Below are 57,671 nucleotides of genomic sequence, written 5' to 3'. Positions count from 1 at the left end.
CTGCACTGGGACATCGACACCACGCTCGGCGTCCCGCCGCAGCGCGTGCAGGGCATCATCGCGCTCAACGACACCCGGCCGGAGACGGGCGGCTTCCAGTGCTGCCCGGACCTCTTCCGGCGGTTCGAGGAGTGGAAGGTGGGCCAGCCCGCCGACCGCGATCCGCTGCGGCCCGCCGTGGACCGGGAGGAGTTCCCGGTCTTCCGGCCCGAGCTGCACCCCGGCGACCTGCTGATCTGGAACGGCCTGCTGGCCCACGGCGTGGCCCGCAACGCCTCGCGGGACGGGGTGCGCGCCGTCCAGTACCTCGCGATGATGCCCGCGCTGGAGGAGCACCGGACGCTGCGCACGTCCCGCGTCGAGTCCTGGCGGCACCTGCGGACGCCCCGCTGGAACCGGACGCTGGTCGGTGACCCGGTCCGGCCCGAGGCGCAGCGGTACGAGACCGCGACGCTCGACGCGCTCGGCTCGAAGCTGCTGGGCCTGACCTCCTGGCACGACGCGGACGGCGACGCAGCGACGGCTCCGCGGCCCACCGGCGTCCCGGCGACGAGCGGAGACGCCGCGTGCGCCGGATCTGCCTGACCCTCCCCACCAACCGCCCCTGCGCCGACGCCCTGACGGCGGTGGGCGCCGAAGCGGCCTACGCGGCCCGGCACTTCGGCGTCGAGGTGTGCCTGCTCGTCCTGGACTCCGCCGACGCCCCGGCCCGCGCCGAGCACCGCGCGGCCGTCTCGGCCCTGCCTCCGGCGCCCGGCGTCACCGTGCACCACCTCGACGAGTCCGGGCAGCGCGCCTTCCTGCGCGCGGTGATCGCCCGCTCCGGGGTCGCCGAACCGGAGCGGGTGCTCGCCCTGATGCTGCCGTCGGAGCTGTCCTACGGCGCCTGCACCAACCGCGCGTTCCTCTTCGCGGCGGCGCTCGGCTGCACGTCGGTGCACCGCCGCGACTCCGACAGCGGCTACCAGACGCGGGACGGCGAGCCGGTCTTCCCCGTCCACGCGGAGCTGGAGTTCCTCGGCCGGCGCGCCGCCGACGTCGCGGGGCGGGCGTCCCGCACCCGGCTGGACCCCGCGTGCGCGGACCGGCGGGTGGCGATGGTCGGCGGCTCCTTCGTGGGCGAGATGTCGGTGGACCTCGCGGAGATGCACCGGCTCGACCCGGCGGTGTACGAGGAGGTCGTCGGGCTGTCGATCCCCGCCGACTGCCCGCCGCCGTGGCGGGCGAACGCGATCAAGGAGGCCTTCCGCAGCTCCGGGGACGGTCCGTTCACCGGCGACCGTACGACGCTCACCCGGGTGAGCCCGACGCGGGTGGACATGTGCAACATCGCGTTCGACCACGCGGTGTACGGACGCGTCCCGCTGCCGCCCGCCACCGACACCATCGGCAGCGACTACTTCCTGATCCAGCTCGTCCACGACGCACGGCTGCCCGGTGTGCTGCACAACCGCCACATCGTCAACCACATCACCGGCGAGCGCCGTACCGACGCCGGGTTCCTGGCCTACCAGCGGCGGTTCGTGAAGTTCCTGCTGTCCAAGGGCGGTCACCACGCCGTCCAGGCCGCGACGGCGAAGGCCGGTGACGCGCTGCTCGACGACGCGGGGCTGCTGCGCCCGTCGGCCGTGGCCGCGCTCGTCCGGGACGGTGCCGGGGCGGGCCGGACGGAGAACGCCGAGCGGCTGGCGGTCGTGGACCGCGCCTACCGCAGACTCGGGGGCCGCTACGCGACGGTCGCGGACGTGCTGGCCGCGCAGGGCGAGCGGCTGCTGGCCGAGGCCGAACGGGACCTGGCGGACTTCGCCGCGCTGATCGACGTCTGGGGGCCCCTCGTGCGGGCCGCCGAGGACGCCCCGGCGGACGCCATCGGCACCCCGGCGCGCAGCACCCGCGCCGTCACCGTCGCCTACGCGGGCGGTGCGGAGCGGCGCGGCCCGCTCACCCTGGGGCAGGCCAACATGATCCGCTGCATGCTGCGGGACGACCCCGCGTACATCAACATCCACGCCGTGTGGCCCGTGCCGGAGGGCGTGGGGACGCAGGCGGTGATCGACGCCTTCCGGGCGCTGGTCGAGCGGCACGAGGCGCTGCGCACCACCTTCCCGCACGGGCCGGACGCCGCACCGCGCGAGCAGGTCGTCGCAGCGGCGGGGCGGTTCACCGTCACCGTCGTCGACCAGGCGGAGCCACCACCCGACGCCGAGCGGTACTCCGAGGCCGAGCGGTACGCCGAGGCGGTGGCCGACCGCGACCGCGTCCGACGCTTCGGTCTGGCCGAGGAGTTCCCCCTCCGCATCTCCGTGCTCACCCGGCGCGGGACGCCCGCCTTCGTCGCGCTCGCGGCCAGCCACGCCGCCACCGACGCGGGGGCCCTCGCCGTCCTGCACGACGAGTGGCGCACCCTGCTCGCCGGGACGGAGCTCCCGCCGCTGACGGCCGTCACCCCGTTGGAGCTCGCCGCCGAGGAGGCGAGCCCGGCCGGGGTGCGGAAGTCCGAGGCGTCGCTGCGGTACTGGGAGCGCATCCTGCGCACGGGACCGCAGGCGATGTTCGCGGAGCCGCACGCCGTCCCACCGGAGGGACGGCAGCCGCAGCTCACGCTCCGCTCCCGGCGGGGCGCGCGGGCGCTCGCGCGCGCAGCGACGCGCACCGGCAACGCGCCGTCCACCGTGCTGCTGACGGCCTGGTGCGCGCTGCTCGCCCACCGCGCCGGGCAGCCGGCCTGCGTCATCGCCCTCCCGACGTCGAACCGGTTCACGCGCCGGCTCACCCGGGCCGTCACCACCGTGTCGCAGGACGCGCTGCTCCACCTCGACGTCCGGGTGCCGTCCTTCGACGCCCTGCTGCGCACCGCGTTCGGCGGTGTGCTCGACGCCTACCGGCACAGCCGGTTCGACGCGCTGCGCCTGTGGGAGATGGTCGAGAGGGTCACCGACGAGCGCGGCAGCCACTTCGCGCGGGACGTCGTGTTCAACGACGTGAGCGCGCTGGCCCCGGCCGCGCAGGACGCCGACCCGCCGGAACCGGGACCGGGACCGGAACTCGAGCTGTGCCGGGGCCCCGGCCAGGCGCTGCCCACCCGTGCCCTGGCCTTCGCCCACGCGACGACGCCCCTGCTCCACCTGAGCCTGTGGGCGGACCCCGCGCTGTTCCCGCGCGCGGAGGCGGAGGGCTTCCTCACCGGACTGGTCCGGCTGCTGGAGGCGGTCGCCGAGGAGGACGTGCCACTGAGCGCGCTCGGCGCGGTGACGGGCGTCCGCCCGGCCGAACGCGGCCCTGAGTGGCGACGCGTGGACGGGTGCTGGGTCTCGCCGCCCGCCGTGGCGGACGCCCTGGGCCGGGCGCTGGACGGCCGCCCCGTCCACGTCACCGTCGACGAGGCCCCGGACGGGGGCGCGGGGCCGCGTCTGACGGCGTACGTCGCCGCCGGTGGCGACCCGCTCACGCCCGAGCGGGCGCACGCCGCACTGCGGGACGTCCTCCCCGGGCGGCCGGGGCTGCTGGCCCCGCACCGGTACGTGATCGTTCAGGACCCCCCGCCGGACGGCGGACCGGGGAGCACGTGGACCGCGCAGCGCGTCCTCGCGGAAGGCGACGGCAGGAAGCGGCAGGTTCGGCAGGTAGGGCAGGCACGGCAGGAAACGGCAGGTGCGGCATGACGGTCGATGAGGTGCTCGTGCCCGAGCAGCCGGAGGAGAAGCCGGCGGCGCTGCCGAGCCCGTGGCGGTCCGGCCGCTTCCGGCTGTTCTTCACCGCCCGCAGCGCCTCGCTGCTGGCGGACGGCATGCTGATGGTCTCGCTCACGACCGCCGTGCTCGGGGCGGGCTACGGGGCCGGTGGCGTGGGCTACGCGCTGGCCGCGTGGATGGCGCCGATCGCGCTGCTCGTCCTGTTCGGGGGCGTGCTGGCCGACCGGTTCACGCCGCAGGTGATGATGGTCGGCGCCGACGTGGCGCGGATGGTGGCCATGCTCGTCCTCGCGGCACTGCTGCTCGGCGGGGACGTGCCGCTGTGGCAGATCATGGCCCTGATGGCGCTCAGCGGCGCCGCGACCGCCATGTTCCAGCCGGGCCTGGCGAGCATGGTGCCCCGCGTGGCCGAGGACATCCAGCGGGCGAACGCGCTGCTGCGGGTCTCCGAGGCGATGAGCGCCCTGATCGGGCCGGGGCTCGCCGGGCTCCTGGTGGCCTACTGGAACGTCGCGGGGTCCTTCGCGGTGATCGCGGGGGCGTACGCGCTCAGCGGGCTGGTCCTGGCGCCGCTGCGCAGGCTCAGCGTCGCCCGGGACGAGAGCGACGACCCGATGTGGCGCCGGCTGGTCACCGGATGGCACGAGTTCCGTTCGCGCTCCTGGCTGTGGGGGGTCATCGTCATCTGGGCCGTCTACGGCCTGTTCGTGTTCGGTCCGGCGATCCCGCTGGGCGCGGCGCTGATCTCCGAACAGCACGGGGCGAGCGGGTACGGCTGGATCGCCTCGGCCGACGGTGCGGGCACGATCATCGGTGGTCTGATCGGCATGCGGGTGCGGCCCCGGCGGCCGCTGGTCGCGGGGGCCTGCGCCATGCTCTTCTTCGCCCTGAACCCGCTGGCGCCCGCGCTCGGTTGGTCGTTCACCGCCACGGCGCTCACCAGCGTGGCGGCCGGGTGCGGCTTCGCCTTCTGGGGCGTGATGTGGGCCACGAGCGTCCAGTCCCACATCCCGCTGGCCGTCCTCAGCCGGGTCTACGCCTACGACGTGGCCGGGTCGATCATGGTGATCCCGCTGGGCCGGGCGCTGTCCGGCCCGGGCGCCGAGATCTTCGACGCCGACCGGGTGCTGCTCTTCTCCTCCGTCATGGCCGTCGTCTGCATCCCCGTCATGCTCTGCGTGCCCGCCATCCGCCGACTCGGCCGCACGCCCAAGCCCCTCGACGGGACGGCCGGGACGGCGGGGACGGCGTCCGCCGGCTGACGCGGGCGGGGCGACGGCCGACGGCCGACGGGTGCGGCGCGGGCCGGGCAGCGGCTCACGCGTCCGTGCCCGGCGTCAGGCGGGCGGTGAGCACCAGGTTGGCACGGTAGGCACGCTGTTCGACGTCCCAGCCCGCACAGGTGATGAGGGTCAGGCGCGGCTCCGTGCTCGGCCCGTAGACCTCGTCGGAGGGGAAGGCTTCGCGGTCGTACACGGTGGCCGAGGTGACGGTGAACTCCGCTCCGGGGCCGTGCGCGCGGTCCACGACGACGCGGTCCCCGGGGCGGGCGGCGCTCAGGCCGTGGAAGGCGGCCGGTCCGGACGCGGAGTCGACGTGGCCGACGAGGACCGCGTTGCCCCGCTGCCCCGGCGTGGGGCCGTGGGTGAACCAGCCCGCGTGGTCGGGGTCGTCCGGCAGGGCGACGGAGCCGTCGTCGTCCAGGCCGACCGGCGTGGTGACGACGTCCAGGCCGAGGGCGGGCACGCGGAGGCGACGCGGCCGGGCCGGGGGCAGGGGGTGCGCGGTGCCCTCCGAGGACGCCGCCCGGGGTGCGGTCGGTGGCCGTTCCGGTGGGGGCACCGCTCCGGTGGTGGGCAGACCGAGGGCGATGAGGACGCCGCCCGCCGCGGCGCAGGCGGTGGCCGCCGCGGTGCGGACACCGCGGCGGCCACCGGTCCTGGGCATGGCCCGGTTCCGGTTCAGGCCGCGCGACCGGGACGGCGGCGCAGGAAGAACACGCCTCCCGCCGCCGCCAGCAACCCGGCGCCCCCGGCCACGGCGAGGGTGTTGCCGTCGGTGCCCTGGCTGCCGCCCAGGCCGCCCTTGACCGGGCCCTTGGCGGCCTTCGTCAGGGGCCCGCACAGCGCGGGGTTGGTCGCCTCGGCGGGGAGCTTCGGGTCGAGGTCGGAGGGCCCGAGGACGTCGTCGTACTTCCCGTTGCCGTTGACGTCCGTGCCGTGGACGACGACGACGGCCGTGCCCTCCCGCAGGCTCTTGGCGGCCTCCGCGCTGACGGTGACGGTGCGGTGGTAGGCGACGTCGGGGCCGACGGGGAAGCGGTCCACCGCCAGGCCGGAGGCGGGGCTCGTGTCGCCCTTCGTGGTCAGTGAGGTGCCGATGCCGCCGTAGAAGGGGGCGCCGTCGGTGGTGAAGACGGACTTCATGCCGTTCACCGTCCGGGCGGCGGAGGCCGGCGGGCACTGGCCCTTGGCCGCGATGTGGATGTGCTGGGCGTGCGGGGCTCCGGCCAGCAGGCCGTGTGCGGTCACGCTGACGGTCGCCCGGTGGCCCTTGAGGGTGACCGTGGCGGTGCCCGAGCCCTTGACCTTGCTGAAGGGCACCGGGTCCAGGTGGGCCTGGAGGCGCAGGGTGTCCCGGCTTCCGGAGTCCGCCGAGGCGGCCGGGGCCAGGGCACCACCGGACGCCACGAGGGCGAGGGTGGCCAGGGCGACGGCAGGGGTGCGGTTCATCATGTCTCTTTCCGCCGTGGGAGGTTCGGCGCGCGACGGCGAGGGGCCGTGGGGGCGCGTCGCGTCGGGGTCTGCACGCCGTGAGGTCTGCTCGCTTCAGCGTGTGTGCGCCGGCCGGACGCCGCCACCGCGCCGTGCCGCTCCGGCCGACCGTCCGGCGCCTGCCCGCACCGGGTGGGACGGGTCCAACGCCTTTGCTGTGGAGCCTGGTTGGGTGTCCCCTGACCGGTGGGCGTGCCTCCCGGAGCCCGGCGTCGGCGTCTCGTCCGAGCGGGTGAGACGGCCGGTCGCGGCGGCCGGTTCCGTCAGCGTCCGGGTGGGCGACGGAACGCGGGCGTCAGGACGCGGTCCAGGGGAGGGGCGGGCGGCGTTTGTCGGAGCCGGGGCCCGGGCCCGGGCGGCTGTTCCACATCAGGAGCAGGTCGCGCACGTGGAAGCGGGCCCTCGGGTACCACCGCAGGCCGTCGACGGTGTGCGGCAGGGTGTCGGGGCGGTGGTCCTTGATCTGCGTGACGCTGCGGCCGTCCACGCCGATGAGCTTCGCGAACCCGCCGAGCGTCACCTCACGGTCGAGCAACTCCTCGGGCAGTTCGACGGGTCGGGGGCGGCGCGGGCGGAACGGTTCCAGCTCGGCCGGGTCGTACAGCGCGCTGCCACCGCCCCCGCCCTTGTCGGTCACCCCGCGACGCCGCCGCTTCGGGGCCGGGAAGCCTGGGTAGGAGCGCGGCATCACGTGGACGGCGTAGCCGTGGCTGTACCCCACCTCCGCGGCCCATTCCTTCAACGTCACCCAGTTATCCTCGGGTTCGACCACGACGCTTCCCCCCCCCCCTCACTCCGGCTCGGCGACACTCTAAGGCGCCCGCCGGAAGGCTGTCCGGGTCGGCGGAACCGGTGGGGCGTCTCGCTAGGGTTCGCCCCGCCCGGTCGTCGGTCTCGTCGCGGCGGGCGGCGAGGGCTCGCGGGTCGTCAGGACGAGGAGGGCGGCGAGGGCGGGCAGGGCCGCGAAGGCGAGCATCGCGGGGGCGTAGCTGCCGGTGAGATCGCGGCCGAGGGAGACGGCGAGGGGTCCGAAGGCGCTCCCGCCCACCGAGATGGTGTGCGCGCTGCCGCGGATCGCGCCGAGGTGCGCGGTGCCGAAGTACCGGGGGTAGGCGGCGGCTTCGACGGAGCGCAGGATGCCGCCGGAGCCGCCGAGCAGGAAGCCGAAGGCCAGCGCCGACCAGCCGGGGCCGACCAGGCCGACGGAGAGCACGGCGGCGGCGAGCACGCCCATCGCCGCGACGAGGACGGCCTTGGGCGCGACGCGGTCGATGAGCACGCCGGCGGTGAAGCTGGCCAGAAGTGCGGCGAGTGTCTGGGGGAGGAAGTTCGCGGCGGCCGCGGTCGGGGAGAGGCCCTGCTCGCCGAGGAGGCCGATCTGGTGGAAGTTGAGCCCGGTCACGAGCATGCTGCTCGCCGCCAGGCAGGCCGCGACGGCCCAGAACATCCCCGACCGCAGCGCCTGGCGCAGGGTCATGCCCGCCTCCGGGCCGTCGGCCTCCTCGCCGGTGGGCGCTATCCCGTCGACGTGCTGGCCGAGGTCCGCCGGGCGGTTGCGGATGCCGAGCAGCGCGATGGGGACGACGAGGGCCCAGATGACGAGGCCCTCGATCGCCCAGGCGCGACGCCAGCCGACGTCCGCGATCAGCGCTTCGATCAGCACGGGGGCCAGGGAGATCCCGGCGGCTCCGACGGCGCTGGTGATGCCGAGGGCGAGGCCCCGGCGGCGGTCGAACCAGTAGGCCACGGTGGTGGTGGCGACGAGGGTGAGCGCGCCCTGCCCGGCCATGCGGACGCCGACGAAGCCGGCGGTGAGGCCGACGATGCCGGAGACGAGGGAGAGGGCGAGCAGGACGGCGCCGAACACGGCCCCGATGACGGCCATCACCGCGCGGGGGCCGTAGCGGTCCACGGCCCGGCCGACGAGCGGCATCGCGCAGGCGCCGACCAGGGTGCCGGTGAGGTAGGCCGTGGAGATGGCGGTGCGGCCGATGCCGAGGTCCGCGATGAGGGGGTCGATGAAGACGGAGATCCCGGCCGTCTGGCCGGGTGCGGTGAGGGCGAGGGCCGCCGCGCTGAGGGCGACGATGCGCCACCCGGAGAACCGGGCGGCGCCGCCGGGGCCGCGTCCGGTGCGAGCGCCGTCGTCCGTGGTGCGGAGCGGGTCTGCGGATGCGGTCAGCGTGTCCTCCAAGCGCGGTACGGCCGGGCCGGTCCGTCAGGGCAGCGTGACCGGTCCGGCCGTGGCTGGGAAGACCGCCCCGCCCGCGATCCGTGGTCCGGCGGGCGGGGCGGTCCGGCTCAGTGGCTGGCGAGTTCGCCGGCGAGCTTGTCGTGCATCTCGGCGCTGGGCTGGTTGAGGCCGATGATGGTGACCTTCTTGCCGCGTGCCGCGTACTTCGTCTCGATGGCGTCGAGGGCGGCGACGGAGGACGCGTCCCAGATGTGGGCGTCGGAGAGGTCGATGACGACGTCGTCCGGGTCGCCGGCGTAGTCGAACTGGTAGACGAGGTCGTTGGAGCTGGCGAAGAACAGCTCGCCGGTGACGGCGTAGACGGCCTGCTTGCCGTCCGGGTCGACGACGCCGGAGACCTCGGCCAGGTGGGCGACGCGGCGGGCGAAGGCGATCATCGCGGTGAGGACGCCGACGATCACACCGATCGCCAGGTTGTGCGTGGCCACGACGACGGCGACGGTGACGGCCATCACGACGGTCTCGCTGACGGGCAGCTTCCTCAACGTCTTGGGCTGCACGGAGTGCCAGTCGAAGGTGGCCACGGAGACCAGGATCATCACGGCGACCAGAGCGGCCATGGGGATGTCGGAGACGATCGGGCCGGTCACCACGACGAGGACGAGCAGGAAACTGCCGGCGAGGAAGGTGGACAGACGCGTGCGGGCGCCGGAGGCCTTCACGTTGATCATCGTCTGGCCGATCATGGCGCAGCCGCCCATGCCGCCGAAGAAGCCGGTGACGATGTTGGCGACGCCCTGGCCGATCGACTCGCGGGTCTTGTTGGAGTGCGTGTCGGTGATGTCGTCCACCAGCTTGGCGGTCATCAGCGACTCCATGAGCCCGACGAGCGCGAAGGCGAAGGCGTAGGGGGCGATGATGCCGAGGGCCTCCAGCGTGAGCGGCATGTCCGGCAGGCCGGGCACCGGCAGGGAGGACGGCAGCTCGCCCTTGTCGCCCACGGTCGGGACGGCGATCCCGGCGCCGATGGTGATGAGCGTGAGGATGACGATGGAGACCAACGGCGCGGGCACGGCCTTGGTGAGCCTGGGGAAGAACACCATGAGCGCCAGCCCGCCGATGACGAGCGGGTAGACGGCGAACGGCACGTTCTCCAGCTCGGGCACCTGGGCGAGGAAGATCAGGATGGCCAGGGCGTTGACGAAGCCGACCATCACCGAGCGCGGCACGAACCGCATGAGCTTGGCGACACCGACCGCGCCGAGCACGACCTGGAAGACGCCGCCCAGGATGACGGCGCCGACCAGGTATCCGAGCCCGTACTCGTGGTTCAGCGGCGCGATGACGAGGGCGATCGCGCCCGTCGCCGCCGAGATCATGGCCTTGCGTCCGCCGACGATCGAGATGACGACGGCCATCGTGAAGGAGGCGAAGAGGCCCACCGCGGGGTCGACGCCCGCGATGATGGAGAAGGAGATCGCCTCGGGGATGAGCGCGAGAGCGACGACGAGTCCGGCCAGCACCTCGGTGCGGAACACCTTCGGGGAGGCCAGGAAGTCCGGGCGGGACAGGCGCGGCTTCGGGGCCACGGGCAGCGTCGAGGTCATGCAACCGTTTCTGTTTCGGGCGCGCGGATACGGCTGCGCGCGCTTCGTGCGTCGACGGCCGGCCCCTCGGTACGGGGCGTGCCGGTCGGCCTCGGGGGCCGGTCGGGCATCATGGCCCGGAAGTCCGTGGGCGCCGCGGGGTCCCGGGCGGGGCCGCTGCACGGCGGTGGCGGCCTGACCGCTGCCGGTGTACAGCGGTGCGGGCCACGTCAAAACTCTACCCTGACGTAAGGGCAGAGAGCACCTCGGGAGCTGTGAATCCCAGGTGAACAGGCATCCACGCCTTGTGATTCATGTCACGTAAAGTGGTTCGTTCGCCCGGTGCTCAGCGCCGGCAGGGAAGTCGAGGGAGAGCGGCAGGCGATGGCGGAGCGGCAGATGCAGATCGGTGAGGTGGCCGAACGGACCGGCCTGTCACTGCGCACGATCCGCCACTACGAGGAGGTGGGACTTGTCACACCCTCCGCCCGCAGCAAGGGCGGCTTCCGCCTGTACAACGGGGCCGACGTCGAGCGGCTGATGGTGGTGCGGCGGATGAAGCCGCTGGACTTCTCCCTGGAGGAGATGCGGGAACTGCTCGCCGCCACCGACGCCCTGCACGCCGACGACGCGCCGCGCGGCGAGGAGCTGGCGCGCCTGCGGGAGCGGGTGGAGGCGTACCGCAAGGTGGCCGAGGCCCGGTGTGAGGCGCTGCGTGCGCAACTGCTCGCGGCGGAGGACTTCGCGCGGACCCTGCGCCGTCAGCTGGACGAGGCCGACCGCCACACGGCGTGAACGGCGGCCGCGCGGTCAGCCGTGCGCGGCGACCAGGGGGTCGAGGCGGGCGTCCGGGAACTCGCGGGCGAAGGAGTTCGCCTGCCACAGGTCGGGGAAGAGGGCCAGCACGTCCTTGTCCCGCAGCCGGGTCATGGCCTCGCCCCGCACCAGGCGCGAGCGGTTGAGCTGCTCGGCGCCGGCGGCGTCGGTGGCCCGGGCCAGCCGGTAGGGCAGCGGTTCCAGCCGCACCGGCGCGGAGAACTCCCCCGCCATCCGGTGGCTGACGACGTCGAACTGCATGGGGCCCACGGCCGCCAGCACGGGCGCCTGCTCGCCCCGCACGTCCGAGACGAGGACCTGGACGACGCCCTCCTCGTCCAACTGCGCGATGCCGCGCCGGAACTGCTTGGTGCGGCTGATGTCGGCGGGCCGGGCGACGGCGAAGTGCTCCGGGGCGAAGGTGGGCATACCGGGGAAGACGGCGGGCCGTTCGGCGTACAGCGTGTCGCCGACGCGCAGCGCCGAGGCGTTGACGAGGCCGACGACGTCGCCGGGGTAGGCGGTCTCGACGGCGGAGCGGTCCTGGCCGAAGACGCTGTGGGCGTACTTGGTGGCGAACGGCTTCCCGGACGCCGCCCGCGTCACCGTCATGCCGCGCTCGAAGACGCCGGAGCACACGCGCAGGAAGGCGATGCGGTCGCGGTGGGAGCGGTCCATGTTGGCCTGCACCTTGAAGACCAGGCCGGAGAACGACTCGGTGACCGCGCGGGTCCCGCCGCCCTCCAGGGGCCGGTCACCGGGCGGGGGCGCGAGGTCCACGACGGCGTCCAGCAGGAGGCGCACACCGATGTTGGACAGGGCGGCGCCGAAGAAGACGGGGGTGCTGCGCCCGGCCAGGAACGCCTCGTGGTCGTGCACGGCGTCGTCCGCCTGGAGGAGCTGCAGCTCCTCGACGGCCTGCTCCCAGTCGGCGCCCTCCTCCGACGACGCCCGCTGGGCCGGGACGCTCTCCTCGATCGCCTCCTTGGCGCCGCCGGGGGCGCGGGTGTAGCGCAGGAGGGTGCCGGGCGCGCGGACGTCGACCAGGCCGCGCATGTGTCCCGCGATGCCGACCGGCCACGTCACCGGGGTCGGCTTCAGCCGGAACTCCTGCTCGATCTCGTCCAGCAGCTCCAGGGCCTCGCGGCCGGGACGGTCCCACTTGTTGACGAAGGTGATGACCGGGATGCCCCGGTGGCGGCAGACGTCGAAGAGCTTGCGGGTCTGCTCCTCCAGGCCCTTGGCGGCGTCGATGAGCATGACCGCGCAGTCGACGGCGGCCAGCACGCGGTAGGTGTCCTCGGAGAAGTCGGCGTGGCCGGGGGTGTCCAGCAGGTTCAGCACCTGGCCCCGGTGGGCGAACTGGAGCACGGCGGAGGTCACCGAGATGCCGCGGGCCTGCTCCATCTCCATCCAGTCCGACGCGACGCCGCGCCGGTTGCCCTTGCCGTGCACGGCTCCGGCCGAGGTGATGGCCCGCGCGTGCAGGGCGAGCGCCTCGGTCAGCGTCGACTTGCCCGCGTCGGGGTGGCTGATGACGGCGAACGTCCGCCGCCGCGCGGCCTCGGCGCCCGCGGTGGTGGCGGCGCTCATCGCGCGCCCTCCGGCCCCGTGGCCATCACCCGGACCGGTGTCGTCCCGTTCGTGCGCAACCTCGCCACCCACTCGTCCCGCTCGTCGTGCGTCCGTCGTCTCCGTGGGGCCGGGGCGTCCACTCCTCCGTAGTGTCGCACCGCGTGAGGGGGTCGCGTCACGCGTCCCCGCGCGGCTCCCCGGCCGCACGGCAAACCTACCCTTTCGTGAGGGGAGGTTCGCACCGGTGGGGCCGCCGTCCCCGGGGGATCAGGCGGCGGGGGTGCGGGCGACGTAGACGGTGTTGGTGGCGGTGCCGCCCTGGAGCGGGTTGTCGAAGCTGACGACGTGGGCGGCCGACTGCGCGAACACCTCCGCGAGGACGCGGCCGAAGGGCTCGCTGGGCGGGTCGTTCGACCACAGCGCGAAGACGCCGCCCGGGTGCAGGCGGGCGGCGAGGGCGCGCAGCCCGGCGGGCTCGTAGAACGGCGCGTGGTCCGGGTGCAGGACGTGGTCCGGCGCGTGGTCGACGTCGAGGAGGACGGCGTCGAAGCGGCGGCCCGGCGCGTCGGGGTCGAAGCCGGCGTCCTCCACCATGGCGAAGAAGTCGCCGTGCACCAGACGGCAGCGGGCGTCGGCGGTCAGCTCGGCGCCCAGCGGCACGAGGCCGCGCTGGTGCCAGTCGATCACCTCGCCGAGGGCGTCGACGACCAGGAGCGACCGCACCCGGGCGTCCTCCAGCGCCGTCCGGGCGGTGTATCCGAGGCCCAGGCCGCCGACCACGACGTCCAGCTCCGTGCCTCGCGCGGCCTCCAGCCCGAGCCGGGCCAGCGCCTCCTCCCCGGCGGTGAACAGGCTGGACATGAGGAACTCGTCACCGAGCTTCACCTCGTACACGTCCGCGCCCGAGACCGGCTCGCGACGTCGGCGCAGGCTGATCTCGCCCTTGGGCGTGGGACGCCAGTCGATCTCCTGGAAACGCGCGCTCACGCCGCTCTCGCTCTCTGCCGGGTACCGCTGGGCCGGCGGCCGGGCCCGTCACCGCCGCGCCCGCACCGTACCGGTTCCGGCGCGGCGGCCGCTCAGCGCGGCGTCCTGCGGCGCCCCATGCGCAGGCCGAGGACGAGCACGGCGCCCAGGAAGACGACGACGCCGATGATCAACAGGAAGAAGAAGCCGTCGATGAGGACGCCGAGGAAGCCCAGCACGACGGCGATCAGGAGGAGGATCAGGAAGAGAGACATGAGACATCCCGTCCGTGTGAGGGGGCGTCGGCCGACCGACGTCCAGGCGTGCAGGTCAGCGCCGGGCGAGGCGGCGTTCGCCACCGCTGCCCGGCCGGTGTTCGAGTCCGTAGTGATGGAAGACGGCGGGTTCGTCCTCCGCGAGCAGCTCCCCGTCGGGGTCGATGCTGGGCGCGGTCTTCACCTGCTTCTTCTCCACGGCGACCTTCAGGTACTCCGGGCCGACCCGGGCCTGCGCCAGCGGGACGAAGACGAGGCGGTGGCGGGTGGGCAGGCCGGTCTTCACGGTGCAGAAGGCGGGCGCGTCGGAGGCCGTGTCGACGTAGACGGCCTCCAGCGTGCCGACCTTGTCGCCCTTCACGTCGACGACGTCCCGGCCGCGCCACTCCCGGATGTCGGTGCTGGGGATCACGGGCACTCCTCTCCCTGCGGGTCACCGCACGCGGTACCCGCGACGCCGCGCGTCATGCCGGGCCGGGCCGACGGATCGGCGACGGTCCGGGGGCGGCGTGGAGCGCCGTGTTCCGGTCGTCGGGCGAAGGGCGGTGGCCGATGATGGAAAAAGGAGCGAACGCGCGGAGCCGGTCATGACGAGTTGGCTGATCAGAGACTATGCGCGGGAGGACCTGGAGGGGGTCATCCGCGTCGACACCGAGAGCGGCACCACGGGCGAGCCTCCCCTCTTTCCGCTGGCCGACGTCGTGACGGCGCTGCTGGCGCCCCACCCGGCGGTCGTGGCCGTGGCGGACGGCGGTGTGGTGGGGGCCGCCGTGAGCCGGGTGGAGGGGGAGAGGGCGTGGATCCTGCGCCTGTGCATGGCGCCGGCCTGGCGGGGTCAGGGGCTGGGCAGCGCGCTGGTCACGGCCCTGGAACGGCGGCTCTTCGCCGACGGCGTCCACACGGTGCACGCGGCGCTGCCCGACGGGGAGACGGGCGTGGCCGCGCTGCGCAACTGCGCCTTCGCCGCCCGCCCCGGCCTGGTCTTCTTCGAGAAGCACGGTGCGGTGACCCCCCGCGCGGTGAGCATGCTGTCCGCGCTGGGAGCGGAGCTGCCCGCCGGCGGGCAGTGGAAGAAGGTCGCGGGCATGCGGCGGGAGAAGCGGCTCATCGAGCGCCGGCTCGTGCTCCCGCTCGCCGAGCCCGAGCTGGCGGGCCGGCACGGCGTGGAGCCGCCGCACGCGGTGATGCTCTTCGGCCCGCCCGGCACGGGCAAGAGCACGTTCGCCCGCGCCACCGCGAGCCGTCTGGGCTGGCCCTTCCTCGAACTGTTCCCCGCGCGCCTGGCCGCCGAGTACGGCTTGGCGGCCGGCCTGAGCCGGCGGTTCGAGGACATCGCGCAGCTGGAACACGTCCTGGTGTTCATCGACGAGGTCGAGGAGGTCGCCGGGACGCGCAGCGGGGCGGACGCGACGGCGGTCGGCGTGGTCAACGAACTGCTGAAGGCGATCGTCCGGTTCCGTGCGCAGGACGGCCGCCTCCTCGTGTGCGCGACGAACGACGTGACCGCTCTCGACCCGGCCTTCCTGCGGCACGGCCGGTTCGACTACGTGCTCCCCCTCGGCCCGCCGGACGAGGAGGCCAGGACGGCGCTCTGGGAGAGCTATCTGGCCCCGGCGGGCGCGGAGGCCGACAGCGCGGCCCTCGCGTCCGCCAGCGCCGGCTTCACCCCGGCGGACATCGCCCACGTGGCCCGCACGGTCTCCCAGGCCCGGTTCGAGCGCACGGTGGACACGGGCGTCCAGACCCCTCCCGGCACGGACGACTACCTCGCGACCATCCGCCGGACGCACCCCACGGTGGGCCCGGCCCTGGCCGAGGAGTTCGCCGACCAGTGCGAGCGGTTCGCCCGCGTCTGAACGACGCGGAGCCGACGCCGCGTGGGGCGTCCGCCGGTGCGGGACGCGTCAGCCCGGGCGCGACGGGTCGGAGCCGGTCTCGATGAGGCTGGTCTCCATGAGGATGTGCACGGCGTCCGTGACGTTGTCGGCGCCGACCGCCCGGGCCATCGCCGTGCGGGCCGCCTCGGGCGCGGCGTCGGGCGGGACGACGAGCAGGGAGAAGTGGTCGCGCTCGCCCCGGGTGACGAGGACCGTGGAGTCCCCGACCGGGGAGGAGTCGATGTGCACGGTCCGGTCGTCCACGATCACGCGGGTGGGCAGGTCGTCCCACGCGGCGGCGTCCAGCCCGACGCGTGTCACCGGCCCGATGTGCGCGGTCAACGCGCTGATTAGGTAGGGGAGCTCGGCATCGAGGTCCCGGCTGCGGGGCCACCACGCGCCGTCGAGGACGCCGTCGCGGACGTGGGTCGTGCGCAGCCGGATGAGCGCCGTTCCCGGCTTCGCGGACGTCCGGATCGTGTCGGGGAGCAGGCGGGGGCTGTCGGGCCCCGGGGGGTGGTTCATGGTGTCCGCCCATCCGCGGACGGGTGCGCGGGGCGGGTGCGCCAGGCGGGCCGTCCGGATGCTCCCAGCCTACTCCGGCGGCCCTCCGGAGTAGGCTGGGAACGTCCGGGAGCAGCGGCGAGTGAGGTGGCCCATGGCAGAGCCCGAACCGTTGCCCGAGGGGCGTGCGGAGGTGCGCGTCGTGGCGGCGTCACCGGAAGCGGCGCGGCGCGTGGCCGAGGCCATCCGCCGCTCCTTCGACGCCACCGAGCAGCGCAGTTTCCCCGCCGGAACGGACGGGGGCACGCGCCTCGACCTCACCGTGGACACCACGCGCGCGGCCGGGCGGACGCGTTCGTGGCTGCGGTCCAGCACCTCCTCCACCGACATCGATCCGCAGGCCGACGACGCGTGAGGCGTCCGCCGGTGCGTGCGGGGCGCCCCCGGCCGGGTGTGGGGCCGGGGGCGCCGGTTGCTCAGGCCTCGGCGGGTGGCTGCTGCCGGAGGGCGATCGCGTTGAGGCGGACGGTGAACCGCGCGGTGTCCTCGACGCTCAGGGCGCGGACCCGCTCCCCGTCCAGTGCGACGCTGACGTTGACGCACAGGGCGACGGCGTGGACGGCGTCACCGGTCTCCTCGTCCTGGAGTGCGAACAGCAGGTTGTAGTAGTAACTCGTGCGCTCCGGGGTGTCCTCGTAGAAGGAGAGATGGGTGCCCTCCTGCGTCCCCAGGCCGACGAAGGCGCCGGTGAGCGCCTCCTCGGCCCGCGCCCAGAAGCGGGCGTTGGTGAACGGCTCCGCGAGGGCCTGGCGCACGGCCTCCGCGAGCGAGAGGACCACGACGCTGACGGGGACCGTCTCCTGAAGGCCCCAGCCACGCACGTTCCGCACCGTCGTGCTGTGGGGGATGCGGCTCGCCGCCCGGCTGATCTCACCGAAGTCGTAGTCCACGGTGGCCGGGGCGATGGCGTGCTGGAAGGTGTCGGCGATGCCCTGCGCCCGGCCCAGGGCGGCCGGGGCCACCTCGAAGAGGGTGGTGAAGGTCGTCTTCTCGGCGGCGGGCTGGTCGATCATGGCGTCTCCTCGCTTCGGAAGTGATCGCGCCCAGTGGTGAGGAGTATGCCGCCGTACGCCGTGGCCCCCGCACCCGGCCGGTCGGTGCGGTGGCCGCCGCCGCGCACGCGGTCGTCGCGTCGTCGGCCCGCGCCTGCCGCCGGTGCGCCCGGCTGTCCGTGGACCCCGTTCGCACATGACAACCGTTTTCAGGTAACCTCGGCGACTCACCCGGCTCACCCAGCCGTCCCCGCCCTCCTGGAGGTTTCGTCATGGCCGTGCCCAAGCGGAAGACGTCCCGCAGCAACACCCGTCACCGCCGGGCGCAGTGGAAGGCGTCCACGCCCCGGCTCGTCCCCTTCACCGTGGACGGATCGACGTACCTCGTCCCGCAGCGACTGCTGAAGGCCTACGAACGCGGGCTCCTGCACCCCGAGGGCTGACGCGAAGGCAGGCCCGGGGCGCTACCGGCCCGGCCCGAGCGCGCGCCGCCAGGCGGACTCGCGCAGCAGCCGCAGGCCGTTGAGGCCGACGAGCACGGTGGAGCCCTCGTGACCGGCCACCCCCACGGGCAGCGGCAGGTGCCCGGCCAGGTCCCAGACCACCAGCACGGCGATCAGCGTTCCGGCGATGCACAGGTTCTGGACCACCAGGCGGCGGGCCCGGCGGGCGAGGGCGACGGCGGCCGGGACGGCGGCGAGTTCGTCGCGCACGACGATCGCGTCGGCCGTCTCCAGGGCCAGGTCGGACCCGGCCCGGCCCATGGCCACGCCGACGTGGGCGGCGGCCAGCGCGGGCGCGTCGTTGACGCCGTCCCCGACGACGAGCACCTTCCGCCCCTCGGCCTCCCGCTCCCGGACGGCCGCGACCTTGTCCTGCGGCAGCAGCCCGGCGCGGACGTCCGCGATCCCCGCCTCCGCGGCGATCCGGTGGGCGACGCGCGGGTTGTCCCCGGTGACCAGGGACGGCGGCCCGCCGGTGAGCGCCGCCAGCGCGGCCACCGTCCGCGCGGCGTCCGGCCGGAGCCGGTCGGTCACGCCGAGGACGCCGACGGGCCGGCCGTCCCGGGTGACGAGCACGGCCGTGCGGCCGTCGGCCTCCAGCGCCGCCACGGCGTCCGCCGCCACGGCGTCCGCCGCCACGGCCGCCGGGGAGCCCGGCCCGCGCGGCGTGGGGCCGAGGAGCCGGGCCGGGCTGCCGACGGCGACCTCGGCGCCCGCGACCCGGGCGACGACACCGGAGCCCGGCGTGGCGGCGAAGCCCGTGGCCGGCGGCAGCGGCAGGCCCCGCTCCCGGGCCGCCTCGACGACGGCCCGGCCGAGCGGGTGCTCGCTGGCCAGCTCGGCGGCGCCGGCCAGGGCCAGCAGACCGTCCCCGTCCAGGCCGGAGCCGGGCAGCGGGCGGACGTCGGCGACGAGGGGCGCGCCCTCGGTGAGGGTGCCGGTCTTGTCCAGCGCCACCGCGTCCACCTGGGCGAGACGCTCCATGGCCACCGCCGACTTGACCAGCACCCCGTGACGCCCGGCGTTGGCCATGGCGGAGAGCAGCGGCGGCATGGTGGCCAGCACGACCGCGCACGGGGAGGCGACGATCATGAACGTCATCGCGCGCAGCAGCGTCGGCTCCAGGGCCGCGCCGAGGGCCAGCGGCACGGCGAACAGGGCGAGCGTGGCGACGACCATGCCGACGCTGTAGCGCTGTTCCACCTTCTCGATGAACAGCTGGGTGGGCGCCTTGGTCTCCGCCGCCTCCTGCACCATGGCGACGATCCGGGCGATGACCGAGTCCGAGGGGTCGCGCCCGACCCGCACCCGCAGGGCCCCGGTGCCGTTCAGCGTCCCGGCGAAGACCTCGTCGCCCGGCTCCTTGGCGACGGGGAGCGGCTCCCCGGTGACGGACGCCTGGTCGACGTCGCTCGCCCCCTCCGCCACCCGGCCGTCCGCGCCGATCCGCTCACCGGGGCGGACGAGGAGCAGGTCGCCGACGGCCAGCCGTTCCACCGGCACGGCCTCCTCCGTGCCGTCCGGCAGCAGCCGGGTGGCGTGCGCGGGGGCGAGGTCGAGCAGGGCGCGGACCGAGTCGGCGGTGCGCGCGGTCGCGACGGCCTCCAGGGCCCCCGAGGTGGCGAAGATGACGATGAGCAGGGCGCCGTCGAGGAACTGGCCGATGGCGGCGGCCCCGAGGGCGGCGACGACCATGAGCAGGTCGACGTCCAGGGTCCGCTCGCGCAGGGCCCGCAGCCCCGCCAGACCCGGCTCCCAGCCGCCGGCGGCGTAGACCAGCGCGTACAGCGGCCCCCACGTCCACGCCGGGGCGCCGAGGAGGTCCAGCGGGAGCGCGGCGAGGAAGCCCAGCAGGGCGAGGGCCGCCCAGCGTGCCTCCGGCAGGGCCAGGAGGCGGGTGCGCCGCCGGGGGACGCCGGTGGGCGCCGTCGGCCGGGCGGACGCCGACGTCGTGTCGGGCGCGGAGGTCGCGTGGGGCGCGGAGGTCGTCGGCGGGGTCGACGGGGTCGACGGCATGGCGGTGCTCCTTCGAAGCCCGGTGGTCAGGTCGTCGGGGCGACCATACAGGAACGAATGAACAGTTATTCATGAAACCTACTCCGTAGGATGGCGGACATGGGCCATGGAGTCGCTGAATCCGCCGGGGACGCCGTCCCGCGCACCCGTCTGGACGCGGACAGCGCGGCGAAGGTCGCGGAGACGCTGCAGGCCCTCGCCACCCCGTCCAGACTGCTGATCCTGGCCCGACTGCGGGAAGGGCCGTGCGCCGCGACGGAGCTGGCCACCGCCGTCGGCATGGAGCAGTCCGCCTGCTCGCACCAGCTGCGCCTGCTGCGCAACCTCGGCCTGGTCACCGGCACCCGCCACGGCCGTTCGGTCGTCTACGCGCTGCACGACCACCACGTGGCCGCCCTCCTCGACCAGGCCGTCCACCACGTCGAGCACCTCCGCCTCGGCCTGCCGGACCCGCCCGCCCCGGGCTGAGGCGGCACCCACCCGGCCGACGCGGATCATGGGAAACTGACGGCATGACGAAGGCCGAGGCACGGACGCGGGCGCCTAAGCGGGCAGCGCAGGACGCCGTCCCGTGCTGCCCGCCGCTGAGCGAGCGCCCCCTCACGGCCGAGGAGGCCGAGACGACGGCGGCGATGTTCAAGGCGCTCGGCGATCCCGTCCGGCTGCGGCTCTTCTCCCTCGTCGCCTCGCACCCCGGCGGCGAGGCCTGCGTGTGCGACATCTCGGACGTCGGCGTCTCCCAGCCGACCGTGAGCCACCACCTGAAGAAGCTGCGCCAGGCCGGGCTGCTGACCGCCGAACGGCGCGGCACCTGGGTCTACTACCGGGTGGCCCCGGACGTCCTGGCCGCGCTGTCCGGCGCCCTCGCCCCCCGCCCCTGAACGGTCCCGCGCGGCCCGGCCCGCCCGTCGCCCGCGGAAACGCCGGGACGGCCGAAACGGGCCCCGGGCCAGCGATCGCGGCTACCATGAGCCGCTGGGAAGGTCGCCGCAACTCCCCCTGTGCGCAGTGGACTTGACAGCACGGCAGAGAGGTCGTCGCGTGTATCTGAGCGTCCCCTTCGAGGACGGCGAGGTCTTCGTCGTCGAGTTGCCCGACGAGCAGGGCTCCGGGGTGATCCGGGCCAGTCGCGGTGACGCGCTCCTCGAGACGTCCGCCGACACGTTCGAGTCCGGCATGGCCCGGGTGCAGCGGGTGGCCGCCACCATGCTGGAGCGGCTGGCGGACCTGCCGCGCCGCCCCGACCACATCCGCGCGGAGTTCGGCCTGCGGGTGACGGCGGAGGCCGGGCTGGTCGTGGCGAAGGGCAGCGGGGACGCGCACATCACGCTGGAACTGGAGTGGAGGCCCCCCGAGGGACGCGCGTGACGCCGCCCGGTGGGCGGGACGCCCGGTGGGAGCTCGGGACGGCCCGGGTGCTGCGCGACGGCCGCCCGGTCGGCGTGGCGTTCCTCATCCCCGACCGGCTCCTGCTGACCTGCGCCCACGTCGTCGCCTCCGCCGCCGGCCTGCGGGAGGACGAGCGGCTCCCGGACCGCCTCCCGGTCACGCTCGACTTCCCGCTGCTGCCCGGCCGTCCCGCCGCCACGGCCTCGGTGCGCTTCAGCGTGCCCGTCGCCGACGACGGCGGCGGCGACGTCGCCGTCCTCCAGCTGGGTGACGCACCGCCGCCCGGTGCCTCCCCGCTGCGGATCGTGGAGGCGCAGGACCTCGCCGGGCACCGCTGGCGGGCCTTCGGCTTCCCGAGCTACCCGGGACGGGGCGGCGGCAAGGAGGCCGGGGCCTGGACGCGCGGCACCGTCGAGGGCCGCGAGGCGACCGGCTGGTGGCAGCTGACCTGCGCCGAGGACGCGCCGTTCCCGTTGGCGGGCGGCTTCAGCGGGGCACCGGTGTGGGACGAGGAGTACGGCGGCGTCATCGGGGTCGTCGTCGCCGTCGAACGAGACCGGCGACGCCGGACCGGCTACGCGCTCAGCGTGGAGTCCCTCACCCGCGAGTGGCCGCAGCTGCGCAGGAGGCTGCTGGCGGACAGCCCGTACCGCGAGCTGCTGCCGTTCACCGAGCACGACCGCGCCGTCTTCCACGGCCGTGCGCAGGAGACGCGGCACCTGATCGACCTCTTCGAGCAGCAGCAGGTGCCCCTCCTGCCGGTGCTGGGGCCGTCGGGGGTCGGCAAGTCGTCGCTCGTCGGCGCGGGGCTGCTCGGGCACCTCGACCCGGACCGGTACCTGGTCGCCCGGCTCCCCCACGGGCTGCGCCTCACCGCCGAGGAGCTGCTCGCCTGGGCCCTGGCCTCGGCGGGCGACGCGGACCCGATGGCGGCGGGCTGGCACGAGCGCTGGCGGGCCCTGGCCGGACAGCTCACCGACGAGCGGGGTGCCCGCGCCGCCGTGGAACGGCTCCGGGCCGGGCACGGCGGACGGCCCCGACTGGTGCTGGTGGCCGACCAGTTCGAGACGCTGCTCGCGGACGCGCCCGACACCGCGCGCCGGCTGGACACCCTGCTCGGGGTGGTGACCGCACGCGGCCCGGACGGCGACCGTCCCGCCCAGGCGGTGGTCGTCGCCCGGGTCGACTTCCTCCGGCAGATCGAGCAGCTCCCCCACCTCCGCACGGCGTGGGACGCCACCTCCCTGGTGGTGCGGCCGATGACGCGGGCGCAGCTGCGCGAGGCGATCACCCGGCCGCTGGAGGGGCACGCGGGGGTCCGGTTCGCCGACGGGCTGGTCGAGCAGCTCCTGCGGGACACCCCGCACGGGCCGGGCGCGCTGCCGATGCTGGAGTACACGCTGAGCCGGCTGTGGGAGCGGCAGGAGCACGGCTGGCTGACGACCGGCGCGTACCAGGCGCTCGGCGGTCTGGAGGGGGCCCTGGCGGCCGGTGCGGAGCGGAGCCTGTGGGCGTGGGCGGACGCGGCGGAGCGTCGGGCGCTGGAGCGGATCTTCGTCCAGCTCGTGCGCCCCGGCGAGGAGCTGGACGCCGGGGGGCGCGGTCCGGACACCCGCCGGGTCGCCGCCCGTACCCAGTTCTCCGCGCGGGACTGGGCGTTGATCCACCGGCTGGCCGGCACGCGGCTGGTCGTGGTGACGCGCCGCCCGACGGGTCAGGACACCGCCGAGCTCGCGCACCAGGCGCTGGTGGAGACGTGGCCCCGGCTGCGCCACTGGGTCGAGGAGAACCGGGCGTTCCGCAGCTGGCAGGAGGAGCTGCGCCGTTCGCTGCGGGCCGGTCAGGAGCGGGCCGGTCAGGAGCGGGGCCGCACCCGTGCGCCCGCCCTCGACCGGGAGCAGCTCGCGGAGGCGCACCGGTGGATCGCCCTACGCGGCGCCGAGCTGCCCGCCGAGGAGGTGGCGTTCGTCGAGGCCGCCGCCCGGGCCCGGCGACGTCTCGCCCGCCGGCGCCGCCTGGTGGTGGCGGGTTTCGCCGCACTGACGGCCCTCGTGCTCGTCGCGGTCGGGCTGGCCGACAGGAGCGCTCGGGACAGCGAGGAGCAGCGGGCCCTCGCCGCCACGCGCGGCCTGACGGAGCAGAGCGAGCGGCAGGCGGGCGACGACCCCGCCCTGGCGGCGCGGCTCGCCCTCGCCGCCTGGCACGTCTCACCGACCCCGGAGGCCCGCGCCCGGCTGCTGTCCACGGTCGCGTCACCGCTGCGGGCCACGCTCACGGGACACGCCGGGGAGGTGCGGTCGGTGGCCTTCGGCCCGGACGGGCGGACGCTGGCGACCAGCGGGAACGACGGCACGGCACGGCTGTGGGACGTCGCCGAACGGCGCGAGGCGGGCTCCCTCGACGTCGGCGGCCAGGTGCACTCGGTCGCCTTCAGCCCGGACGGCGGGACCCTCGTCACCAGTCAGCAGGGCTGGCGGGTACGGCTGTGGGACGTCCGCACGCGCCGGGAGACCGCCGCCCTCGCCGACGCCGGGGTCCCGGCCGTCTTCAGCCCGGACGGCGGAACGCTCGCCGTCGGTGGTGAAGGGGGGACGGTCGTGCTCCGGGACGCCCGTACCCGCCGGGTCGTGGCCGAACTCCCGGCGCACCGCGGCGAGGACGGGGCGTGGATCTCGCGGCTGGCGTTCAGCCCGGACGGGAGGACGCTGGCCGTCACGGTCACCGGCCACGGCACCGGCGACGACGACAAGGCGGCGGTGCAGCTCTGGGACGTGGCGGAGGAGCGCCGCACCGACACGCTGGAGGGACACGCGGGCTGGGTCCAGGCGCTGGCGTTCAGCCCGGACGGCGACACGCTGGCCACCGGCGCGAACGACGCCACGATCCGCCTGTGGGACGTGCGCGGACGCCGCTCCCCGAGCGTGCTCACCGGACACAGCGGCACCGTGTTCGCCCTCGCGTTCAGCCCGGACGGTCGGACCCTGGCGAGCGCGGGCCAGGACCGAGCGGTGCGGCTGTGGGACGTCCCGGAGCGCACCGCCGTGACCCTGCTCAACGGCCACACCGGGAGCGTGAACGCGCTGGCCTTCAGCCCGGACGGCCGCATGCTGGCCAGCGGGTCCGAGGACACCACGCTGCGGCTGTGGGACCTGCGCGCCGGGCGGCCGCGCGCCACCTACGCCGGAGCGGGCGGTTCGGGGAGTCCGGCCGCCTACAGCCCGGACGGCCGCGTCCTCGCGACCGGTGACGGCGACGGGACGGTGCACCTGCACGACGCCCGGACCGGACGCACCCTGGGCCGCCTGACCGGGCACACCGGCGGCGTGAACACCGTGCGGTTCAGCCCGGACGGCCGGACCGTCGCCGCGAGCGGCGACGACGGGCCGGAGGTCCTGCTGTGGGACGCGCGGACCCACCGCCGTCTCGCCACCCTGGAGGGGCACGACCGGTCCGTGGGGGCGGTGCGGTTCAGCCCGGACGGCCGCACGCTCGCCACCAGCAGCTACATCGACGGGACCACCCGCCTGTGGAGTACCCGGACCCACCGGGAGCTGGCGTCCTTCCCCAGCACGTCGGGATGGACGGCCTTCAGCCCGGACGGCAGGACCCTGGTGACCGCCGACCTCGACGACGCGTCCGTGCGGCTGTGGGACGTCCGGACCCACCGGGGGCTCGGCACGCTCGACGGGCCCGGCGGGGCGGTGCGCGCCGCGGCCTTCAGCCCGGACGGCGAGACCCTGGCCACAGCGAGCAACGACGGCGCCCTGCGGCTGTGGGACGTCCGGAACCGTCGGCTGCGGGCGACGCTCACCGGCCACACCGCCTGGCCGCAGTCGGTCGCCTTCACCCCGGACGGAACCGTGCTCGTCAGCAGCGGCCGGGACGCCACGGCGCGGCTGTGGGACGTCCGGGGCCGGCGCCACCTGGCCACCCTCAGCGGCCACGTCGGCACCGTGTGGTCGGCCGTGGTCAGCCCGGACGGCCGGACCGTGGCCACGGCCGGCGACGACCGCACCGTGCGCCTGTGGGACCTGCGGACCCACCGGCAGTCGGCCCTGCTCCTGGGCCACACCGGCGTCCTGCGCTCGATCCGCTTCGCACCGGACGGGGACACCCTCGTGACGAGCGCCACCGACCGGACCGTACGGCTGTGGGACACCGGCGCCTTCAGCGACGACGCCGCCCTCACCGACCGGGCCTGCGCGATAGCGGGCCGCTCGCTGACCGAGCGGGAGTGGCATCGCCACGTGCCCGACGGGGTCGGCTACCGCCGCGTCTGCCCGTGACGGGCCGCGCGGCGGGGGCTCAGGGCCGGTGGCTCAGGGCCGGTGGCTCAGGGCCGGTGGCCGGAGGGGACGCGCTCCTCGGCGGGCGGGGGGCCCGGCGGCGTCCCGTCGCCGAAGGGGCGCCCGCCGAGCTGTTCGCGGTGGTGCGGGGTCAGCCAGCCGGAGAGGTCGGGCCCGGCCGGGAGGATGCCGGTCGGGTTGATGCCGGTGTGCACGAGGTAGTAGTGCCGCTTGATGTGGTCGAAGTCGACGGTGTCGCCGAAGCCGGGCGTCTGGTAGAGGTCCCGCACGTACGCCCACAGCACCGGGTCCTCGGCGAGCTTCGAGCGGTTGCACTTGAAGTGGTTGTGGTAGACGGCGTCGAAGCGCACCAGCGTGGTGAACAGCCGGATGTCGGCCTCGGTGAGGGTGTCGCCGACGAGGTAGCGGCGCTCGCGCAGCCGCTCGGAGAGCAGGTCCAGCCGCCGGAAGACGTCGGCGTACGCCGTCTCGTACTCGTCCTGCCGGGTGGCGAAGCCGGCGCGGTAGACGCCGTTGTTGACGTCCCGGTAGACGCCGTCCATGACCGCGTCGATCTCCTCGCGCAGCGGCTCCGGGTACAGGTCGGGGGCGCCGGGCCGGTGCAGGGCCGTCCATTCGGTGGCGAGGTCCAGGGTGATGCGCTGGTAGTCGTTGGTGACGAGCCGCCCGCTGGGGACGTCGACGACCGCCGGGACGCTCACGCCGCCCGTGTACTCCGGTTCACGGGCGTGGTAGGCCTCGCTCAGGAAGCGGATGCCGAGCACGGGGTCGCGGCCCTCGGGGTCGAGGGTGAAGCGCCAGCTCCGGTCGTCCTGGATCGGGTCGGCGACGGCGAGCGGAAGGGCTTCCTCCAGGCCGAGGAGCCGCCGGGACACCAGGGCGCGGCTCGCCCACGGGCAGGCGCGGCTGACGACGAGCCGGTAGCGGCCCGCCTCGACGGGCCAGCCGTCCTCACCGGCGGCCGTGATCCGGTCGGTGAAGTGGCTCGGCGCCCGCTTGAAGGCCTTCCGGCCGTACTCCGTGTTGCCGTCCGTCATCGGCCGCCCTCTCCACTGCGCTGCACGAGATGGTCCCGGTACGGGTTGCCCGGTCGCGTGACGTGACACGTGGAAGCGGAAACCGTCCTGCCGTACGATGCGGTCCGGTCCGTCCCGCCTCGCCCGTGCCGCGGGTACGCCCAGCTCAGGAGTCCAGGTGCCGATCTTCCTCGCCCGCTTCGTGTCCGCGCTGCGGGCCCGGCTGCGCGGCTGGCGCGCCGCGCTCACGGTCGCGCTCACGGTCTTCGGCACGAGCTGGATCGCGATGGCGCTCGTGGAGCCGGAGGCCAACGGGATCACCGCGCCGGGCACCTACTGGTGGTGGTTCCTCATCACCGCCTCGACCGTCGGGTACGGCGACTTCTTCCCGGAGTCGGTGCCCGGCCGGATCGTCGGCGCCTACGTCATCGTCGGCGGTATCGCCACCCTGACGATCCTGTTCACCGAACTGTCCACCCACATCCAGACGCTGCGGAGCAAGCGCTTGAAAGGCATGGTTGACGTGGACCTCAGCGGCCACATCGTCGTGCTCGGCTACCTGCCGGGCCGCACCGAGCGGATCGTGCACCAGCTGCGGGTGGAGGACGGGCACGCGGTGGTGCTGTGCGCGTGGGACGAGGTCGCCGAGCACCCCATGGCCGGGGAGGACGGGGTGGCGTTCGTCCGGGGCGACCTCGGGGACGCCGCGACGCTGCGGCGGTCGGGCGTCGAGCGCGCCCGGACCGTCGTCGTCGACGCGCGGGACGACAACGAGGCCCTCGCCCTCGCCGTCACCGTCGACCACCTGGCCCCGGACGTCCACCTGGTGGTCGCCCTGCGGGACATGAACCGCTGTGAGCGGCTGCGCTACGTCAGCCCGAAGGTCCAGTGCGTGCAGTGGCACATGCCGAACCTGGTGGCGGACGAGGCGCTCGACCCGGGCATCACCGAGGTCTACAGCGAGCTGATGGACAGCTCCGGGGGCGGCAACACGTACTCCGTGACGCTGCCCCCGGCGCTGGAGGGCAAGTCGTTCGGCGCGTGCCAGGCCCACTTCGGGGAGCGGTTCGACGCCACGGTGATCGCCGTCCGCCAGGACGGCCGCACGGCCGTCAGCCCGCCCTGGAACGCGCCGCTCCGGGCCGGGGCGCTGCTGTACTACCTGGCCGACCGGCGCATCGACGTCGGCGGCCTCACCGGCGACCTCGCCTCCGGCCGCCGCTGATCCCGCCGACGGGTCGGCAGTCGGCGGGATCACACGTCAGCGGGTCGGGCGTCAGCGACCGATGTCGCCGCCGTCCTTGCGCCAGACGGCGACGACGGAGGGACGGTTGCGGCGGCCCGGGCCGTCGGGCCACTGCGAGAGCGGGTTCTCCGCCGAGGCGCCGTCGATCTCACCGGGGTGCTGCACGGCGACGAGCACCCGGCGCTCCTGCACGATCGGGCCGCAGGTCTCGGCCCCGGCGGGGACGGTGAGGAACTGCTTCACCTCGCCCCGGCTGCGGCCGTGCGTGGCCACGCCGAAGAGGCCGTCGTGGTTGCCCAGCGCGTTGCCGTCGGTGGAGATCCACAGGTTGCCGTACGCGTCGAAGGTCAGGTTGTCCGGGCAGGAGATGGGGCTGACCTGGTCCTTCGGGAAACCGCCGTAGTACGTCGACTCGTCCGCCGGGTCGCCGCAGACCAGGAACAGCCGCCAGGAGAACCGTTCCGCCCCCGGGTGGTTCCAGTGCTCCGCCAGCTCCAGGACCTGGCCGTGCTTGTTGCGGTTGCGCGGGTTGGCCTCGTCGGGCCCGGGGCGACCGGGCGTGCCGCGCTGGGAGTTGTTGGTCAGCGCCACGTAGACGCGGCCGGTGCGCGGGCTGGGCTCGACGTCCTCGGGGCGGTCCATCTTGGTGGCGTTCACCTTGTCGGCCGCGAGGCGGGTGAAGACGTACACCTCCTCGGCCGTCATCCCCTCGACGTAGGAGCGGTCGCCGGAGGCCAGCTTGATCCACTCGCCGGAGCCGTCGAACGCGCCGTCCCGCGGCAGCCCGCCGTCGCCGTCGATCTCGCCGGGGCTGTCGCCGGTGAGCCGGGCGACGTAGAGGGTGCCCTCGTCGAGCAGCGTCATGTTGTGCTCGCGGGCCCAGCGGCTGTTGCCCCGGCGCATGCGCTTGCTGGAGACGAACTTGTACAGGTAGTCGAACCGCTCGTCGTCACCCATGTAGACGACCGGCCGGCCGTCGGCGGTGAGCTGCGGCTCCGCGCCCTCGTGCTTGAAACGGCCGAGCGCGGTGCGCTTGCGCGGCGTGGACTCGGGGTCGTACGGGTCGACCTCGACGACCCAGCCGAAACGATTGGCCTCGTTGGGCTCCTTGGCGAGGTCGAACCGGTCGTCGAACCGCTCCCACTTGCGTCCGGTGGTACCGCCGGTCATGCCGTAGCGGGCCAGCCGCTCCTTGGTGCGCGGGTCGGTGACGGAGGCCGCGTTGGCGAAGTACTGGTTGAAGTTCTCCTCGCCGCTGAGCACGGTCCCCCACGGCGTGGTGCCGCCCGCGCAGTTGTTGAGGGTGCCGAGGACGGTGCGGCCGCGTCGGTCGGCGGAGGTCTTCAGCAGGTCGCTGCCCGCCGCCGGGCCGGTCAGCTCGAACGGCGTGCCGTTGTGGAAGCGACGGTTCAGCCGGTGCCGCCGGACGGGCGTGAGGCGGCCGGAGCGGCGCTCCTCCTCCACCACGACGACCGACAGACCGTGGGCGGCCCAGGCGATCTCCACCTGCTCGCGGGTGGGGTTCTCCGGGTCGTACCCGGTGAACATGATCTCCTCGTTGGTGTACTCGTGGTTGGCGAAGAGCACCTGGCGGTGCGGCTCGCCGCGCAGCGGCAGCAGGGTGAGGAAGTCGTTGTTGTAGCCGAACTGGCCGGCCTGGGCGCGCGCCGTCTGGCGGTCGGGGTCGAAGGCCGGGGCCCCGCGCAGGATCGGATCGCCCCAGCCGATCACGATGCCCTGCTCGTATCCCTCGGGGACGGTGACGGCGTCGCGCGTGTTCGGGGCCACCGGCTCGAACCGCAGGCCCTTCGCCCCGTGGCCCCTCCCTCTCCCCGGCCATCCGCCGTCCCCGTGTTTCCCGTGCGCGACGGCCTCGGGCGCGCCGCCCAGGACCGCGCCCCCGGCGGCCGCGGCGACGGTCGCCACCGCGCCCGCACGCAGCATCGAGCGCCGGGACAGGCCGGCGACGATGTCGCCGAAGTACGCGTTCCCGCTCTGGTTCGGCACCTCCTGGAAGCAGGCGTCTCCGCAGCGGTAGTGGCACGTCATGGCGGACCGACCGCCGGGGTGAGTGGTGAGCAGCGGCAGTTGCTTGCGCATGGGCAGACCTCTCCGTCTTCAGCCGTACTCGGCGGAAACTAGGTCCTCACCCCTACCCCCGAGCGTTGTGTCGGTGAACCCGCCGTGAACCGGAACCGGCCAACATCGCCCCTCGGCCGCCGCCCGACCGCCGCCCGACCGCCCTCCGGAGCGCGCGGGCCCGTCCGTCGCGGACCGTTAGGATTTCGGCTATGGCGGCCACTGGAACAGAGCAGCGGGGCACGGCGTACTACGTCACGACCCCGATCTACTACGTGAACGACGCTCCCCACCTGGGCCACGCCTACACGACCGTCGCAGGCGACGTGCTCGCCCGCTGGCACCGCCAGCGGGGCGAGAAGGTGTGGTACCTCACCGGCACGGACGAGCACGGTCAGAAGATCATGCGCACCGCCGAGGCGAACGGCGTGTCGCCCCAGGAGTGGTGCGACAAGCTGGTGGAGGAGGCCTGGAAGCCCCTCTGGCAGCACCTGAACATCGCGAACGACGACTTCATCCGCACGACCGAGCCGCGCCACACCGCGCGCGTCCAGGAGTTCGTGCAGGACCTGTACGACAAGGGCGAGATCTACCGCGGCGGCTACGAGGGCCCGTACTGCGTCGGCTGCGAGGAGTACAAGGCCGCCGGCGACCTGCTGGACGGCGAGGACGGGGCCAAGCTCTGCCCGATCCACAAGAAGCCCGTGGAGATGCTCCAGGAGGAGAACTACTTCTTCAAGCTCTCGGAGTACGGCCCGAAACTGCTGGAGCACTACGAGCGCGACCCCGGCTTCATCCAGCCCGAGTCGGCGCGCAACGAGGTCGTGCAGTTCGTCCGGCAGGGTCTTCAGGACCTGTCGATCTCCCGGTCCACCTTCGACTGGGGCGTGCGCGTCCCGTGGGACGAGAAGCACGTCATCTACGTGTGGATCGACGCCCTCCTCAACTACGCGACGGCCGTCGGCTACGGCGCGGACCAGGAGAAGTTCGAGGACACCTTCCCCGCCGACGTCCACCTCGTCGGCAAGGACATCCTCCGCTTCCACGCGGTGATCTGGCCCGCGATGCTCATGGCGAACGGCCTGCCCCTCCCGCGCAGGATCGCCGCCAACGGCTGGCTGATGGTGGGCGGCGAGAAGATGAGCAAGTCGAACCTGACGGGCATCTCCCCGCACCAGCTCACCGACCACTTCGGCGTCGACGCCTACCGGTGGTACTTCCTGCGGGCCATCGCCTTCGGCAACGACGGCTCGTTCTCCTGGGAGGACTTCTCCGCCCGGTACACCTCGGAACTGGCCAACGACTACGGCAACCTCGCCTCCCGCGTGGCGGCCATGGTCGGCAAGTACTTCGGCGGGACGCTGCCCGAGGCGACGGCCTCCGGGGCGGCCGAGCAGCCGGTCGTCGACGGCCTCGCCCACGCGGTCGCCGAGGCGGACCGCCGCATCGGCGACGAGATGGACTTCGCGGGCGGCATCGCGGCGGTCTTCGACTTCGTCAAGCAGGTCAACGGCTACCTGACCGAACAGGAGCCGTGGAAGGTCGCCAAGGACGACTCCGAGGCCGCGCGCGCCCGGCTGGCGACGATCCTCTACACGGCCGCCGACTCGCTGCGGGCCACCGCCGTCCTGCTCAACGCCGTCATGCCGGAGACCTCGCAGAAGCTGTGGGACTCCCTCGGCGCCGAGCCGCACCTCGGCCCGCTCGCCGACCAGCGCGTGCAGGACGCCGGGCGCTGGGGCCTGCTGCCCCCGGGCGCCACGGTCACCAAGGGCGCGGTGCTCTTCCCCCGTCTGGAGGAGCCGGCCCGCGCCTGACCCGCCGGACGCTCCCGCAGGGCGCCCTCCCGACCCGGAGGGCGCCCTGCGGCGTCCGTCACTGCTGCGGCGGCTTGCGCGTGGGCTGCCGCAGGGAGAGGTGCAGCTCCTTCAGCCGCGCCTCGTCGACCTCGCTGGGCGCGCCCATGAGCAGGTCCTGCGCGTTGCCGTTGAGCGGGAAGGCGATCGTCTCGCGGATGTTCGGCTCGTCGGCCAGCAGCATGACGATGCGGTCGATGCCGGGTGCGATGCCGCCGTGCGGCGGGGCGCCGAAGGCGAAGGCGCGCAGCATGCCGCCGAACTCGCGCTCGACGTCCTCCTTGGAGTACCCGGCGATCTCGAACGCCTCGTACATGATCTCCGGCTCGTGGTTCCGGATCGCGCCCGAGGACAGCTCGACGCCGTTGCAGACGATGTCGTACTGCCAGGCCAGGATGTCCAGCGGGTCCTTGGTGCGCAGGGCCTCCAGGCCGCCCTGCGGCATGGAGAACGGGTTGTGGGAGAACTCGATCCTCCCGGTCTCCTCGTCCCGCTCGAACATCGGGAAGTCGACGATCCAGCAGAACCGGAAGACGTCGTCCTCGAAGTGGCCGGTGCGGCGGGCGGCCTCGACGCGGACGGCGCCCATGATCTTCGAGACGTCGTCGAAGTCGCCGGCGCCGAAGAAGACGGCCGTGCCGGGCTTGGCGTCGAGTGCGCCCAGCAGCGCGGTGACGTTCTCCTCGGTGAGGAACTTCGCGATCGGGCCGGTCAGCGCCGAGTCCTCGCCGACGCGCACCCAGGCGAGACCCTTCGCGCCCTGCTCGACGGCGAACTCACCCATCTGGTCGAAGAACTTCCGCGGCTGGTCGGCGGTGTCCGGCACGGCCAGCGCCCGCACGTGCTTGCCCGCGAAGGCCTTGAACTCCGAGCCCTCGAAGACGTCGGTGACGTCCACCAGTTCCAGCCGGGCCCGCAGGTCCGGCTTGTCCGAGCCGTACTTCAGCATGGCCTCGCGGAACGGGATGCGCGGGAACGGCGAGGTGACGTGCCGCCCGCCGCCGAACTCCTCGAACAGGTCGGTCATCACCTTCTCGATGACCTGGAAGACGTCCTCCTGCTCGACGAAGCTCATCTCCATGTCGAGCTGGTAGAACTCGCCCGGCGAGCGGTCGGCGCGGGCGTCCTCGTCGCGGAAGCAGGGCGCGATCTGGAAGTAGCGGTCGAAGCCCGCGATCATCAGCAGCTGCTTGAACTGCTGCGGCGCCTGCGGCAGCGCGTAGAACCTCCCCGCGTGCAGCCGGGACGGCACCAGGAAGTCGCGGGCGCCCTCGGGGGAGGTGGCCGACAGGATCGGGGTGGCCATCTCGTTGAAGCCGAGGGCCGTCATCTTCTGCCGGATCGCGGAGATCACGGCGGTGCGCAGCAGGATGTTGCGGTGCATGCGCTCGCGGCGCAGGTCGAGGAAGCGGTACTCCAGCCGGCGCTCCTCGTTGACCCCGTCCTCGGTGTTGATCGTGAACGGGATCTGCTCGGCCGCGCCGAGCACCTCGACGTCGCGCACCTCGATCTCGATGTCGCCGGTGGGCAGCTCCGGGTTGACGTTGTCGGCGCCGCGCGAGGCCACCGTGCCGTCGACGCGGACGACGGTCTCCTTGGTGAGGTGGCTCAGCGCCTCGTTGGCGGGGGTGCCGGGACGGGCGACGAGCTGGACCAGGCCGTAGTGGTCGCGCAGATCGATGAAGAGGATGCCGCCCAGGTCACGACGATTGTGCAGCCAGCCGCTCAGCCGGACGTCCTTGCCGACGTCCTGCGATCGGAGCTCGCCGCAGTGGTGGGACCGGTACCGATGCATCATTCATCCAAGTCGTCGAAGCCGGGTCGTACGGGATTCGGGGAGAAGGCCGCGCTGAACCGGCCTCCCGGCGCCCTTCAGCGTACCGTCCGCGCCCGGCCCGCCGCCCCGGCCCGAGGACGCCCGGGGGCGCGCCCGGCCCCACCGGACGGCCCCGGTCCGCCGGGCGGGAGGAACGCGGTCTTCCTACAGTGGGGCACATGCGCACCGACCAGGGCGCCTCCCCGCCGCAGGTGGACGAGGTGCTGGACGCGACCGGGACCGGCATGTGGCGGTGGGACCACGTGGCCGGCCTGGTGACCCTCGACGCGCGGGCCGCCCGGCTCATGGGGCTGAAGCCGGAGCCGGCCACGGTGCCCACGGCCGCCGTCCGGGCCCGGCTGCACGCGGTGGACTTCGTGGAGCTCGACCGCATCATCACCCTGGCCGCCGCCGAGGGCGGCATCGCGGAGGAGCGGCTGCGCGTGGTCGGCGACGACGGGGACGTCCTGCGCACGGTCCGGGCGCGGCTGCGCTACCTGAACACCCGCCCGAACGGTCCGCGCCGCCGGGGCGCGGGCGCGGGGGCCGTCCTGCTGGGCACGCTGGTGGAGGCGCCCGAGAACGCCCCCGGCCAGTCGGCGGTCACCGGGGACTGGCGGCGGGCCCGCGAGGCGTTCCTGCTGGACGCGGGCCGGGCGCTGGCCGAGGCGCGCTCCACGGCCGAGGTGCTGCGCGTCGCGGCGAACCTGGCGATGCCCGGTTTCTCCCCCGACGGCATGGCCGTCTTCGGCGTCAAGGGCGACCACCTGTCGGTGATCGGCCACCACGGGCACGGCCCGGGCTCCGAGGCGGCCTTCACCGACATGCCGCTGACGACGCCGTACCCGGCGACGGAGGTCGTCCGCACGGGCCGGGCGGTCTACCTGGCCGGTCCGGCCGAGTACGAGCGCCGCTTCCCCGTCACCTGGCCGCTGGCGGCCCCCTTCGGTCGGCAGTCCTGGGCGTTCCTGCCGCTGGTGGCGGCCGGACGCACGGTGGGGGCGTGGATGGCGGCGTTCGGCTCCCGGGTGACGTTCACCCCGGACGAGCGGTCGGTGCTGAGCACCGTCGCGCGCATGCTGGCGCAGGCCCTGTCGCGGGCGTACGTGCGCGAGTCCGAGCAGGAGTTGGCGGCCGGCCTCCAGCGCACCATGCGGCCCGTCCACAAGCCGGACATCAAGGGCATGACCGTCGCCGCGCGCTACGTGCCGACCGGCGGTGGTCTCCAGGTGGGCGGCGACTGGTACGACGTCATCCCGCTGCACAGCGGACGCACCGCCCTGGTCATCGGTGACGTGCAGGGGCACGACGTGCGGGCCGCCGCGCTGATGGCGCAGCTCCGCGTGGCGCTGCGCGCCTACGCCTCCGAGGGGCACAGCGCGGAGGCCGTGCTCTCCCGCGCCTCCCGCTTCCTGGCGGGCATGACCCGCGACCACGTGGCGGACGCGGACGCCGACGCCGGGGACGGTGGGCCCGACGGCTCAGGGGCGGACGGCCGGGACGACGCCCGCTTCGCCACCTGCCTCTACATCGAGGCGGACCCGGTGAACGGCACGCTCGACATCGTCCGCGCCGGCCATCCCGACCCGGCCGTCCGGCTGCCCGACGGCACGCTCATGGTCCGGCCGACGGCGGGCGGGCTGCCGCTGGGCATCGACCCGGACACCGACTACCCGACGACGCGGCTGGCGCTCGGCCCGGGCGAGACGCTGATGATGTGCACCGACGGCCTCATCGAGACGGGCGGGCACGACATCGAGAGCGGCTGGGCGCGTATCCGCGCGGTCTTCGCCGAGCGGCCGGACGCCGACCTGGAGGAGCTGGCCGACGCCCTGGTGCAGGCCGTGCACGGCCCGCCGTCCCACCACTACGCCGGGCCGCTGTCCGACCGCCGGGACGACGACGTCGCGCTGCTCCTCCTCAGTCGCGACGACGTGGTCGGCGCGCCCCGGGGCACCGGGCGCCGGACGGTGCTGAGCGTCGCCCAGACCGACGCGTCCCGCATCGCCGACGCCCGGGGCCAGCTGCGCGACCTGCTCTATGACTGGGCCGCCCCGGACCAGGTGGACGGCGCGGTGCTGATGCTCTCCGAGATGCTGACGAACGTCCTCGTCCACACCGACGGCGACGCCCTGCTGGTCGCCGAGGTCACCGGCGAACGCGGCGCGCGGCGGCTGCGCGTGGAGGTCGCCGACCAGAGCGACGAGCTGCCGCACCGCCGCAACCCCGGCGAGCTGGCGTCCTCGGGGCGCGGGCTGATCCTCATGGACATGCTCGCCGGCTCCTGGGGGGTGGACCCGAGGGGCGAGGGCAAGGCGATCTGGTTCGAGGTCGACGAGGACGCCCCGCCCCCGCACTGGGGCTGAGCCGTCAGCCGTCGGTGGCCGCCGTCCGGGGCGTGGCCGGTACCCGGCCGAGCCGCCCGGACTGGAAGTCCTCGAACGCCTGCACCAGCTCGGCGTGGCTGTTCATGACGAACGGTCCGTAGTGCGCCATCGGCTCCCGGATCGGCTGCCCGCCCAGCAGCACCACGTCGAGCGTGGCGTGGTGGGAGTCCTGGACGTCGTCGGCCCGCACGGTGAGCGTCTCCCCGGCGCCGAAGACGGCGGTCTGCCCGAGGTGGACGGGGCGCCGCTCGGCGCCCACGGTGCCGCGCCCGGCCAGCACGTAGGCCAGCGCGTTCCAGTCCCTGCGCCAGGGCAGCGTGACCTGCGCCCCGGGGCTGACGGTGGCGTGGAGCATCGTGATGGGCGTGTGCGTGATGCCGGGCCCCTGGTGGCCGTCCAGGTCACCGGCGATCAGGCGCAGCAGCGCGCCGCCGTCGGCCGAGGTCAGCAGCTTGACCTCGCCGCCGCGGATGTCCTGGTAGCGGGGGTCGGTCATCTTCATCGCGGCCGGGAGGTTCACCCAGAGTTGGAGGCCGTGGAAGAGGCCGCCGTTCATGACCAGCTCCTCGGGCGGCGCCTCGATGTGCAGCAGCCCGCTCCCGGCCGTCATCCACTGGGTGTCGCCGTTCTGGATGGTGCCGCCGCCGCCCTCGGAGTCCTGGTGCACGAAGGTGCCGTCGATGAGGTAGGTGACGGTCTCGAAGCCCCGGTGCGGGTGCCAGGGGGTGCCCTTCGGCTCGCCCGGCGCGTAGTCCACCTCACCCATCTGGTCCATCATGATGAACGGGTCGAGGTAGTCGTACTTGATGCCGGCGAAGGCACGGCGCACGGGGAAACCCTCGCCCTCGAAACCGCTGGGCGCCGTGGTGACGGCCAGGACCGGCCGCGCGGCGGAGGGCTCCGCCGACGCGGTGACGCGCGGCAGGGTGAGCGGGTTCTCGACGGTGATCGCGGGCATGACGGGCCTCCTCGGACGGTACGTCCAATCTAGTTGAAGCTTGAACGTCTGCCAATGCCGCGTCATTCCCCGGCCGTACCCGCGCACCCTCCCGGGAGTCCGTCCCGGCCCGGAGCGGTCAGCCGTACATGCTGTGCATCGCGAAGTCGACCATCTCCTCGACGGCCTTGGCGTCGAAGACCACCCGGTGGTCGCCCTCCATGTCCAGGACGAAGCCGTAGCCGGTGGGCAGCAGGTCCAGGACCTCCCCGCCGGTGATCACGAAGTACCGGGACTCCTTCCCCGCGTACGCCCGCAGCTCCTTCAGCGAGGTGAACATGGGGATGACCGGCTGCTGGGTGTTGTGCAGCGCCAGGAAGCCGGGCGTCTCACCCCGGGGGCAGTACACCCGGGCGTTGTGGAAGATCCCCTGGAAGTCCTCCGGGGAGAGGGCGCCGGTGGCGAAGCCCCGGACGGCGTCGGCCAGGGACGGCGGTGACGGCTCCGGGTAGTGCTGCGCCGGCGGCTGGGCGTGCGGCGGCGCGCCGTGCTGGTGCGGCGCGCCGTGCGGCGGGGGTGCCCCGTAACCCGGCGGCGGAGGCGGCGCCCCGTAGGCGTTCTGCTCGTAGCCGTACATGATGAGAAGGGTAACGAGTCACATCCGGGCGGTTCGGGCTTGCTTGTTATTACCGGCCGGTAGCATGATGGAGCTACTAACTGGTACGCATCCGGAGGACTCAGCCCTCCCCGTCCCTACGGAGCCAGCGCCCATGGGCCACTACAAGTCGAATCTGCGCGACATCGAGTTCAACCTGTTCGAGGTCCTCGGCCGCGAGTCCGTGTACGGGAGCGGGCCGTTCGCCGAGATGGACGTGGAGACCGCCAAGAGCGTGCTCTCCGAGATCGCCCGCCTCTCCGAGAACGAACTGGCCGCCTCCTTCGAGGACGCGGACCGCAACCCGCCCGTCTTCGACCCGAAGACGAACACCGCACCCGTCCCGGAGTCCTTCAAGAAGAGCTACAAGGCGTACATGGACGCCGAGTGGTGGCGCCTGGGCATCCCGGAGGAGATCGGCGGCACGACGGCTCCGCGCTCCCTCCTGTGGGCCTTCGCCGAGACGATCCTCGGCGCCAACCCGGCGGTGTGGATGTACGCCTCCGGCCCGGCGTTCGCCGGTGTCCTCTTCGAGGAGGGCACCGAGGAGCAGGCCAAGATCGCCCAGTGCATGGTGAACGGCCAGTGGGGCTCCACCATGGTGCTGACCGAGCCGGACGCGGGCTCGGACGTCGGTGCGGGCCGCGCCAAGGCCGTCCGGCAGGAGGACGGCAGCTGGCACATCGAGGGCGTGAAGCGCTTCATCACCTCGGGTGAGCACGACATGTCCGAGAACATCATGCACTTCGTGCTCGCCCGCCCCGAGGGCGCCGGACCGGGCACCAAGGGCCTGTCCCTCTTCCTCGTCCCCAAGTACGACTTCGACTGGGAGACCGGCGAGCTCGGCGAGCGCAACGGCGCCTATGCCACCAACGTCGAGCACAAGATGGGCCTCAAGGCCTCCAACACCTGCGAGATGACCTTCGGCGACAAGCACCCCGCCAAGGGCTGGCTCCTGGGCGAGAAGCACGACGGCATCCGCCAGATGTTCAAGATCATCGAGTTCGCCCGCATGATGGTCGGCACGAAGGCCATCGCCACCGCCTCCACCGGCTACCTCAACGCCCTGGAATACGCCAAGGAGCGGGTCCAGGGCGCGGACCTCACCCAGTTCACCGACAAGACCGCCCCCCGCGTCACCATCACCCACCACCCCGACGTACGCCGCTCGCTCATGACGCAGAAGGCCTACGCCGAAGGCATGCGCGCCCTGGTCCTCTACACCGCCTCCGTCCAGGACGACATCCTCGTCCAGGAGGCCGCCGGCCAGGACGCCTCCGCCGCCCACCGCCTCAACGACCTGCTCCTCCCCATCGTCAAGGGCTACGGCTCCGAGCGGTCCTACGAGCAGCTCGCCCAGTCCCTGCAGACCTTCGGCGGCTCCGGCTACCTGCAGGAATACCCCATCGAGCAGTACATCCGCGACGCCAAGATCGACACCCTCTACGAGGGCACCACCGCCATCCAGGGCCAGGACTTCTTCTTCCGCAAGGTCGTCCGCGACCAGGGCCAGGCCCTCACCGCCCTCTCCGAGGAGATCAAGAAGTTCCTCGCCGACGCCGCCGGCGGCGAAGAACTGGCCACCGCCCGCGACACCCTCGCCAAGGCCGCCGCCGACCTCGAAGCCATCGTCGGCACCATGCTCACCGACCTCGCCGCCACCGAACAGGACGTGAAGTCCCTCTACAAGGTGGGCCTGAACACCACCCGGTTCCTGATGGCCTCCGGCGACGTCGTCATCGGCTACCTGCTGCTGCGCGGGGCGGCCGTCGCGGCGGAGAAGCTGCCGAGCGCCCCGGCGAAGGACACCGCCTTCTACGCGGGCAAGATCGCCGCGGCGAAGTTCTTCGCCACCAACGTCCTGCCGAACGTGGGCGTGCAGCGTGACCTGGCGGAGTCCATCGACCTGTCGCTCATGGAGCTGGACGAGGCCGCCTTCTGAGCGGTCACCGCTTCTGAAGCGAGCACGTCACAGACGTGAGCGCCACGGGCCCCACACCCGGTCGGGGGGTGTGGGGCCCGTCCGCGTCCCGCCCGGTCGGACGGGCCCTTGGACCGGGAGCCGAGCGGAGGCCCTTCGGGCGGTCCGTATCCTGGACCGTATGCACCAGCACCACGACCGGTTCGACCGTCGCCACACCGACGACCTCCTGTCCTTCCTGGCCGCCTCGCCCACCCCGTACCACGCGGTGGCGAACGCCGCCGAGCGGCTGGAGAAGGCCGGTTTCCGCGCCGTCGCCGAGGCCGAGCCGTGGGACGGCACGGCGGGGGGCCGGTACGTCGTGCGCGGCGGTGCCCTGATCGCCTGGTACGTGCCGGAGGGCGCGACGCCCGCCACCCCGTTCCGCGTCGTCGGCGCCCACACCGACTCGCCGAACCTCCGCGTCAAGCCGGAGCCCGACACCGGGGCGCACGGCTGGCGCCAGCTCGGGGTGGAGATCTACGGCGGCACCCTGCTCAACACCTGGCTGGACCGCGACCTCGGCCTCGCCGGCCGCCTCGCCCTGCGCGACGGCGGCACCCGGCTCGTCAACGCCGACCGCCCGCTGCTGCGCGTGCCGCAGCTCGCCATCCACCTGGACCGGGGCGTCAACGACGGCCTGAAGCTGGACCGGCAGCGGCACATGACGCCGGTGTGGGGCCTCGGGGAGGCCCGGGAGGGCGACCTCCTGGCCTTCCTCGCCGAGGAGACCGGGCTGGACGCGCACGACATCGTCGGCTGGGACCTGATGCTGCACAGCGTCGAGGCGCCCGCCTACCTCGGCCGGGACCGGGAACTGATCGCCGGGCCGCGCATGGACAACCTGCTCTCCGTCCACGCGGGGACGGCCGCGCTGACGGCCGCCGCCGAGGCCTCGCCGTCGTACATCCCGGTGCTCGCGGCGTTCGACCACGAGGAGAACGGGAGCCAGTCCGACACCGGCGCGGAGGGCCCGCTCCTCGGCAACGTGCTGGAACGCTCCGTCTTCGCCCGCGGCGGCGGCTACGAGGACCGGGCCCGGGCCTACGCGGAAACCGTCTGCCTGTCCTCCGACACCGGCCACGCGGTGCACCCCAACTACGCCGAGCGGCACGACCCGACCCACCACCCCCGGGCGGGCGGCGGCCCGATCCTCAAGGTCAACGTCAACCAGCGGTACGCCACCGACGCCACCGGACGCGCGGTCTTCACCGCCGCGTGCGAGCGGGCCGGGGTGCCGTGGCAGACCTTCGTGTCGAACAACGCCGTGCCCTGCGGCACGACGATCGGCCCGATCACCGCCGCCCGGCACGGCATCGCCACCGTCGACATCGGCGTGGCGATCCTGTCGATGCACTCGGCGCGGGAACTGGCCGGTGCCGACGACCCGCACTACCTGGCGGCCACGCTCGCCGCCTTCCTCGCGGGCTGAGAGCGCCCCCTCACAGCCACGCCTCGGCGCCGGGCGGTGCGCGCACCTGCTCCGTCCAGATGGTCTTGCCGCGCCGGGTGTACCGGCTGCCCCAGCGCTCGGTGAGCTGCGCGACGAGGTACAGGCCGCGCCCGCCCTCGTCCGTGGCCCGCGCCCTGCGCATACGCGGCTGCGTGCTGCTCAGGTCCGAGACCTCGCAGATCAGCGTGTCCGCACGGGTGAGCCGCAGCTCCACCGGGCCACCGCCGCCGTAGCGCACGGCGTTGGTGATCAGCTCACTCGTGACCAGCTCCGTCGTGAACGCCATGGCGTCCAGGCCCCACGCGTCGAGCTGCCCGAGCGCCAGCTCCCGCGCCTGGGGGACGGAGGCGGGATCGGGGGCGAGCGTCCACGCGGCGGTGTCCCCGGCGGCGATCGCGCGGGTGCGGGCCAGCAGCAGCGTGACGTCGTCCGACAGCGGCTCGTCCGGCAGGCTCGCCCTGAAGTGCTCCACCGTCGCCGCGAGCGGACGCCGCACCGGGTCCGTGGCGCGCAGTGCGCGGCGCAGCTCCGCCATGCCGTGGTCGATGTCGCCCCGTCCCGGCTCGATCAGGCCGTCGGTGTAGAGGGCGAGGACGCTCCCGGGCGGCACGGTGATCTCCACCGGCTCGAACGGCAGGGAGCTGACGCCCAGCGGCGGCCCCGGATGCACCTCGACGTAGTGGACGTCGCCGTCCGGGGTGACGAGCGCGGGCGGCGGGTGCCCGGCGCTGGAGAACGCGCACCGCCGCGTGACCGGGTCGTACACCGCGTACAGACAGGTGGCGCCCAGCGACTCCCGGGCCTGGTGGCGGCCCTCGTCGCTGGTCGCCACATCCAGCTGGGTGACCAGGTCGTCGAGGTGGGAGAGCAGCTCCTCCGGGTCCAGGTCGAGATCGGCGAGGGTGCGCACCGCCGTGCGCAGCCGGCCCATCGTCACGGTGGCCTGGAGGCCGTGCCCCACCACGTCCCCGACGACCAGGCCGATGCGGGCGGAGGAGAGCGGGATGACGTCGAACCAGTCGCCGCTCACCCCGCCGCCGCCCGCCCCGGCGGGCAGGTAGAGACTCGCCGTCTCCACGGCGGCGCTCGACGCCGTCGCGGGGGGCAGCAGGCTCCGCTGCAGGCTGACGGCCGCGCGGTGCTCGCGGTGGAAGCGGCGGGCGTTGTCCACGGCGAGCCCGGCCCGGGCGGCGATCTCCTCCAGCAGGGCCAGGTCCTCCCGGCCGTAGGGCGCGGAGACGCCCGTACGCCAGAGGGTGACCGTCCCGAGGAACGCGCCCCGGGCCCGCAGCGGCGCGCTGAGGGCGCTGTGCGCGCCGGGCATGTGCGGCGTCCAGTGGCGCGCTGCGGACCCGGGGGCGTCCTCGTCGGGCCCGGGGGCGTCCGGGTCGGGCAGGTCGGCCAGTACGCCACCCCCGTGGGGCTCCGGCCCGCCGCGCGGCCGCACGGTGACGCGTCCCCTCGTCGGCAGCAGGCCCGGGTCGGCACCGACGACGGCGGTGCGGGTGACGAGCAGTTCCCCGTCACGGTTCACCACCGGCTCGTCCCCCCGCAGCACCTCCTCGGCCAGCCCCACCAGGACCCGGTCCGCGAAGTCCGGCACGAGCACCCGGGCCAGGTCCTCGCAGGTGCGCGGCGCCGACAGCTCCGCCCCGAGGATCGCCGTGGCCCGGTGCAGCAGCTTCAGCCGCCTGCCCGCCTGCTCCTGCTCGGTGATGTCGGTGAAGGCGGCGGCCGTCCCCATGAGCTGCCCCCGGGGGCTCTGCAGCCGGAACCCGGACATCGACAGCAACCGTCCCTGCCGGGGGTCCTCCAGGGTGCGCACCCGCAGCGTGGCCCCGAGCACGGGCTCGCCCGTCGTCATGATCAGGTGCAGCCAGCGCTCCAGCTCCGCCGCGTCCTCGGGCTGGGCCACGGCCTTCAGCCGCAGCCCGTCCAGGTCGTCCGGCACCCCGGTGTAGGAGAGCAGGGAGAGGTTGCTGCGGACGATGCGCATCTCCGGGTCGAAGACGGCGAGCCCGATGCGCTGCTGGGTGAACAGGCCCTCCACCAGGGAGTGGCTCTGCCGCCACAGGTGGAGCAGCTCCGCCCGGGCCCCGAGGACGAGGCGGCTGCGGCGGGCGTGGGCGCGCCCCCGCGCGTCTGCCCGGTCGTGCAGCGTGAGCACCCGCAGCCCCACGGGCACCTCGCTCCCGTCCACGTGCCGCAGCGTGACCTCGCCCTCCCAGCCGGGGCGGGCACAGCGCTCCACCGGCCCCGGCCAGGCGTCCGGGTCGGCGAGCAGCTCCCGCGCGGGCCGGCCGCACGTCTGCTCGGCCGTCCATCCCAGCAGGTCGCGCGCGGTGTCCGCCCAGCTCTCCACCGTGCCGTCCTCGGCGAGCACGGCGGCGGCGAGGCCCGACACCGAGAACTGCTGCAGTGACGCACGTCCGGCACGCGACATCGCGAACACACCTCACTCGGGGCGCGACTACGCCCATGGTCCCCCACGCCTCCGGCCGCCGCACGGCGCCCGCAACCGTCCGGGCGACGGGCCGACGCCGGTCCGGCGACGGGCAGGACGCCCCGGCGGGGGCTGTGACGCGAAGGAGCCGCGCCCATGACAGTGCTGTGAAACTCGCGTACGAGAGTTACTTCCCACGGGGGAAAACGGGGGTAACGGGGAAGAGGGGCGCACCGTCAGCGGTGCGCCCCTCGGCCGTTCGCGGGCGCCCGCGCGCCACCGGCTCAGCCCGCCTCGGCCGCTCCTGCGGTGTCCAGCCCCGCCAGGACCAGCGGCAGACGCGTGGCGCCTCCCGCCCGCTGCCGCACGGGCACACCCCAGTCCTGCTGGTGCATGTGACAGGCGGGGTACTCGTTCGCGGGATCGTCGTCGCAGGACGCCGCCATCGCGGACACGTGCAGGACGCCCTCCGGCACCGCCGGGTCCAGCACCAGCTCCCGGCGCAGCGCGGTGTCCTGCCCGGCCCCCTCGACCAGCAGCTCCGGCGGCGTGGAGCTGACCAGCAGCCGGCTCGCCGGGCCGAAGCGGGTGTCGAGCTTCTGCCCGGCGGGCGGGGTGAACAGGACGTCCAGGGTCAGCGCCCCCTCCCCCACCTCCGTCGCCGCCCGCTGCGTGCGGTGGGCCACCGAGGCCACGGCGACGGCCTCCTCGGGAAGCCGCAGCCGGGTCAGCCGGTGCCGGGCCGACTCGACGACGACGATCTCCGCCCCGGCCGCAGCGTCGCCCTGCCCGCCGCCCTGCCCGCCGCCACCGGCGGGCAGCACGGCCGCCGACGGTTCCCGCAGGTCGGTGGCGAGCGTGCTCACCTCGTCCGTCGCCGGGTCGTACCGGCGCAGGGCGTGGTTGTACGTGTCGCTGACGGCCACCGAGCCGTCCGGCAGCGCCGTGACGCCCAGCGGGTGCTGGAGCAGCGCCTGCCCGGCCGGGCCGTCGCGGTGCCCGAAGTCGAACAGCCCGGCGCCGACGGCCGTGTGCACGACGCCGTCCCGGTCGAGCCAGCGCAGCGCCGAGGTCTCGGAGTCCGCGATCCACAGCCGCTCGGCGGTGGCCGCGAGGCCCGAGGGCTGGGCGAACCACGCCTCGGCGGCCGGGCCGTCGACCAGGCCCTCGTTCGTCGTCCCGGCCGCCGCCTCGACGACGCCGGCCTCGGGGTCGTACGTCCACAGCTGGTGCACCCCGGCCATGGCGATCCACAGCCGGCCGCCGAACCACGCCACGTCCCACGGCGAGGACAGCGCCACCTCCCGCGCCGGACCGCCCGTCGCCGACCCCTGCCACCACTGACCGCCCGTGCCCGCCAGCGTCCGCACCTCGCCCGTGACCAGGTCCAGGCCCCGCAGCGCGTGGTTCACCGTGTCCGCGACGACGACCTCCCCGCCCGGCAGGAGGGCGAGGCCCTGCGGCTCGCTGAACCGGGCCACGTCCGCCGGGCCGTCGACGAGCCCGCGCTCACCCGTCCCGATCCGCCGCACGACGCTCTCGCCGTCCGGCGCCAACTCGACGAGCGCGTGCCGGGTGGAGTCCGAGACGAGGAAGCCGCCGCCGGGCAGGGCCAGGGCCTTGCCCGGGAACCGCAGGTCCGTGGCGACCGGCTCCGGCGGCACGTACGGGCCCGCCCCGCGCCGCAGCGTGCCCTTCGCCCCATGCTCCGCCTCCAGCTCGGCGACGAGCGCGGCGATGGCGTGGGCGTGGCCCTCGCCGGCGTGCTGCGCCACCACGTACCCCTCGGGGTCGATGACGACCAGCGTCGGCCACGCCCGCACCGCGTACTGCTTCCACGTGGCCAGCTCCGGGTCGTCCAGCACGGGGTGCGCCACCTCGTACCGCTCGACGGCGTCCACGACCGCCTGGTGCTCGGCCTCGTGCGCGAACTTCGGCGAGTGCACTCCGACGATCACCAGGGTGTCCCGGTGCTTCTCCTCCAGCTCCCGCAACTCGTCCAGCACGTGCAGGCAGTTCACGCAGCAGAAGGTCCAGAAATCCAACAGGACGATGCGTCCGCGCAGGTCGGCGAGGGTGAGGTCCTCCCCACCGGTGTTGAGCCAACCGCCCTTCCCGACGAGCTCGGGGGCACGGACACGGGCACGGCGGGACGCGGGCGCGGGGGTGGGCGCCGGAGCAGCATCGTTCATACGCCCAGCTTGCCACCGCCCCACCCCCGCCCGGGCGGGGGCGGGCGCTACGCCGGGCAGCCCAGCGACTTCTTCGCAGCGGCCAGGAAATCGCCGTACAGCTCGTCCTTCGGCTTCAGACGGCTCTCCGCGAGTTCCTGCTTCTTTCGCTCCTCCTCGACGCCTTCCTCAGGGTCAAGGGCGGCGAAGGCCATGATCAGCAGATACTCCTGGTCGGCGCAGGTCAGTACCTCGACCGTGGCGTCCTCCTGATCGGCGTGCACCGCGGGGTCGTACTGGTCGATGAACTCCTGGCGCGAGGTCACCGCGAACGCCGCCGGTACCAGGCTCTCCTCACCTGCCAGCCCGTGCCCCACCACACAGCTCCAACTGTCCGAGGGGTCACCCACCACGGTCTGTTCCAGGGACGGCCCGTCCCCCTGCGAGCGCGTCGCGGTGAAGCCGGGCAGACCGCAGTGCTCGCCGTCCGGGAGCGGCTCCGGCGACAGCACCTCCGGAACCTCGCCGGTCAGCCGGAGGTCGTCGCTGCCGCACCCCTCGATCTCCGCCATCGTCGAGGCGTAGGACACGAGCGCCTCCGCCAGCACCGCTCGCTCAGGCTCCAGCCGGTTGTCCCAGAAAGCGTGCCGAATTCTGAGCGTCACCTGCACACGTTCGCCGTCCGAAGGAAACCTCTCCGTGCAACTCTCCGGCAACAGCACCGCGCTACGGCCCGGTTCCGTCCAACCGGGGAGACGCGATCCCAGAGGAGCGGAATCGTGGTACCAGGACGTGCTACCCGAGGCCGGTTGATAAGGACCCGCCTCCCAGGCAGTTGACGTGGTGAACGCCGCGACGTCCCCGTTCGGAAGGGCAATACCGCAGCGGGATATATCACCGCTCTCCCTTTCATCCTCTCCATAGGAGGTCCAACTGGGTTCGTAGTCAATCGGCTTTCCCATGAAAAGCAGAGAGAGGTTCTGGTGTGTCAGGTACCCCTGGCAGTGGTCGGGCTCCTGGTCATCACCGCCCGTCATCCAGTGCGCCGCACCACCGATCACGGCGCACACGGACACCAGGATGAGCACGAGCAGAGGGGCTCGCCTCCTCCACCGCCGCGAGGGCTCCTCGGGGTCGCTCATGCCCGGCCTCCGATCGAGCCATCGGTGTCACCGATGGCGAACGAATAACGTAGGGCAGCGTTCTCAAGCACGTCTACTTGAAACGATTCACTGTTCATGTCATCACGACTTAGTCCCACTTGCTCGGCACGGGCCACGAACATTCTCTCCAACCGGGGCGCTCCGTCCTCTCTGTAGTATTCGATGAGCTGCTCGGTGGTCTTGTTCGTGACTTCTTCGTTCAGATCCGCGGCATGGTGACCGGCGAGCACGTCGATGAGACGCTGCGCCGTGTCCCCGATGATCGGAATTCCCGTTACCGGGGCTCCGGCGAGGTGATATTGATACGTCTTGTTCCAGTTGTTCTGGTCGATCTCCTGGTCGCGGAGGGAGCCGAGCACGTCCGCACGGATGTTGTCGAACGCGCCCATGATCTGGCCACTCTCCCGGGCCACTTGGCCGGCCTCCTCGCCGCCCTCACGGAGCTCCTCCGCGTCCAACGCGGTGATGTCCGCGACGACCAAGGACATCTGGGAGTCGTGGATGGTACGGAACGCGGTGCCGTCCTCGGCGACCCCGCGGATGAACTGGTGCATCGCGAGGCGGTCCACCTCGACTCCGTTCGTGTCCGAGGGCAGGCTGCCGAGCCTGCCGAGGATGTCGTGGACGTCCTCGGGGTAGTAGGCGAGGGTGTTGGCGAAGTTCTGCCGCATGTTCTCGGGTATGGCGCCCTTGTCGACGGCGGATGCCTCCGCGTACTCGGTGATCACGTGCTCCAGTAGTCGGATCTCCTCCGGGCTGTGCCGCGCGAAGTCTTCCGGCGCGTCCGTGCCGGGGACACGGCCGGTCATGGCGGCTTCCAGCGCGGCACCGAAGCCGGTGCGGCTGTCCGCGTCCGCCCTGTCGTCGCCGGGCTGTTCCGAGTTCTTGGCCGGGTCGTAGGTGTCGACGACGTCCCAGTCCCGGTCGTGCGCCAGGTACTGGAAGCGGTCCTTGCCCTGCTCGCCGGCGGGGTCGAAGTAGGCGTTCGACGCCGCCGGGTCCTTGCTCATGACGCCGAGGACACCGTCGAGGGGGTCGTTCGCGAACCACCCGTTCCCGCTGTCGTCGAACGTGCCGTTCCGCTGCCGATCGCCCGCGAAGGTCCCCCGCAGGTCCCAGATGTCGGGATCGCCGCCCTGGCCCTGGTCCTCGACGGCGCGGATGTCGTCGGCGAGGTCGTGGAGGAACCGGTCGTCGTAGCCGCTGCCCTGCTGCAGGAGCGAGACGAAGCTCTGGTAGCCGCGCACGTCCTGCGCGTCCTTGGGGCCGTAGTCCGTGAAGTCGAGCCGGTACTCCTTGACGCCGACCTCCTTGAGGTCGGCGCGCCACTGCTCGTAGAACCTCTTGTCCGCCGCGGTGCCCTCGCCGTCGACGGTGGTGGCGGTGCTGACGACGTTGGCGAGGTGACTCGTCAGGTCGAGGTGGCGCTTCTTGTTCCCCGTGTCGTCGGTGTAAGCGCGTTCGGCCAACTCGTTGTGGACGCGGATGGCGCCGTCGGGGCCGCCCAGGGAGGTGAGGAGGGTCCGGCTGAACTCGGGGTCGCCCTCGTTGGCCTCCATGAAGAAGTTCAGGTCTTCGTATTCCCTGGTCGTCAACGTCTCACCGTTTTTGATCTTCTCGTAGAGATCGTCGACCTGCCGGCTGTTCACCTCCCCGATGTCGCCCGTGAGCGACGTGTCGAAGCCGTAGACCTCCCGCATGCTGCCCGGGGGCGCCATCAGGGCCTCCTTGGCGTTCTGGTCCGCCTGCCGCACTGCCTCGACCGCGTCGGTGATCTTCCGGTTCCAGGACGCCTCCAGTTCCTGGCGCGCGAGGTGGTGGTGCTGGTACGTCTTCCACTCGTCCTCGGGCAGCTTGCCGAGGTTCAAGGAACAACGTCCGTGGGCGTCGACGTCCATGCCCGCGCTCTCCGCCTCGGCCTTGACGTCGAGGACCCGCTGCCGCGACGACTTGAGTGTCGTGTAGGCGTCCTCCAGCAGCCCGCTGACGGCTCTGGCCTCATTGCGTGCGCCTGCGTACTCCTGCTGAGTGACCTGGGCCTGGTTCCGGAACGTTCCGGCTGCCTCGCCGCGCCAGGAACGCTGCTCGTCGGCCTCCACAGCGGCCTTCACGTGGTCGCGGTAGGCGTCGTGCAGTTCGCCGAACCTGTCCCCCATCCTCTTCCACGCCGTGGAGGCGTCGTGGAGGACGGACAGGTCAGCGCCGACTATCGCCTCGTAGTCCACCGGCATGAACGCGTCCGCTCCTCAGAGATCCGATATGCGGCTGTACGGGGGCGGCGAGGGCTGCCCGGCGGCCCAGGACGGCATGTGGCCCCCGGCGTGGTCGGAGATCGCGCTCTTCCCGCTGACGCCGTGGAAGGAGGAGTACGTGTCGGCCTCGTTGCTCTGGAAGAGGACACCCGTGTGGCGGAGGGCGCCGAGCTCGCGCTCCAAGCGCCCCTGCAGCCTCTTGAAGGCGGTCTCCCATTCGCCCATGCGGTGGGCGAGGCCGTCGCGGACGTCCCAGTCGGCGAGCGCGCCGGGGCTGAGGGCGACCGACGCGCCGGAGCCGCCGAAGACGACCTCGCTCTCCGAGTCGGCCATGACACCCGCCTTGTGGGTGTCGGGACCGAGGTGCTCCTCGATGTACTTCGCGGCTCTCTTCTGCTGCCCCTCCGACCACGCCAGATCGCCGGCGAACAGCTCGTCCTCGGACATGGCGGCCCCCCTCCATGATCGCGTCAAAAGCACCAGCATAGGGGGGTGTTGCGATGCGCTGGGGGGCGCTTGCGGCGCCCGCCGGGCGGGTGGGTCAGAGGACGCGGTCCTTCAGGGCGGGGAACTGCTCGCGCACGGCGGCGACGCGGTCGACGTCCAGGTCCACGGTGAGGACCTGCTCGGTCGCGTCGGGGAGTTCGCCGACCGGGTCGCCCCACGGGTCGTACACGGCGCTGCGCCCTGCCTGGGGGACGTCGGCGTGGGTGCCCGCGGTGCCGCAGGCCAGGACGTAGGCCTGGTTCTCCACGGCGCGGGCGCGGGCGAGCAGCGTCCAGTGCCCGGCACGGGCGGCGGGCCAGCCGGCGGGGACGACGAGGAGCCGGGCGCCCGCGTCGGTCAGGGCGCGGAACAGCTCGGGGAAGCGCAGGTCGTAGCAGGTGGCGAGGCCGAGGGTGGTGCCCGCCGCCCGGACGGTGACGGGCGTGGTGCCCGCCGCCATGAGGGTGGCCTCGCCCCGGTCGAAGCCGAAGCGGTGGATCTTGCGGTAGGTCGTGACGAGGTCGCCGTCGGGGCCGAAGACGAGGGAGGTGTTGTACAGGGCTCCGTCGGGGGCACGCTCGACGACGCTGCCGGCGTGCAGCCACACCCCGGCGTCCCGCGCGGCGGCCGACATCGCCTCGGCGGTGGGCCCTTCGGCGGCCGGTTCGGCGGCCGCCTCGAAGTCGCGGAAGGCGAACGCCCCGACGGTCCACAGCTCGGGGAGGACGACGAGGTCGGCGCCCTCCTGCGCGCGGACGAGCGAAGCGGCTTTCGTCCGGCGGGCGTTGACCGAGTCGTCCTGATCGACACCGAATTGGATCAGCGAAGTGCGCACGGTCTCCTCGTCCCTGGGTCGTAGGTCCACGCCGGGCGCCGAGCCGCGCCTCGAAGCGCCTACGATCGTCACCCAAAAGCGGTGCCCGGGTGCCCGCCCGCAGACTAACTTGAAGGGCATCCGCCCGCGAACAGATCCGTACCGTTGCCACGAGGGGCCCCGTGACCGAGCACCCGAGCCTTCAACCCTACGTCGACGCCTGGACTCACTCCGTCGAAGCGATATCCGAGCTGGTGCAGCCGCTGGTCGAGGGCGAGTGGAACCGCGCCACGGCTGTTCCCGGGTGGTCGGTGCGGGACGTCGTCTCGCACGTGATCGGCCTGGAGTGCGAGCTGCTGGGCGATCCGCGCCCGATCCACACGCTGCCGCGCGACCTCTACCACGTCACGGACGAGACGAGCCGCCGCATGGAGGTGCAGGTCGACGTCCGGCGGCACCACACCGGCCCGGAGATGACCAGCGAACTGGAGTACACGATCATCCGCCGTTCCCGGCAGCTGCGGAACGAGAAGCGCGGGCCGGAGGCCACACTGCGGCATCCGCTGGGGCACGACGTCACGATGCTGGACCTGCTGCGGGAGCGTGCGTTCGACGTGTGGGCGCACGAGCAGGACCTGCGGCGTGCGCTGGGCAAGCCGGGCAACCTGGACGCGCCGGGGGCCCACGTGGCACGGGACGTGTTCATCGCGGCGCTGCCCGCCGTGGTCGCGGAGCGGGGGTCGGCCCCGGCGAACTCGGCCGTCGTGTTCGACGTCAGCGGACCGGTGGAGTTCATGCGCACGGTGCGGGTGGACAAGGAGGGCAGGGCCACGGTCAACGGGAGCCCCTCCCTCGGCCCGGCGGTGACGTTCGCCCTGGACTGGGAGACCTACGTGCGGCTGGCCTGCGGCCGGGTGCGCCCGCAGGCGGTGGCGGACCGCGTGAAGGTCGAGGGGGACCAGCGGCTCGCCGAGGCGATCCTGGCCCACTTCGCCGTGACGGCCTGACGGTCGTCCCGGCGGCCCGACCCGGCGGCCCGACCCGGCGGCGCGGTCACGTCTGCGCGGGGACGTGGACGGCCTCGACGCGGCTCGCGACGATCCGTTCGCGTTCCCTGCGGTGCGCCCGTCCGCGCAGCCGCAGGATCTGGCTGACGCCGAGCGCCTGCAGGAGGAAGACGGCGGAGAAGGCGACGCGGAAGTTGTCGCCGGTGAGGTCGAGCAGGACGCCGACGGCCAGCAGCATCGTCATGGAGGCGGTGAAGCCGCCCATGTTGACGATGCCGGAGGCCGTGCCCTGGCGCTCGGGCGGGTTCGCGGGGCGGGCGAAGTCGAAGCCGATCATGGACCCCGGCCCGCAGGCCCCGAGGACCAGGCAGAGCACGACCAGGGCCCACAGCGGGGTGCGTCCGGGCCAGTACAGGACGGCCGCCCACATCAGCGCGGTGGCGGCGACGGTGCCGAGGACGAGCGGCGCCCGGGCCCGGTGGTGCCGGGCGATGGTCTGCCCGTAGACGAGCCCGACGGCCATGTTGGACAGCACGACGAGGGTGAGGAGCGTGCTCGCGCCCTCCATGCTCAGGTCCTGCGCGCGCACGAGGAAGGGCAGGCCCCACAGCAGCAGGAACACCATGGCGGGGAACTGCGTGGTGAAGTGGACCCACATGCCGAGCCGGGTGCCCGGCTCGGCCCAGGCGGCGGAGATCTGGCGGCGGACGTAGCCGGGTCCGTCGTGGCGTGCGACGTCGCTGCGGTACCCGGCCGGCTGGTCCTTGAGGAAGCCGAGCACGAGCAGCAGGCCGAGGAGTCCGGCGACGGCGCTCCCGGCGAACGTCGGCGTCCAGCCGAAGCCCGCGAGGACGCGGGCGAGGACGAGGGTGGTGATGAGGTTCCCGGCCATGCCGATGAGGCCCGCGAGCTGCGCGACGAGGGGGCCGCGCCGGGCGGGGAACCAGCGGGCGCCCAGGCGCAGCACGCTGATGAACGTCATGGCGTCGCCGCAGCCGAGGAGGGCGCGGCAGGCGAGGGCGACGGGGTAGGAGTCGGCCAGCGCGAAGCCGAACTGCCCGGTGGTGAACAGGACGATGCCGAGGGAGAGCACCTTGCGGGTGCCCCAGCGGTCCACGAGCAGGCCGACGGGTATCTGCATGCCGGCGTAGACGAGCAGCTGGAGCAGGGAGAACGTGGACAGCGCGGAGGCGTTGACGTCGAACCGTTCGGCGGCCTCGATGCCCGCGACGCCGAGGCTCGTGCGGTAGGTGACGGCGATGAAGTAGACGGCGACGCCGATGCTCCACATGGCGACGGCGCGGCGCCCGCCCGGTGGGTCACCGGGCAGCCGCAGCGCGGCGGCCCCGCCCGTCATCGCACATCGCCCCGCAGCAGGGCGCGCACGGAGCCGACGTGCCGGTGCACGGCGGCGACGGCGGCGTCGGCGTCCCCGGCGCGGAGGGCGTCGAGGATCTCACCGTGCTCGGCGATGTTCTGTGCGATGCGGCCGGGGTGGGCGTGCATCACGGCGACGCCCATGCGCAGTTGGCGGTCCCGGAGCTGGTCGTAGAGGCGGGTGAGGATCTCGTTGCCGGTGCTGCGGACGAGGGCGGCGTGGAAGCACCGGTCGACGCGGGCGACCTGCGCGAGGTCCCCGGCCTCGGCCAGCTCCCGCTGCCGGTCCAGCAGTTCCGCCAGTTCCGCGATGAGCGCGGGGCCCGCGGGCCGTCGGGCGGCGTGCTCCTCGACGAGCAGCCGGGTCTCCACGACGTCGCCGATCTCCTGGACGGAGACGGGCAGCACGAGGGCGCCCTTCTTCGGGTAGAGCCGCAGCAGCCCTTCGGCCTCCAAGCGGAGCAGCGCCTCGCGCACGGGCGTACGGGAGACGCCGACGGCGTCGGCCAGCTCCCCTTCGGTCAGCAGCATGCCGCCCTCGTACCGGCGGTCCAGGACGGCCTCTTTGACGTGGGCGTAGACGCGCTCGGCGGCGGGCGGCCGCTTGTCCGGGGTCGTGGACACGGTGGCGGACGCGGTCGTGGACGCGACGGTGGACACGGCGGCGGTGACCCTGGGGGACGGCATGCGCACACCATAGATACAACAGTGTCCCGAGCGGACCCGATTTCACGATGCGGACCTCTCGGGCCTTCGCGGAAGGGCGCCGACGCGACCGGCCCCCGGCGCGGGGTGCGCGCCGGGGGCCGGTCGGACGGTACGGGGGCCGCTGCGGGATGCGGAGGCCGAAGGGGGCGGTCAGCCCTCCTTGCCGGTGGAGACGACGAGGGAGACCTTGTCCTCCTCCGGGTCGAACGGCTGGTACGCCTCGGGCTCCTGCTCAAGGACGGTGTTCTTGCCGTAGATGGCCTCGTCCTCGTAGGAGATGTCCGTGTCGAGGCGCCAGCCGGCCTCGCGGATGCAGTCCTTGACGGAGTCGATGTGGTGGAAGGTGAGGTCCGGCATGGAGACCGGGGCGTTCTCCCCCTCCTCCTCGTCCAGCGAGTAGTCGTACGCCTCGGTGCACGTCTCGGAGTCGATCTTCCGGGACGGGTCCTCGTCCTTGAACGCCGGTTCGTCGTCCTCGGGCTCCGGCTCGGGCTCGGGCTCGGGCTCCGGCTCGGGGGCGTCCTTCGTCGGCTCGCCGCCGGGGGGCTGCGGGGCTGCGGTGGGGGACTCCTTGGCCACCGGCTCCTTGTCGTCACCGGCGAGCGAGCCGATGACGACCAGGCCGATGATGACCACGAGGGCCGTCACGGCGGCGACGGCCACGATCATCACCCCGCGGTTGCCGCCCCCGTTGCCGCCGCCGGTGGTCGGCGCGCCGGGGCCGCCCGGGCCGACGGGGCCGCCCGGCTGCATCGTGTACGCGGGCGTCGGGTAGCCCTGCTGGTGCGTGGGCGGCGGCGGGGTGGAGGGCCCGAAGCCCTGCTGCGGCGGGTAGGCGTAGCCGCCCTGGGGCATCGGCGTCGTGCTGGGGGGCGGCGGGGTGCCCGTCGCGCTGACGGGCGGGAAGACGGACTGTTCGACGCCCGCGCCGCTGTGCTGCGCGGGCCCGCCGGTGACGATGGCCGGGCTCACGCCGGTCGTCGCGCCGGAGCCGCTGATGCGCAGGGCCTCCGCGCGCATGGCCTCGGCCGTGGGGAACCGCTCGTTCGGGTTCTTGCGCAGCGCGCGGGCGACGAGCGCGTCCACCGCCGGGGGCAGGGCCCGGTTGATGGAGGACGGCGGGACCGGCTCCTCCTGGACGTGCGCGTAGGCGATGGCCAGCGGCGAGTCGGCGTCGAACGGCAGCCGTCCGGTCAGCAGCTCGAAGAGCATGATGCCGGTGGTGTAGAGGTCGGAGCGGGCGTCCACGCCGCGCCCGAGCGCCTGCTCGGGCGAGAGGTACTGGGGGGTGCCGACGACCATGCCGGTCTGCGTCATCGACGTGACGCCGGACTGCATCGCACGGGCGATGCCGAAGTCCATGACCTTGACGACCCCGCGCCGGGTCAGCATGACGTTGCCCGGCTTGATGTCCCGGTGGACGAGGCCGAGCTCGTGGCTGGCGTCCAGGGCGGCGAGCACGTCGGCCGTGACCTTCAGCGCCTTCTCGGGGGGCATCGCGCCGTGCTGGCGGATGTCGTCGTCCAGCTCGTTGCGCAGGGGCTTGCCGTCGACGTACTCCATGACGATGTACGGCACGAGGGCGCCGTCGATCGTGTCCTCACCGGAGTCGAAGACCGAAACGATGTTGGTGTGCGTCAACTTGGCGACGGACTGCGCCTCGCGCCGGAAGCGCTCGCGGAACGCCGCCTCCCGGCCGAGCTCCGAGTGGAGGGTCTTCACCGCGACCTGGCGGTCCAGCACACTGTCGTAGGCGAGGTGTACGGAGGCCATGCCGCCCGCGCCCAGCAGCTCCCGCAGTTGGTAGCGCCCGTTGCCGACGGTGCGGCCCTCGAAGTTCCCCGGCTGCCCGCCGCCGACGTCGGTCATGTGGCTGCTCCCCCTTGGCGCCGCAGCCCTGGACGGGGCCAGTCTCTGCGCATGTACGGTTGCTCCTGCTGCTCGGGACCACTCCCGAATCCCAGCCAAGTCTGCCCTAGGGGTGCGACGAGTCAAGCCGCGTGCCCGTTCCGTGACCCGTTGCACGGATGGTCGGGGCACCGGCCGGGTAGCAGGGGGTGAACCCCGCTCCCGGTGGACGCAACTTGCCAGCCTCAACCCCGAGCGGATTGGATGGCCCTTCCATCCCCCCACACGCGCGCCCGCGCCCTGCGGGTTCCAGACACGGCGAGGACTGATGGGACAGACGCAATCCCCGGGAGGCCCCGAAGGCCCCGACGAGGCCACGGGCGGAGCGTCCGACCCTCCTTCCGGGACGTCCGGTTCCGCCGGGTCCACCGGCTCCTCGGGCTCCTCCGGTACCGAGATGTGGGGGAGGAACGGCCTGGTCGGTGACGGTCGCTACCGGCTGCTGCGCCGCATCGGACGCGGCGGCATGGCGGAGGTCTTCGCCGCCGAGGACGTCCGCCTCGGCCGCACGGTCGCCGTCAAGCTGCTGCACAGCGACCTCGCCGAGGACCCGGTCTCCAAGGCCCGCTTCACCCGCGAGGCGCAGTCCGTCGCGGGGCTCAACCACCACGCCGTCGTCGCCGTGTACGACTCCGGCGAGGACACGATCGACGGCAACACCGTGCCGTACATCGTCATGGAGCTGGTCGAGGGCCGCACGATCCGCGACCTCCTCCTCACCGCCGAGGCGCCCCCACCGGACCAGGCGATGATCATCGTCTCCGGCGTCCTGGAGGCGTTGGCCTACAGCCACCAGCACGGCATCGTGCACCGCGACATCAAGCCGGCCAACGTCATCATCACCGACACCGGCGCGGTGAAGGTGATGGACTTCGGCATCGCCCGCGCGCTGCACGGCGCGTCCCAGACGATGACGCAGACCGGCATGGTCATGGGCACGCCGCAGTACCTGTCACCCGAACAGGCGCTCGGCAAGACCGTCGACGCCCGGTCCGACCTGTACGCCACCGGCTGCCTGCTCTACGAGCTGCTCACCCGGCGCCCGCCCTTCACCGGCGAGACGCCCCTCTCGGTCGTCTACCAGCACGTGCAGGACGAGCCCGTGCGGCCGTCCGAGGCGGCCGACGGGGTCCCGCCGGAGCTGGACGGCCTCGTCATGCGCTCCCTCGCGAAGGACCCGGACGACCGGTTCCAGTCGGCGGAGGAGATGCGCGGGCTCATCCAGTACGCCCTGCGGCAGTTCCAGGACCAGGGCGGCCACACGGGCGGCCTGTGGAACACCGGCCCGGTGACGACGACCGGCGCCACCCCGGCGATGGGCATGGCCGCCGCGGGGGCCGCCGGCGGTTACGGCTACGGCAACGACGCGCTGGGCCAGACGCGCGGCCAGCCGGCCCCGCCGATGCTGCTGGGCCGCCCGGACCGTGACGACGGCGGCTTCGAGGGCGCTCCCCGCGAGGGCGGCCGGGGCGGTGGCCTGAAGTACGCGCTGATCTCCTTCTTCGCGGTGCTGGCGGTGGCCGCCGGGGTGCTCTTCGCCTTCCAGAACGCCGGGAGTGAGGACCCGGCGGCCCCGGGCCCGGGTGAGACGTCCCAGTCCCCGACCGACGAGGAGTCGACGCCCGAGGAGGAGCCGGAGGAGACGCCGGAGGACGACCCGACGCAGGACGACAGCGGCAACGGCGGCGTCGACACCCCGCCCACGGACACGTGGGAGCCGCCGACGGACGAACCGTCGGAGCCCTCCGAGGAGCCGACGGACGGCACCAGCGAGGGCACCGGCAGCGGCTCCCCGGACGGTGGCGCCGACGGCGGCGGTGGGGACGGCGGTGCCGATGGTGGCGCTGACGGCGGGGCCGACGGCGGGGCCGACGGCGGCGCGGACGGGGGCGCGGACGGGGGTGCGGACGGCGGGGCCGACGGCGGCGCGGACGGCGGCGCCGACGGCGGCGCCGATGGCGGTGCCGACGGCGGAGCTGACGGCGGTACTGCGGACGGCGGAGGCGGTGCCGCAGCGGACGGCGGCGGCTCCGGCGAGGCGGGCGCCGGCGGCCTGTAGAGCGCCCCGGTCCGGGCGCCGGCTGCGGCCGGTGCTCGGGCTCAGGCCGGGTGGGGACGGTCGGCCTCGGCGCGCAGGCGGGCCACGTACGCGGCGGCCTGCGCCCGCCGTGCCATGCCCAGCTTGCCGAGCAGGGCCGACACGTAGTTCTTGACGGTCTTCTCCGCGAGGTGCAGCCGGTCGCCGATGGCCCGGTTGGTGAGGCCCTCGCCGATGAGGTCGAGGATGCGCCGCTCCTGTTCGGTCAGTGCCGCCAGGCGCGGATCGCCGCCCGGCCCGGACGGGGCGCCGCGCAGCCGGTCGAGCACCCGGGCGGTGGCGACGGGGTCCAGGAGGGAGCGTCCGGCGGCGA

The 57,671-nt window shown here is 73.6% G+C and carries 45 protein-coding genes and 1 pseudogene (2 of these 46 running past the window's edge); 19 read left to right on the top strand and 27 right to left on the bottom strand.

All coding sequences use genetic code 11. The annotated features are described in order from the left end of the window. The 4 genes and pseudogenes from V6D49_RS13575 to V6D49_RS13560 form a co-directional block, all read left to right on the top strand. A protein-coding gene (locus V6D49_RS13575; RefSeq protein ID WP_340559861.1) for a phytanoyl-CoA dioxygenase family protein crosses the window boundary here: on the top strand, window positions 1-585 show its 3' portion. The gene continues 534 nt to the left of window position 1, outside the view; only the last 585 of its 1,119 coding nucleotides appear in the window; its start codon lies off the left edge, out of view; it ends in the stop codon at window positions 583-585. Then, a pseudogene (locus tag V6D49_RS13570) lies at window positions 567-1,853 on the top strand (DUF6271 family protein); the annotation flags it as partial. The gene V6D49_RS13575 and the pseudogene V6D49_RS13570, both read left to right, overlap by 19 nt. Continuing rightward, window positions 1,836-3,662 (top strand): condensation domain-containing protein, encoded by a 1,827-nt coding sequence (locus V6D49_RS13565; RefSeq protein ID WP_340563980.1) that lies wholly within the window; start codon window positions 1,836-1,838, stop codon window positions 3,660-3,662. The pseudogene V6D49_RS13570 and the gene V6D49_RS13565, both read left to right, overlap by 18 nt. Beyond that, entirely contained in the window at window positions 3,659-4,954 is a 1,296-nt protein-coding gene (locus tag V6D49_RS13560) for an MFS transporter (RefSeq protein ID WP_340559860.1), read from the top strand. The genes V6D49_RS13565 and V6D49_RS13560 overlap by 4 nt, the downstream gene beginning before the upstream one ends. A 55-nt stretch (window positions 4,955-5,009) precedes the next feature. Here V6D49_RS13560 and V6D49_RS13555 read toward each other — a convergent pair whose 3' ends face one another. From V6D49_RS13555 to V6D49_RS13535, 5 genes are all read right to left on the bottom strand, one after another. Beyond that, entirely contained in the window at window positions 5,010-5,639 is a 630-nt protein-coding gene (locus V6D49_RS13555; RefSeq protein ID WP_340559859.1) for a sortase domain-containing protein, read from the bottom strand. A 14-nt stretch (window positions 5,640-5,653) separates the two neighbouring features. Further along, window positions 5,654-6,424: an LPXTG cell wall anchor domain-containing protein gene (locus V6D49_RS13550; protein WP_340559858.1), complete on the bottom strand. Its 771-nt coding sequence runs from the start codon at window positions 6,422-6,424 to the stop codon at window positions 5,654-5,656. 337 nt (window positions 6,425-6,761) lie between these two features. Continuing rightward, window positions 6,762-7,214, bottom strand: coding sequence for a hypothetical protein (locus tag V6D49_RS13545; RefSeq protein ID WP_340559856.1), 453 nt, complete (start codon window positions 7,212-7,214; stop codon window positions 6,762-6,764). Window positions 7,215-7,331: 117 nt separating this feature from the next. Beyond that, window positions 7,332-8,660, bottom strand: a complete 1,329-nt coding sequence (locus V6D49_RS13540) for an MFS transporter (protein ID WP_340559854.1) — start codon at window positions 8,658-8,660, stop codon at window positions 7,332-7,334. Between the two features lie 107 nt (window positions 8,661-8,767). Beyond that, window positions 8,768-10,267, bottom strand: a complete 1,500-nt coding sequence (locus V6D49_RS13535) for a SulP family inorganic anion transporter (protein ID WP_340559852.1) — start codon at window positions 10,265-10,267, stop codon at window positions 8,768-8,770. A 363-nt stretch (window positions 10,268-10,630) separates the two neighbouring features. Between V6D49_RS13535 and V6D49_RS13530 the strand changes: the two genes are divergently transcribed. Further along, window positions 10,631-11,041: a MerR family transcriptional regulator gene (locus V6D49_RS13530; protein WP_340559850.1), complete on the top strand. Its 411-nt coding sequence runs from the start codon at window positions 10,631-10,633 to the stop codon at window positions 11,039-11,041. Between the two features lie 15 nt (window positions 11,042-11,056). Here the strand turns inward: V6D49_RS13530 and V6D49_RS13525 are convergent, their stop codons facing one another. The 4 genes from V6D49_RS13525 to V6D49_RS13510 all read right to left on the bottom strand — a co-directional run bounded on the left by V6D49_RS13525 (window position 11,057) and on the right by V6D49_RS13510 (window position 14,290). Beyond that, window positions 11,057-12,655, bottom strand: coding sequence for a peptide chain release factor 3 (locus V6D49_RS13525; RefSeq protein ID WP_340559849.1), 1,599 nt, complete (start codon window positions 12,653-12,655; stop codon window positions 11,057-11,059). Window positions 12,656-12,904: 249 nt separating this feature from the next. Beyond that, window positions 12,905-13,624, bottom strand: a complete 720-nt coding sequence (locus tag V6D49_RS13520) for a spermidine synthase (protein ID WP_340559848.1) — start codon at window positions 13,622-13,624, stop codon at window positions 12,905-12,907. Between the two features lie 92 nt (window positions 13,625-13,716). After that, window positions 13,717-13,878 carry a hypothetical protein gene (locus V6D49_RS13515; protein WP_340559845.1) on the bottom strand — a complete coding sequence of 54 codons (162 nt, stop codon included), beginning with the start codon at window positions 13,876-13,878 and terminating at the stop codon, window positions 13,717-13,719. A 55-nt stretch (window positions 13,879-13,933) separates the two neighbouring features. Next, entirely contained in the window at window positions 13,934-14,290 is a 357-nt protein-coding gene (locus V6D49_RS13510; protein WP_340559844.1) for a PRC-barrel domain-containing protein, read from the bottom strand. Between the two features lie 175 nt (window positions 14,291-14,465). On the opposite strand from V6D49_RS13510, the gene V6D49_RS13505 reads away from it, so the two are divergent. After that, a complete protein-coding gene (locus V6D49_RS13505) occupies window positions 14,466-15,734 on the top strand; it encodes an ATP-binding protein (RefSeq protein WP_340559843.1) in 1,269 nt (422 codons plus the stop codon). Between the two features lie 48 nt (window positions 15,735-15,782). On the opposite strand, the gene V6D49_RS13500 is transcribed toward V6D49_RS13505, so the two are convergent. Beyond that, window positions 15,783-16,280 (bottom strand): DUF5994 family protein, encoded by a 498-nt coding sequence (locus V6D49_RS13500; RefSeq protein WP_340559841.1) that lies wholly within the window; start codon window positions 16,278-16,280, stop codon window positions 15,783-15,785. 133 nt (window positions 16,281-16,413) lie between these two features. Between V6D49_RS13500 and V6D49_RS13495 the strand changes: the two genes are divergently transcribed. Then, window positions 16,414-16,674 (top strand): hypothetical protein, encoded by a 261-nt coding sequence (locus tag V6D49_RS13495; RefSeq protein WP_340559839.1) that lies wholly within the window; start codon window positions 16,414-16,416, stop codon window positions 16,672-16,674. 61 nt (window positions 16,675-16,735) lie between these two features. Here the strand turns inward: V6D49_RS13495 and V6D49_RS13490 are convergent, their stop codons facing one another. Continuing rightward, a complete protein-coding gene (locus V6D49_RS13490) occupies window positions 16,736-17,332 on the bottom strand; it encodes a Type-2Aa cytolytic delta-endotoxin (protein WP_340559837.1) in 597 nt (198 codons plus the stop codon). Between the two features lie 251 nt (window positions 17,333-17,583). Between V6D49_RS13490 and rpmF the strand changes: the two genes are divergently transcribed. Further along, window positions 17,584-17,754: a 50S ribosomal protein L32 gene (gene rpmF, locus V6D49_RS13485; RefSeq protein WP_340559835.1), complete on the top strand. Its 171-nt coding sequence runs from the start codon at window positions 17,584-17,586 to the stop codon at window positions 17,752-17,754. A gap of 21 nt (window positions 17,755-17,775) precedes the next feature. Here the strand turns inward: rpmF and V6D49_RS13480 are convergent, their stop codons facing one another. Next, entirely contained in the window at window positions 17,776-19,830 is a 2,055-nt protein-coding gene (locus V6D49_RS13480; RefSeq protein WP_340559833.1) for a heavy metal translocating P-type ATPase, read from the bottom strand. Between the two features lie 99 nt (window positions 19,831-19,929). On the opposite strand from V6D49_RS13480, the gene V6D49_RS13475 reads away from it, so the two are divergent. The 4 genes from V6D49_RS13475 to V6D49_RS13460 all read left to right on the top strand — a co-directional run bounded on the left by V6D49_RS13475 (window position 19,930) and on the right by V6D49_RS13460 (window position 25,505). Continuing rightward, the gene (locus tag V6D49_RS13475; protein WP_340559831.1) at window positions 19,930-20,298 is read left to right on the top strand and encodes an ArsR/SmtB family transcription factor; all 369 of its coding nucleotides are present in this window, start codon (window positions 19,930-19,932) and stop codon (window positions 20,296-20,298) included. A 44-nt stretch (window positions 20,299-20,342) separates the two neighbouring features. Next, window positions 20,343-20,711, top strand: coding sequence for an ArsR/SmtB family transcription factor (locus V6D49_RS13470; RefSeq protein ID WP_340559830.1), 369 nt, complete (start codon window positions 20,343-20,345; stop codon window positions 20,709-20,711). 160 nt (window positions 20,712-20,871) lie between these two features. Beyond that, window positions 20,872-21,198, top strand: a complete 327-nt coding sequence (locus V6D49_RS13465; RefSeq protein WP_340559828.1) for a CU044_2847 family protein — start codon at window positions 20,872-20,874, stop codon at window positions 21,196-21,198. Then, a complete protein-coding gene (locus tag V6D49_RS13460) occupies window positions 21,195-25,505 on the top strand; it encodes an nSTAND1 domain-containing NTPase (RefSeq protein WP_340559826.1) in 4,311 nt (1,436 codons plus the stop codon). The genes V6D49_RS13465 and V6D49_RS13460 overlap by 4 nt, the downstream gene beginning before the upstream one ends. Window positions 25,506-25,552: 47 nt before the next feature. Here the strand turns inward: V6D49_RS13460 and V6D49_RS13455 are convergent, their stop codons facing one another. Next, complete coding sequence (locus V6D49_RS13455) at window positions 25,553-26,563, bottom strand: glutathione S-transferase family protein (RefSeq protein WP_340559824.1); 1,011 nt, start codon at window positions 26,561-26,563, stop codon at window positions 25,553-25,555. Window positions 26,564-26,720: 157 nt separating this feature from the next. Here V6D49_RS13455 and V6D49_RS13450 point away from each other — a divergent pair, with 157 nt between their 5' ends. Next, complete coding sequence (locus V6D49_RS13450; protein ID WP_340559823.1) at window positions 26,721-27,767, top strand: ion channel; 1,047 nt, start codon at window positions 26,721-26,723, stop codon at window positions 27,765-27,767. 51 nt (window positions 27,768-27,818) lie between these two features. On the opposite strand, the gene V6D49_RS13445 is transcribed toward V6D49_RS13450, so the two are convergent. Further along, window positions 27,819-29,888: a PhoX family protein gene (locus V6D49_RS13445; RefSeq protein ID WP_340559821.1), complete on the bottom strand. Its 2,070-nt coding sequence runs from the start codon at window positions 29,886-29,888 to the stop codon at window positions 27,819-27,821. Window positions 29,889-30,079: 191 nt separating this feature from the next. Here V6D49_RS13445 and metG point away from each other — a divergent pair, with 191 nt between their 5' ends. Beyond that, a complete protein-coding gene (gene metG / locus V6D49_RS13440; protein WP_340559819.1) occupies window positions 30,080-31,684 on the top strand; it encodes a methionine--tRNA ligase in 1,605 nt (534 codons plus the stop codon). Between the two features lie 58 nt (window positions 31,685-31,742). Here the strand turns inward: metG and aspS are convergent, their stop codons facing one another. Continuing rightward, the gene (aspS, locus tag V6D49_RS13435; RefSeq protein WP_340563977.1) at window positions 31,743-33,518 is read right to left on the bottom strand and encodes an aspartate--tRNA ligase; all 1,776 of its coding nucleotides are present in this window, start codon (window positions 33,516-33,518) and stop codon (window positions 31,743-31,745) included. 200 nt (window positions 33,519-33,718) lie between these two features. Between aspS and V6D49_RS13430 the strand changes: the two genes are divergently transcribed. Further along, complete coding sequence (locus tag V6D49_RS13430; RefSeq protein ID WP_340559817.1) at window positions 33,719-35,905, top strand: SpoIIE family protein phosphatase; 2,187 nt, start codon at window positions 33,719-33,721, stop codon at window positions 35,903-35,905. Between the two features lie 4 nt (window positions 35,906-35,909). Here V6D49_RS13430 and V6D49_RS13425 read toward each other — a convergent pair whose 3' ends face one another. After that, on the bottom strand, window positions 35,910-36,884 hold the full coding sequence (locus V6D49_RS13425; protein WP_340559815.1) for a pirin family protein: 975 nt from the start codon (window positions 36,882-36,884) through the stop codon (window positions 35,910-35,912). A gap of 118 nt (window positions 36,885-37,002) precedes the next feature. Next, entirely contained in the window at window positions 37,003-37,500 is a 498-nt protein-coding gene (locus V6D49_RS13420; protein ID WP_340559813.1) for an SseB family protein, read from the bottom strand. A 133-nt stretch (window positions 37,501-37,633) separates the two neighbouring features. On the opposite strand from V6D49_RS13420, the gene V6D49_RS13415 reads away from it, so the two are divergent. Then, window positions 37,634-39,460 (top strand): acyl-CoA dehydrogenase, encoded by a 1,827-nt coding sequence (locus V6D49_RS13415; RefSeq protein ID WP_340559812.1) that lies wholly within the window; start codon window positions 37,634-37,636, stop codon window positions 39,458-39,460. 160 nt (window positions 39,461-39,620) lie between these two features. Continuing rightward, window positions 39,621-40,910 (top strand): M18 family aminopeptidase, encoded by a 1,290-nt coding sequence (locus tag V6D49_RS13410; RefSeq protein WP_340559810.1) that lies wholly within the window; start codon window positions 39,621-39,623, stop codon window positions 40,908-40,910. Between the two features lie 10 nt (window positions 40,911-40,920). Here the strand turns inward: V6D49_RS13410 and V6D49_RS13405 are convergent, their stop codons facing one another. From V6D49_RS13405 to V6D49_RS13380, 6 genes are all read right to left on the bottom strand, one after another. Beyond that, entirely contained in the window at window positions 40,921-43,374 is a 2,454-nt protein-coding gene (locus V6D49_RS13405) for a SpoIIE family protein phosphatase (RefSeq protein ID WP_340559808.1), read from the bottom strand. 284 nt (window positions 43,375-43,658) lie between these two features. Then, the gene (locus tag V6D49_RS13400) at window positions 43,659-45,566 is read right to left on the bottom strand and encodes an NHL domain-containing thioredoxin family protein (protein WP_340559807.1); all 1,908 of its coding nucleotides are present in this window, start codon (window positions 45,564-45,566) and stop codon (window positions 43,659-43,661) included. Between the two features lie 47 nt (window positions 45,567-45,613). After that, window positions 45,614-46,210, bottom strand: coding sequence for a hypothetical protein (locus V6D49_RS13395; RefSeq protein WP_340559804.1), 597 nt, complete (start codon window positions 46,208-46,210; stop codon window positions 45,614-45,616). Window positions 46,211-46,683: 473 nt separating this feature from the next. Further along, a complete protein-coding gene (locus V6D49_RS13390; RefSeq protein WP_340559803.1) occupies window positions 46,684-48,939 on the bottom strand; it encodes a DUF6571 family protein in 2,256 nt (751 codons plus the stop codon). Window positions 48,940-48,954: 15 nt separating this feature from the next. After that, window positions 48,955-49,407 carry a hypothetical protein gene (locus V6D49_RS13385; protein WP_340559802.1) on the bottom strand — a complete coding sequence of 151 codons (453 nt, stop codon included), beginning with the start codon at window positions 49,405-49,407 and terminating at the stop codon, window positions 48,955-48,957. Window positions 49,408-49,501: 94 nt separating this feature from the next. Next, window positions 49,502-50,281: a carbon-nitrogen family hydrolase gene (locus V6D49_RS13380; protein WP_340559800.1), complete on the bottom strand. Its 780-nt coding sequence runs from the start codon at window positions 50,279-50,281 to the stop codon at window positions 49,502-49,504. Between the two features lie 161 nt (window positions 50,282-50,442). Here V6D49_RS13380 and V6D49_RS13375 point away from each other — a divergent pair, with 161 nt between their 5' ends. Continuing rightward, complete coding sequence (locus tag V6D49_RS13375; RefSeq protein ID WP_340559798.1) at window positions 50,443-51,267, top strand: maleylpyruvate isomerase family mycothiol-dependent enzyme; 825 nt, start codon at window positions 50,443-50,445, stop codon at window positions 51,265-51,267. 46 nt (window positions 51,268-51,313) lie between these two features. On the opposite strand, the gene V6D49_RS13370 is transcribed toward V6D49_RS13375, so the two are convergent. The 3 genes from V6D49_RS13370 to V6D49_RS13360 form a co-directional block, all read right to left on the bottom strand. Continuing rightward, window positions 51,314-52,624, bottom strand: coding sequence for an MFS transporter (locus tag V6D49_RS13370; RefSeq protein ID WP_340559796.1), 1,311 nt, complete (start codon window positions 52,622-52,624; stop codon window positions 51,314-51,316). Beyond that, window positions 52,621-53,331: a GntR family transcriptional regulator gene (locus V6D49_RS13365; protein ID WP_340559794.1), complete on the bottom strand. Its 711-nt coding sequence runs from the start codon at window positions 53,329-53,331 to the stop codon at window positions 52,621-52,623. Before V6D49_RS13365 ends, V6D49_RS13370 begins: the two co-directional genes overlap by 4 nt. 171 nt (window positions 53,332-53,502) lie before the next feature. Continuing rightward, window positions 53,503-55,221, bottom strand: coding sequence for a Stk1 family PASTA domain-containing Ser/Thr kinase (locus V6D49_RS13360; protein WP_340559792.1), 1,719 nt, complete (start codon window positions 55,219-55,221; stop codon window positions 53,503-53,505). Between the two features lie 307 nt (window positions 55,222-55,528). On the opposite strand from V6D49_RS13360, the gene V6D49_RS13355 reads away from it, so the two are divergent. After that, a complete protein-coding gene (locus tag V6D49_RS13355; protein ID WP_445330520.1) occupies window positions 55,529-57,319 on the top strand; it encodes a protein kinase domain-containing protein in 1,791 nt (596 codons plus the stop codon). A 41-nt stretch (window positions 57,320-57,360) separates the two neighbouring features. On the opposite strand, the gene V6D49_RS13350 is transcribed toward V6D49_RS13355, so the two are convergent. Continuing rightward, window positions 57,361-57,671 carry the end of a response regulator transcription factor gene (locus V6D49_RS13350; RefSeq protein ID WP_340559790.1) on the bottom strand. 367 nt of this gene lie beyond the right edge of the window, so 311 of the gene's 678 nt are visible here — the last part of the coding sequence; its start codon lies off the right edge, out of view; its stop codon occupies window positions 57,361-57,363.

The sequence above is a fragment of the Streptomyces sp. GSL17-111 genome (assembly GCF_037911585.1).
GTDB lineage: Bacteria > Actinomycetota > Actinomycetes > Streptomycetales > Streptomycetaceae > Streptomyces.
The sequence above is the reverse complement of the archived record's forward strand: the minus strand, read 5'-3'. Positions and strand labels throughout refer to the sequence as shown.

What these genes read in the sequence shown, in the direction of transcription:
- V6D49_RS13515 (WP_340559845.1), bottom strand. Translation starts at nt 13,878, where the DNA reads ATGTCTCTCTTCCTGATCCTCCTCCTGATCGCCGTCGTGCTGGGCTTC.
- V6D49_RS13405 (WP_340559808.1), bottom strand. Translation starts at nt 43,374, where the DNA reads ATGTCGCGTGCCGGACGTGCGTCACTGCAGCAGTTCTCGGTGTCGGGC.
- V6D49_RS13400 (WP_340559807.1), bottom strand. Translation starts at nt 45,566, where the DNA reads ATGAACGATGCTGCTCCGGCGCCCACCCCCGCGCCCGCGTCCCGCCGT.
- V6D49_RS13360 (WP_340559792.1), bottom strand. Translation starts at nt 55,221, where the DNA reads ATGACCGACGTCGGCGGCGGGCAGCCGGGGAACTTCGAGGGCCGCACC.
- V6D49_RS13430 (WP_340559817.1), top strand. Translation starts at nt 33,719, where the DNA reads ATGCGCACCGACCAGGGCGCCTCCCCGCCGCAGGTGGACGAGGTGCTG.
- V6D49_RS13560 (WP_340559860.1), top strand. Translation starts at nt 3,659, where the DNA reads ATGACGGTCGATGAGGTGCTCGTGCCCGAGCAGCCGGAGGAGAAGCCG.
- V6D49_RS13390 (WP_340559803.1), bottom strand. Translation starts at nt 48,939, where the DNA reads ATGCCGGTGGACTACGAGGCGATAGTCGGCGCTGACCTGTCCGTCCTC.
- V6D49_RS13530 (WP_340559850.1), top strand. Translation starts at nt 10,631, where the DNA reads ATGGCGGAGCGGCAGATGCAGATCGGTGAGGTGGCCGAACGGACCGGC.
- V6D49_RS13410 (WP_340559810.1), top strand. Translation starts at nt 39,621, where the DNA reads ATGCACCAGCACCACGACCGGTTCGACCGTCGCCACACCGACGACCTC.
- V6D49_RS13385 (WP_340559802.1), bottom strand. Translation starts at nt 49,407, where the DNA reads ATGTCCGAGGACGAGCTGTTCGCCGGCGATCTGGCGTGGTCGGAGGGG.
- V6D49_RS13365 (WP_340559794.1), bottom strand. Translation starts at nt 53,331, where the DNA reads ATGCCGTCCCCCAGGGTCACCGCCGCCGTGTCCACCGTCGCGTCCACG.
- V6D49_RS13505 (WP_340559843.1), top strand. Translation starts at nt 14,466, where the DNA reads ATGACGAGTTGGCTGATCAGAGACTATGCGCGGGAGGACCTGGAGGGG.
- aspS (WP_340563977.1), bottom strand. Translation starts at nt 33,518, where the DNA reads ATGCATCGGTACCGGTCCCACCACTGCGGCGAGCTCCGATCGCAGGAC.
- V6D49_RS13525 (WP_340559849.1), bottom strand. Translation starts at nt 12,655, where the DNA reads ATGAGCGCCGCCACCACCGCGGGCGCCGAGGCCGCGCGGCGGCGGACG.
- V6D49_RS13445 (WP_340559821.1), bottom strand. Translation starts at nt 29,888, where the DNA reads ATGCGCAAGCAACTGCCGCTGCTCACCACTCACCCCGGCGGTCGGTCC.
- V6D49_RS13500 (WP_340559841.1), bottom strand. Translation starts at nt 16,280, where the DNA reads ATGAACCACCCCCCGGGGCCCGACAGCCCCCGCCTGCTCCCCGACACG.
- V6D49_RS13535 (WP_340559852.1), bottom strand. Translation starts at nt 10,267, where the DNA reads ATGACCTCGACGCTGCCCGTGGCCCCGAAGCCGCGCCTGTCCCGCCCG.
- rpmF (WP_340559835.1), top strand. Translation starts at nt 17,584, where the DNA reads ATGGCCGTGCCCAAGCGGAAGACGTCCCGCAGCAACACCCGTCACCGC.
- V6D49_RS13370 (WP_340559796.1), bottom strand. Translation starts at nt 52,624, where the DNA reads ATGACGGGCGGGGCCGCCGCGCTGCGGCTGCCCGGTGACCCACCGGGC.
- metG (WP_340559819.1), top strand. Translation starts at nt 30,080, where the DNA reads ATGGCGGCCACTGGAACAGAGCAGCGGGGCACGGCGTACTACGTCACG.
- V6D49_RS13480 (WP_340559833.1), bottom strand. Translation starts at nt 19,830, where the DNA reads ATGCCGTCGACCCCGTCGACCCCGCCGACGACCTCCGCGCCCCACGCG.
- V6D49_RS13415 (WP_340559812.1), top strand. Translation starts at nt 37,634, where the DNA reads ATGGGCCACTACAAGTCGAATCTGCGCGACATCGAGTTCAACCTGTTC.
- V6D49_RS13355 (WP_445330520.1), top strand. Translation starts at nt 55,529, where the DNA reads ATGGGACAGACGCAATCCCCGGGAGGCCCCGAAGGCCCCGACGAGGCC.
- V6D49_RS13420 (WP_340559813.1), bottom strand. Translation starts at nt 37,500, where the DNA reads ATGTACGGCTACGAGCAGAACGCCTACGGGGCGCCGCCTCCGCCGCCG.
- V6D49_RS13475 (WP_340559831.1), top strand. Translation starts at nt 19,930, where the DNA reads ATGGGCCATGGAGTCGCTGAATCCGCCGGGGACGCCGTCCCGCGCACC.
- V6D49_RS13495 (WP_340559839.1), top strand. Translation starts at nt 16,414, where the DNA reads ATGGCAGAGCCCGAACCGTTGCCCGAGGGGCGTGCGGAGGTGCGCGTC.
- V6D49_RS13455 (WP_340559824.1), bottom strand. Translation starts at nt 26,563, where the DNA reads ATGACGGACGGCAACACGGAGTACGGCCGGAAGGCCTTCAAGCGGGCG.
- V6D49_RS13490 (WP_340559837.1), bottom strand. Translation starts at nt 17,332, where the DNA reads ATGATCGACCAGCCCGCCGCCGAGAAGACGACCTTCACCACCCTCTTC.
- V6D49_RS13425 (WP_340559815.1), bottom strand. Translation starts at nt 36,884, where the DNA reads ATGCCCGCGATCACCGTCGAGAACCCGCTCACCCTGCCGCGCGTCACC.
- V6D49_RS13550 (WP_340559858.1), bottom strand. Translation starts at nt 6,424, where the DNA reads ATGAACCGCACCCCTGCCGTCGCCCTGGCCACCCTCGCCCTCGTGGCG.
- V6D49_RS13555 (WP_340559859.1), bottom strand. Translation starts at nt 5,639, where the DNA reads ATGCCCAGGACCGGTGGCCGCCGCGGTGTCCGCACCGCGGCGGCCACC.
- V6D49_RS13470 (WP_340559830.1), top strand. Translation starts at nt 20,343, where the DNA reads ATGACGAAGGCCGAGGCACGGACGCGGGCGCCTAAGCGGGCAGCGCAG.